Genomic DNA, 57,671 nt, shown 5'->3' with positions numbered 1-57,671 from the left:
CATACTCACATACCATGTTATTAATTATATTAGTAGTTTTTTTCAAATCATTATAGGCACCTGTGGTTATATTTTTTTCTCCCAAAATTATTTCTTCAGCAGCTCTTCCTCCTAGTAGTACCATTATTTTTCGTCTTAAATAATCAACATCATGGTAACAGTTATCCTCTCCAATGGTTAGGGTATATCCACCAGCACCTTTTGAGGTTGGTATAATAGTTACCTTTGACAAGGTCTCCTCTGGAACTTTTAGTAGAGAGAGTAAAGCATGTCCTATTTCATGATAGGCAGTAATTTTTATATCTTTATCCTTTAAAGCTGTTCTGTCTACTTTGTCATAGCCAGCAATAACTAAAGAATAGGCTCTATTAAAATGTTCATTTGTTATAAAAGGTGAATTATCCTTACAGGCTAAAATAGCAGCTTCGTTGGTTAAACTTTCTAACTTAGCGCCTGAAAAGTAGGCGGTACTTTGAGCCAGTGCCTTTACATCTATATCTTCAACAGGTTTATTTCTTAAGTGTAGATTTAAAATCCTCTCTCTTGCACTTACATCTGGAAGGGATACTTCTATATGCCTATCAAATCTACCAGGTCTTAAAAGTGCTGGATCTAGAATGTCTAATCTGTTTGTGGCTGCAATAACAACTATACCATAGCTCTCATTAAAACCACTCATTTCAGTAAGAAGCGCATTTAAGGTTTGATCCTTTTCATCAGAGTTTCCATTTTTAGTGTTAGAACGGGCTTTACCAATAGCATCTATTTCATCAATAAAAATAACTGCTTTGCCATGAACTTTAGCTTTTTTAAATAAGTTTCGTATTCTACTAGCACCGACACCAACATACATTTGAACGAAATCAGAACCACTTACAGCATAGAAGGGAACCTGAGCTTCACCAGCTATAGCTTTTGCAAGGAGAGTTTTACCTGTACCAGGCTCTCCATATAGTATAATTCCTTTTGGCATTCTGGCACCATAGGAATTGTATTTTTCTGGATTTTTTAGAAAATCAACTATATCATTTAAACTTTCCTTAGCCTCTTCGTTACCAGCAACTGAATCAAAACTATATTTATTTTTCATAGCTTCTTTTGAATTAATATTATCAATAGTTGACATTTTACCATTTCCACCAATATTTCTCCTAATAGCCATATACAGAATTATTACAGTTGAAATAGTAATCATAGCAATAGGTATTCTCTGTGTTTTAGAAAAAGTTGGGGAACTAGTAACTTGGACATTTTTCTTTAAAAGATCTTCTTTAAAATTTAAACTATTAGGATTATCTGTAGTATATTTATTTCCATCTTTAAGTGTAATTAGTATTTTAGATGATTGAGATGTCTCTACATTCTGTACAATAGTGTTATTTATATCCTGCAAAAAGCTATTATAATTTTTGTAGGGAATTTTCGAGTTAGAGTAATTAATAAATATCAAACTAAATATAGATACAACTATAATTAGTAGCGGAATAATTATGAAGTTATCTTTAAGTTTTTTTATCAAAGTTAATACCTCCTGAACTATATTAGGCATCCAAAATAAAATAATTAGCAATACCGTTAGAATATAGTTACTTTGGTGCTAATTATTTTTTAAGGATATCAAAATCAATGATAATACAGAAATACTTTACTATGATTATACATGTTTTAAAAATAAAATCTATTTTTTTTCATAGAAAATGGAAATGTAAGTTATGGTATAATTGACAGTGAAATTATATATAGGCATCTTAAAAAATTATTAATCAATAGGCTATACTATTTTATTTAGGATGGCTAGGAGTTATTGGAGGGCATAAAATGAATAAGAAAAAGGTAATAATTGATTGCGACCCAGGAATTGATGATGCATTGGCTTTGGCATTAGCATTGAGTTCTAAGGAATTAGATATATTAGCTATAACTACAGTAGCTGGAAATATTTCTTTAGATTTAACCACAAATAATGCTCTTAAAGTACTTAAAATATTTAATAAATTAGAAATACCAGTATACACTGGAGCTGATAAGCCATTAGTTAAGGAACTTAATACAGCCACTGAGTTTCATGGCAAAGATGGATTAGGGGATACAAACCTTGAAAAGGTCATGGAAGTTACCCCTAAAACCAATGCTGCCGAATATATTGTAAAAACCTTAAAAGAAAATAAGGATGTATCAGTAGTTGCTCTTGGGCCACTTACCAATATTGCTAAGGCTATTCAACTAGATAGAGAGTCATTTAATAATGTGACAGAGCTAATATGTATGGGAGGAAATTTACATTGTACTGGAAATGTAACTCCTCATGCAGAGTTTAATTTTTATGTGGATCCAGAGTCAGTAGAAATAGTGCTAAATAATATAAACAAGCCAATGCATATGATAGGGTTAGATGTGACGAATAAAATATTATTAACTCCTGAACAAATCGAAAAAATAGGAGAGTATAATAATCCTGTGTCAGAGTTTTTTCTTAAAATACTACATAAATACAGAAAGAGTTATCTAGAGCAAGAAGAAATTGACGGATGTATATTAAATGATCCTTTGGCAATTGCTTACTTTATGGATAAAAGTATCTGTAGTGGAGGAGAGTATTGCTTAAACATAGAAAACAACGGTAATCAAAGAGGAAAGCTCAATATTGTAGAAGGAAAAAGTAATATGGTAGTTTTAAAAGAAGTTGAATATAATAAATTTATGAATTTGTTTATTAATACTATATTTAATAATTAGGAATGTAAAATTTAAAACTATAAAAAATTCCACCTATAAAGGTGGGATTTTTTATTTAATATTGTCTATTATTTTAACATATTGGTAAAGTGTCTAGGTGGAATTAATCCTTTTTTTATACCTTCAATAACGCATAGATAAGTACATGTAGTATCATATCGAGCATCGTGATAATCATAGCAATCCTCAAAGAGTTCACTACATTTTTCCTCAATAAATTCTTTAGATAAATTTAAATAATTTACTAGTTCTCCCAAAGAAGGGTTTTTAGCCATTCCTCTGCTATTAATGAAGTTACATATATCTTTATAATAGTTCATAGTACAGAATATATGCTTTGGATTATATTCTCCGTAATAATACTCTAATTCATTTTTTAAAAACTTTATGTCAAAAGAAACGTTATGACCTATTACTATATCAGCAGTTAAAAAATCATTTAAAAAAGCCTCATAAGTATCTTCAAAGTATAACCCATTACTTAAAGTATATAACTTTTCAAGGGAAAAACCATGTATTTTTTCAGCACCTTCACTCATTTCTTCTACAGTGAAAAAATAGTTTCTACTTGTAGTCTTTTGAGGAGAACAACTACAATCTACTAATATGTAAGACAATTGACATATATTTCCTGGTCGTATAGCTGTGGTTTCTGTATCAAAAAATAATAATTTCATATAAGCACCTCCTAGATTGTAATTTCCATATATAAATAATAGCATAATAATCATTCTTATAGAATGATTATTTATATATGCACAGAAAAAACAATAAGTTAAAAAAAGAATACAGACATTACTCAATTTATATGGTATAATATACGGAAATATACATGGAAATATGGAGGGATTGTAATGAGTAGGGATTTAATTTTCGTCATACCCAAAGAAAAGCATAATAAAGAGGATTTATCAAATATATTACAGGAAAGAAAAGAGATTAAATTTGTGTCTTTAGTGGGTATAGATTTTTTAGGCAATGATACAGATGAAAAAATACCTATCAATAATTTTATTGAAGATATAGATGTGTATCTTTATGGAATAGCGGTGCAGACAGACGGTTCCTCTGTTATACTACCAGGTATAGCTACTTTAAATAATGCAAAGGTAGATATGAAGGCAGATTTAGATTGTAATTGGTATATAGATTATAATTATGATAATGTAGATATTCTTACAGGAAATCCAGTGGGAACTATTAGAATACCATGTCACTTATATCATGAAGATAAGGCCGTGGATTCAAGATTTATTCTTAAAAATTCTATAAAGTATTTTACTGATTCTATGATGACTTTATTTAAGGAGAATAGCGAATATCTAGAAAATTTCAATGTTAAATATGAGGATATTGAAGATATTTCTATTACATCAGCTACAGAACTAGAGTTTTGGGTAAACACTCCAAACGAATTAGCAGAAATAGAAGAATTATCTACATCAGAAGTTCTTAAGGAACAATATTGGAAAAGAACAAAGGGGCCAGTTAGAACAGCTCTCGAAAAATCTCTCGAAAGATTAGAAGCTTATGGACTAGAGCCAGAAATGGGGCATAAGGAAGTAGGGGGAGTTAAAGCAAAATTAACTGAAAGCGGTACATTAACTCATATCATGGAGCAGTTAGAAGTGGATTGGAAATTTTCAACTGCACTACAAACCTGTGATAATGAACTATTAGTAAGAGGATTAATAAAGGAAGTATTTAGAGAAAATGGATTAGAAGTTACTTTTCAAGCTAAACCAACAGATGAAGTTGCAGGAAATGGGGAACACTTACATGTGGGTGTAAATTTAAAATTAAAGAATGGTAAAAGACTTAACTTCTTTCATAACTACACAGAAAAAGATTTCTTAAGCGAAGTTGGATATGGAGCAGTAATGGGAATGCTAAAAAATTATGAGGTTATTAATCCATTTATATCTAGTAGTAATGATGCTTTAAAAAGATTAAAACCGGGATTTGAAGCTCCAGTTTGTATAGTTACATCTCTAGGTCACAGCAAGGAAAAGCCATCTAGAAATAGAACAATCCTTATTGGATTAATAAGGGATATGAAGAATCCAATGGCCACTAGATTTGAATTACGTTCACCAAATCCAAATACTAATATTTACTTAGCATTGACTTCTGTTATTTTAGCTATGAGTGACGGAATTAATTATGTAATAAATCATAAAAAGCATAGAGATGAACTGTTAGCAGAACTTTCTAAGGAACCAGGTATAGAATGTGATTATTTAGAAAAGCATAGATGTTATAGAAGTGAAGAAGATGTATTTGAGTATTATACAGAAGAACAAAGAGAAGAGTATTTTGGAAGGGCGCCTAAAACAGTTTATGAAAATTTATTAGGTTTTAAAGATAAAGAGAAGCTTAAAACTTTAACTGACACTGGGGTTATGGATGAAAAAATCATAAATAGCTACAAAGAAGCTATTTTAACTAGATGGATTACAGAAATAGAGCATAGAGTTATTCCTAATTATACTAATGAAATTAGAGCTATAAAAAAATTATCTTGTGATGATTTTATGGAGTACGATTTAGAAAAATGGAATGAAATCAATACATTAAGAGAGTATATCATGAAGGATAACTATGTGAGAAAGAGTTTATTTACTCAAATAAGAGAAGCTATAATTGAAAAAGATTATGAGAAATTATCGGAGTTATATGTATCTCTTGATGATGAAATGAAAAATCTAAAAGGATTATATGCAGATTATAGAAGAAATCTTATGGACATATAATTTATTACATATAGATTCTTTCAAGTTATATTAGTGAGAATTTTTTAATGCTATATAAAACTATAAAAACGAGGAAATCTTAAGATTTTCTCGTTTTTATTACATTAATATTAATTTTAGTAAGAAAGTCATGAGAGATATACATTAAAATAAATTTATGCAATTGGAGATTTTTATAATTGAGGAGTTATACAAAGATAATTACAGGGATAATTTCCATAAATTTACCTATATTATCCACATCATAATTAGTAAGTTTTGATTTAAGATTTAATCTGTCATAAATACTAGAATGCAAGGTATTTTTTTTAGTTAAACAAGAACAATTGGCTATATTATCAAAACAATTAACTTTACCAATTACAGTGAAGTTTTTGCCTGTGTAAAATTCCATATTTAAAAGATTGAATTCATTAATAATAGGAATAATAGCAACATTATTAGTCTGAAACAAAGGTTCAGTTATATATTTCATAACTTTTTCATTTTCAAGTATCTCTCTTTCTTTGGTTAAAAAATCAATCATCATATTCTTATCTATGTCTTTATCAAGATTTAATGTAGAATATGAACCACCTAAGGTTTCGAATAGAACTTCTGATCTTAATAAATTGATAGCTTCGTTAATATTTTTTAAAGCTATATTTTCTTTAAATATACAATTTATTTCAACCAAATCTCCTATTTGAATATTATTAAGGTCATTAGAAGTGGTTAGATTTTTAATTAATTTATTATTATAAAGAAGGTCTCTTAATTTTAAGTATACTGAAATTATTGAGGTTTCAATTTCTTTTATATTACGTTTAGTAAAACCCTTAGATATTTGTAAAGTGGCACTTCCTTGAGTTATTTTTCCACAGGTTAACTCAGAAAGGGGAAGGTTAGTAGTTAATACAAAATCCTCTCTAGATGTAGTTGTTTCAATATCTACAAATCTTTCTATAACTATTCTAAATAAATATAACATTAATTTTTCATCAATATAATAAGGTACAAATAGGTTATTCATATAAGGTACTCCTTTAAAAATTTCATTATTGAAATCTATATATAAAATACTTAATAAAAATTAAATTTATGTCAAATATAATTATATATATCAAAAGTTTACTGAAATATACTAAATAAAATATATGATAAAGTATAGAAAATTATGACTTACATATATCATGTACGCTTAACAGCTTAATGCGCATACATTTTATACCATAGACTATTTTAAATATAAATAATATACTATAATTGTGTGAATTTTATATCATTTAAGGGGGGAATAATATGAATATTCTAATCGCATTATTACTAGGTATGATAGTAGGATATTTTATTAAACTAAGTGACAAAGGAAAAAATATCAATGGGAAACTTCAACAATTGGGAGTGATTTTTTTGTTATTTTCTATGGGAGCATCTATTGGTGCTGACGAGAAAGTAATTAAAGAACTTCCAATAATTGGATTTAAAGCTTTTCTATTTGCAGTATTTACTATTGGTGTGAGTATAATTTTAGTTTATATACTTACAGAAAAGTTTATGGTTAAGAAAAAAGAATGTCACAAGGAAGAGAAAGAAAATAGTACATATATACAAAGTGGGGAGGAGATTTAATATGACATATATAATTTTAATTTCAATATTATTAGGTATTGGATGTGGATATTTTGTATTTCCTCCAGAGATAGTTAGTAAATTAGATATGGTAGCACCATGGTCTTTAGTTGCTCTTATATTTTTAGTTGGTATTGATGTAGGTGGTAATAAGAAAATATTTAAACAATTAAAAGAACTAGGGCTTAAGATACTATTAATCCCAGCTGGAGGGATAATGGGAAGTCTGCTTGGAGGGCTAGTTGTTGGAGTTTTTTTCAATATGGCAATGAATGAGAGTTTAGCTATAGCTTCAGGTTTTGGATGGTACAGCCTTTCTGGTGTAATGTTAAAGGAAATGGGTGGAGATACTTTAGGAGCAATTGCATTTTTAACTAATGTATTTAGAGAAATAATCACAGTAATATTAATACCTATTTTAGCTCAGAAGTTAAATAGTTATACTGCAATTGCACCAGCAGGAGCAACATCTATGGATACTACACTTCCATTAATTTCAAAAGTTACTAATCCAGAAGTTACAGTTATGGCATTTATTAATGGGGTATTATTAAGTTCACTAGTACCAGTGTTTGTTACATTTTTCTATAATATTTAGAGCAATTTAGAATTATGTCTGAACTTCTAGAGATTGTAATATAAGATTATTTTAAAGCTATGTATTCATTTTTAATTTTGGATTTATAGATTTCTTTATTTACAATGGTAGGAGAAATTTTGTTATATCAAATATAAAAATACCCTATGGAGTAGACTTTTTTTATTATCTACTCTATAGGGTATATTTTATAAACTTTAAGTGTTTTTATATTTTAAAGTAATGATGTTATTTTTTAGATTTATTAATATAGTGAGTATGAAGTAGGTGATGAGCCTTCTCACCATTAGGTTCTCCAAGGAATTCTTTATAGAGTGTTAAAATTTCTTGATTTTCATGAGCTTTTCTCTTCTCTTTATGCTTGTCTTCATCATATAATATTTGCATTCTTTCTTCAACTAAATGGTATTGATCAGAAGAATAAGGTTGACCACCACCATTTATACATCCACCAGGGCAAGCCATTACTTCGATGAAATGATATTTTTTACCGGTTTCCTCTATGTTATCTAAAAGATTTTTAACGTTTCCAAGTCCACTAACTATAGCAACATTAACCATATTACCATTTATATCGAAGGAGGCCTCTTTAACTCCTTGAAGTCCTCTTACGTCAATAAAGTCTAATTTCTTTAAAGAAGTTTTAGTAATCCATTCATAAGCAGTACGTAGTGCTGCTTCCATAACTCCGCCACTGGCCCCAAATAGAACCCCAGCTCCAGTAGATTCTCCCATGATTCTGTCAAAGTCTTCATCAGGAAGGTTAGCAAAGTCTATACTAGCACCTCTAATAAGTTTTGCTAATTCTCTAGTAGTAATTACTATATCTATATCCTTAATTCCGTCATTAGAGAATTCATCTCTTCCACTTTCATATTTTTTAGCTACACATGGCATAACTGATACTACTACTAGTTTTTTAGGATCTACTCCTAATTTTTCTGCCAAATATGTTTTAGCTATAGCACCCCACATTTGCTGAGGAGATTTACAAGTAGAAAGATAGTTCAAGTAATTTCCATAATGTTTTTCTATAAAGGAAATCCAACCAGGGCAACAGCTAGTCATCAGTGGAAGATTTTCTCCACTAGTGAATCTAGTGATAAATTCTTGGGCTTCTTCCATAATAGTTAAATCTGCAGCGAAATCTGTATCATACACTTTATTGAATCCTAATTCCCTTAGTGATTTAACCATTTTTCCAGTAGCAGATTCTCCACCGATTCCAAATTCTTCTCCTAGAGCTGCTCTTACAGCAGGAGCTGTTTGAACAATTACCACTTTATTGGAATCATTTAGTGCCCTTATAACCTTTGAAGTGTTATCTTTTTCTAAAAGCGCACCAGTTGGGCAAACGGAAATACATTGACCACAGAAGGTGCAATTAGTTTTAACTAAATCATCACCAAAAGCAGTGGATATGGTAGTATCAAAACCTCTATTAATAGAAGAAATTGCACCTACCTTTTGAACTTCATTACAGGCAGCTTCACATCTTCTGCAAAGAACACATTTGGCGGTATCTCTAACTATAGAAGGATTATTTTCTTCTTTAATAGGAAGAGATTTTTTACCAGTATACTCAACATCTCTTATTCCATAGTCACCAGCAAGTTTTTGAAGTTCACAGTTCATATTTTTACCACAAGTTAAGCATTCATTTGGATGATTAGAAAGTAAAAGTTCTATGATTGTATTTCTAGCAGAGATAACCCTAGGAGTATTTGTCTTAATAACCATATTGGGAGCAACTTGTGTGCAGCATGCAGGAGAAAGATTTTTTCTTCCTTCAACCTCTACAATACAAACTCTACATGAACCGGGCTTATTTACGGTTTTGTTATCATGTAGTTCTAAGTGACAAAGGGTAGGGATGTTTATATTAAGTTGTTTTGCTGCTTCTAATATAGTCGTACCTTGTTCAACTTGAATTTCTTTATTATTTATTTTAACTGCAATTGTACTCAAAATTTTCACCTCTCTATATTAATACTATTAAACCACATCAATAGCATCTACAGGACAGCAAGATTTACATGCACCACATTTTATACATTTCTCATTGTCAATTACATGCTTATCTTTAACTCTGCCTTTGATACAATTTACTGGGCATTGTCTTGCACACTTAGTACAACCAATACATCTATCGGTAATTACAAATTTCATAAGATCTGTACATACTCCAGCAGGACAAATTTTGTCGACAACGTGAGATTTGTACTCATCATAGAAGTATTTCATAGTACTTAATACAGGGTTTGGAGATGTTTGTCCAAGACCACATAAAGAAGTATCTTTAATTACAGTACTTAAATGTTCTAATTTTTCTAAATCATCTAAGGTTCCAGAGCCTTTAGAAATCTTTTCAAGAATTTCTAATAATCTAGTATTTCCTATTCTACATGGAGTACATTTTCCACAAGATTCTTCTTTAGTAAATTCAAGATAGAATTTTGCTATGTCTACCATACAATTATCTTCATCCATTACTATCATTCCGCCTGAGCCCATCATAGATCCGATAGCAGTAAGAGATTCAAAATCGATATGAGTATCTAGGTACTCTTTAGGTATACAACCACCAGAAGGTCCACCAGTTTGAACGGCTTTAAATTCTCTATCAAACTTAATTCCTCCACCTATTTCATATATGATTTCTCTTAAGCTAGTACCCATAGGAACTTCAACAAGGCCTACATTGTTTATTTTTCCAGCCAGTGCAAAAACTTTAGTACCCTTAGATGTAGCTGTACCTATAGAATTATACCATTCCCAACCTCTATTTATAATTGCTGGAATATTAGCAAGAGTTTCTACGTTATTAACACAGGTTGGTTTATTCCAAAGTCCTGATTCAGCAGGGAATGGTGGTTTATTTGTAGGTTCACCACGTTCACCCTCAATTGAGTGAATAAGTGCAGTTTCTTCACCACAAACAAAGGCTCCAGCGCCATATTTAATTTCTATGTTGAAACTAAAATCTGTACCTAATATGTTTTCGCCAAGTAACCCACATTCCTGAGCTTGTTCAATAGCAATTCTTAATCTATTAATAGCAAGAGGGTATTCAGCTCTAATATAGACACACCCAATACTTGCACCGATACAGTATCCAGCAATAGCCATGGCTTCTATAACACTATGAGGATCCCCTTCTAGGATAGAACGATCCATAAATGCACCAGGATCTCCTTCGTCTGCATTGCAAATTATATATTTTTGATCCGCATCATAGGATTTAGCAAAGCCCCATTTCTTGCCTGTAGGGAATCCACCGCCACCTCTACCACGTAGGCCAGATTTTGAAATAATATCTATTACCTCATCACGGCTATGTTCTTTTAAACATGTTCCTAATGCAAGATAACCTTCTTCCGCAATATATTCTTTTATATCTTCTGGGTTTATTAATCCACAATTTCTAAGTGCAATTCTTACTTGTTTTTTATAAAAAGACATTTCATCTTGAGTTTTTACTTTTTCTTTAAGAGTAGGCTCTTCATATAGAAGTCTTTCAAGTACTTTATTATTAACTAAATGCTCGTTTACAATTTCTTCAGCATCATCAGGGGTTACATGTACATAAAATACATCATCAGGTGCTATTTTAACAATAGGACCTTTTTCACAAAATCCGAAGCATCCTGTAATGGAAACATAAACTTCATTTTCAAGGCCTACATTTTTTATATGCTGCTCTAAGTTTGCTTTAATTAAATCACTTTGAGCTGATTTACATCCAGTACCACCACAAATTAAAATTTCTCTTTTATGATCCTCAGGTTTATAGGTATAGCTTTCAATACTAGTAGCTTTTCTAATGTCAGTTGTTGATTTATACTTAAGATTAAGTTGTTTTAACTGTTCAAAGGAATTAATTCTATCCAAAATTTTCCCTCCCATTACTATTGAGCATATTCAGCTAAGATTTTTTTTACTTGTTCAGGAGTACAATGGCCATAAACTTTATCATTTATAGTAACAACAGGTGCCAGACCACAAGCTCCAACACATCTTAAAGAGCCTAAGGTGAATTTCATATCTTCAGTAGTTTCACCTGATCTAACTTTAAGTTTTTTTTCAAACTCCTTAAGAACATCTCCAGCTCCTCTAACAAAGCAAGCAGTACCCATACAAACGTTTACAACATATTTCCCTCTAGGTTCTGTGTTAAAGAAGGAATAGAAAGTAACCACGCCATAAACCTTTGATAGTGGTATATCCAATTTAGTAGCAATAAAATCCTGTACTTCTTTTGGCAAATAACCAAAAATATGTTGTGCTCTGTGTAGAACAGAAATTAGAGCACCTTCTTTTTTGGGCAAAGAGTCGATGAAGCTCTCTAGCTCATTAAACATTTCATTTTTTTCTGCATTAAGACACACTTAAAAATTACCCCCTTGACTAAAATATAAAATATTCTATATTTTCTGAATATAAGATTATTCATTAAAAAGTATAATACTTTTTTTGAAACCTGTATAGATTTTTTACAAATTTTCTTATGAAGTTACAGAGGAATTTTTCGGCATGTTTTTTATTTAACAAAACACATTTTTAAAAATGAAGAATATAATATAGTGAATAACAATTAAGGGGGATAGGCTATGAATTTTAGTAGATTTAAAAACTATGGATTATGGGTATCTATCCTATCTTTTATACCATTATTTCTAAAGGGATTTAATATAGATATACTCCCAGAAAATTATGGTGAAATGGTTACTTCTCTTTTAGGAATATTAGTATTAGCTGGTATAGTAAATAATCCAAGTACAGATTCAAAATGGTATTTAGATGATAGAAAGATAGATTAATTTATAATTGAATAAATATTAAAAATAGAAATACTTGGGGTAAACTCAAGTATTTCTATTTTCTCTATTATTTAAATTAAGAGAGTGGTAAAATATACCTATAAATTCTAGAATAATGGAGGAGATAAATAGTGTATGATTTAGGTATAATCAATGGTCGTATATATATGGAGGGTAATTTTAGCCACGGAAATTTATATATTAAAGATGGAATTATAGAGAAAATAACTAATGAATTTCTTAGTTGTAATGAAGTCTATGATGCAAAGAATAATTATGTATTACCAGGATTCATAGATCCTCATGTGCACTTTAATTTAAATTGTGGTAAATATACCTCTGTAGATGATTTTTACTCTGGTACAAAAGCTGCTGTTTTTGGCGGAGTAACAACTATTATAGATTTTTTGGATCCTGTGGATACTATTGAAGGGTTAAATAATGCTTATATGAGAAGGCTCCACGAAGCAAAAGACTCCTTAATAGATTACGGCTTTCATAGCACTATAGCTAATTTAAGGGACGATAAAATAGAATTTATAAAGGAATTAAAAAATAGAGGAATAAGTTCTATTAAATTTTTCACCACATATAGTTCATCAAATAGAAGAACAAATCTAGCTGTTATAGATGAATTACTTAAAGTTTCTAAGGAACAAGGAATAGTACTGGTAGCTCACAGTGAAAACGATGAATTAATAAAAGAAGGTCCTTATAAAATTGAAGAACATTCTAATAATAGACCTGTTATTAGTGAAATAGTTCAAACACTTACCTTGGCAGAAATGGCTAAATATAGAGATGGACTAATGTATATTGTACATTTAAGCTGCGGTTCCACACTTGAAAAACTTTTAACTCAATATGAGGATATACTAAATAAAAATTTATTTATAGAGAGCTGTCCTCAATATTTTTACTTGGGAGCAGATAATTATAATAAGCCACAAGGATATTTATACACTTTGTCACCTCCATTAAGAACTGAAAGTGAACAAGTGCTATTAGAAACTCACATAGATAGAATAGATACTATAGGAACAGATCATTGTACTTTTTATTCAAAAGATAAAATTAATAAGTTATTGAATGAGATTCCAATGGGAATAGGTGGTATAGAATATTCATTTAGGCTTATGTATTCACTATTTGGAGATAAAATCATTGATAAGTTTACAATTAATCCAGCTAAAATTTATGGATTATATCCTAAAAAAGGCACATTAATACCTGGCGCACAAGGGGATATAGTTATTTTTAATCCTTCATCAGGGAATTATATTAAAGAAAATCATTCTAATTGTGATTATAATTTGTACGAGGGAGTGAAAGTAAAAGGAACCATAGAGGCAACTATTTCTAAGGGGATTTTTGTAATGAACCATGGAGAATTAATCAATGAACCTAGAGGAGAATATATAGAAAGAAGTGAATTTCAATTAAATTAAAATTATTTAAGGAAGATATAGCAAAGTTATATATATAACAATAACATAAACTTTACTTATTAATACCTAATAAATGATTAATAAAAAATAAATTTTTATTTAATTAGAAATCTGGACGATAGGATTATAATAGACGTTTTAAAAATATTCTCATAGTAATATTATGTATTATTTACAATAAATTCTTGTGATGATAAAATTAGATTAATTAGTTAGTTAATTTAATTGTAGAGTAAAATATACAGTATAAAATTTTATTTGGAGGTGCAAAATGACATACAAAGTAATAGGAAATAGTGTAAACAGATTAGATGCGGTTGCTAAAGTTACTGGAAGTGCAAAATATGCTGATGACTATTTTGAACGAGATATGTTAGTTGGCAAAGTTTTGAGAAGTCCTTATGCTCATGCTATAGTAAAAAATATTGATGTGAGCAAAGCTAAAGAGTTAAATGGGGTAGAAGCAGTAATTACTCATAAAGATTTGCCTAAAACTAAATTTGCTACCGCTGGTCATCCATGGTCGTTAGAAGCTTCACATAGAGATATAGAGGATAAATTAATTCTTACAGATAAAGCACGGTTTGTAGGAGATGCTGTAGCAGCAGTAGTAGCTATAGATGAAATAGTTGCAGAAAGAGCAATAAAGCTTATTGAGGTAGAATATGAAATTTTGCCTCATGTACTGGACCCTGAAGAAGCTATAAAACCAGGTGCACCTATAATCCACGAAGAAAGACCCGATAACATATTAAGTTCCTTTGGATCAGAAATAGGAGATATAGAAAGTGAACTTAAAAATAGTTACAAAGTTTTTGAAGGAGTTTTTGAAACAAGCATTGTACAACACTGTGCCATGGAGAATCAAACTGCCTATGCTTATGTAGATGATGAAGGAAGAATTGTAGTTGTATCTTCTACTCAAATACCTCATATAGTTAGAAGAATTGTAGGACAGGCATTTTGCATGCCTTGGGGAAAAATTAAAGTGATAAAACCTTATATAGGTGGAGGTTTTGGTAATAAACAGGATGTTGTCATTGAACCACTTACCGTAGCTATGTCATTAGCTGTTCATGGAAAGCCAGTTCGGTATGCATTAAATAGAGAAGAATGTTTCATTGATACTAGAACTCGGCATGCTATGAAGTTTAAATTAAAAACTGCTGTTTCTGAAAATGGAAAGTTACTAGGAATAAATGTGGAAAATATAGTGAATAATGGAGCCTATGCTTCCCATGGCCATTCAGTAACTATGAGTTCGGGGACTAAGTTTAGACCACTATATAATTTTAGAACCATTAAATATGATCCCAAGACTATTTACACTAATTTACCAGTGGCTGGAGCTATGAGGGGGTATGGAGTACCGCAAATATTTTTTGCACTTGAAAGTCATTTAGATGATATAGCTAGAGAGTTAAATATAGATCCAATTGAATTTAGAAAAGAAAACTTTATAAGTCTAGGCCATGTGGATCCGCTTAGTAAAAATGTTGTACGTTCCTTTGGGTTACCACAATGTATTGAAAAAGGTAAGAAATTAATAAATTGGGATGAGAAAAAGAATCTATACAGAAATCAAGGTGGAGATAAAAGGAGAGGCTTAGGAATGGCATGCTTTAGCTATTTATCTGGTACACATCCTGTAGGTTTAGAGGCAGCTGGAGCTAGAATAGTGATGAATCAAGATGGATCTGTTCAACTACAAATTGGAGCAACAGAAATAGGGCAGGGAAGTGATACTGTATTTGGTCAGATGGTGGCTGAAGTTTTAGGATTACCAATGGAGATGGTTCATGTTATATCAACCCAAGATACCGATGTCACTCCTTTTGATACAGGGTCCTATGCTTCAAGGCAGACATTTGTAACAGGAGCTGCAGTTAAAAAAGCTGCTATGGAAGTTAGAGATAAAGTACTTATACTTGCTGCTAGAAAAACCGGATTAGATAAAGAGGAAATGGATATTCGAAATGGAGAAATTGTTGAAGATAAACTAGGTTTAAGGATTTGCTCTATAGAAGATATTGCAATGGAATCTTTCTATGATAGGATAAATTCTTGCCCTATTACTAGCGATACTTCTGTTAATGTTAGAACTAATGCAGCAGCTTATGGAGTTACTTTTACTGAAGTTGAAGTAGACATGAAAACTGGACAAATTGAAATTTTAGAAATATATAATGTTCATGATTCGGGTATAATAATGAATCCTAAATTAGCTGAAGGTCAAGTTCATGGAGGAGTTAGTATGGCTCTAGGTTATGCACTTTCTGAACAGATGTTGTTTGATAAAAAAACTGGAAAACCTTTAAACAATAATTTACTAGATTATAAGCTACAGACTATTTTAGATACACCTACAATAGGAGTAGATTTTGTAGAAATACCAGATCCAGCAGGAAGCTTTGGTCAAAAATCTCTAGGAGAGAATCCAATTATTTCTCCTGCGCCAGCAATACGTAATGCAGTTTTAGATGCTACAGGAGTTGCATTTAATAGAATACCAATGAATCCACAAGCAGTTTTCGAAAGATTCAAACAATGTGGATTACTATAGGAAGAGGTGATATTGATGTTTGATATTAAAAATATATTAGAACCTGAAACTCTTGAAGAAGCATTACACATGGTTGGAAGTAATCCAAATTTAAAAATCATAGCAGGTGGAACAGATATATTAATACGGTTACATCATGGAGAAATGGAAGGTGCAGAGCTTTTAAGTCTAAGAAAAATAAGAGATTTAGATTACATTAGTGTGAAGGATAATGGAACTATAGAAATAGGAGCAATGGCTGTATTCTCTCAAATATTTAGAAATAATATAATTAATGAATATATTCCAGTATTAGGAGATGCGGCAGTTTCTATGGGAGGACCTCAAGTAAGAAATATAGCTACAATTGGTGGAAATGTGTGTAATGGGGCTGTTTCAGCAGATAGTGCTCCAGCTTTATTTGCATTAAATGCTAAATTGAAGATTCAAGATATTTTAGGAAAAAGAATAGTACCTATACAAGAGTTTTATATAGGGCCGGGGAGAGTAAAACTAGAACCAAATGAAATACTAACTAGCATAATTATTGAAAAAGAAAATTATGAAAACATGCATGGAAATTATATAAAGTATAGCAATAGAAAAGCTATGGATATAGCTATGTTAGGAGTTTGTGTAATGTGTTCTGTAGAGGACGGTAAGTTTAGAGATTTAAGAATTGCCTTAGGAGTAGCAGCACCAACTCCAATAAGATGTAAAGATGCAGAAGATTATGCTAAAGGATTAGAAGTAAATGAAGAAAATATTAAAACTATCGGAGAATATGCATTAAAATCTTCAAAGGCAAGAGATTCTTGGAGGGCATCTAAAGCTTATAGAGAGCACTTAATAGAAGAATTAACTCAACGTGCAATTAAGGAAACTATTAAAGTAGTTGGAGGTGAAAACATTGGATAATGGAACTATGAAAAAAATATCTATGATAGTAAATGATAAACCTATTAGTATAGAAATTGACATAAGAGAATCTTTGCTTGAGGTGTTAAGAAATAGATTATATTACACAGGAGTTAAACAGGGATGCTCGGTTGGTGAATGTGGCGCATGTACTGTTTTAATTGATGGTACTCCAGTAGATTCATGTATCTACATGGCGGTATGGGCAGATGGTAAAACCATTACTACTATAGAAGGTATAAAAAAACATGGTAAATTATCAACGGTCCAACAAGCATTTGTAGATGAAGGGGCTATTCAATGTGGGTTTTGTACTCCAGGATTAGTGTTAACTACCACAGCCCTTGTAAGCAGTGGAAAGAAATATAGTGATGATGAGATAAAGAAAGAAATATCAGGACATTTATGTAGATGTACAGGATATCAAAAAATCTACAATGCAGTAAAAAAGTTATTAGATGAAGAAGATTAAGAAGGAGCTACTGCTCCTTTTTCTATTAATAAGTTAAAAATATAGTATGTTTTAGAAAAGATTGAAGTGATTAAAGTGCTAGATATTAATACTTTATAGATGTAATTATAGCTAGTAGAAAATTTTAAGTTTTCCACTAGCTATATTAGTTAAAGCTTTTACAAATGCTTTCCAACTTTAGATGATAAATCTTCTTTTTGAACAAATCCAACTACTCTCTCTACTGGATTTCCATCTTTGAAAATCATTATGCTAGGAACTCCCATGATTTTATATTTACGTGCTATAGCTGCACTTTGATCTACATCCACTTTTAAAAAATTAGCTTTGCCTTCCATTTCAACACCCAACTCTTCAAAAATAGGAGATAGCATTTTACATGGTCCACACCAAGGTGCAAAAAAATCTACTACTGCAACACCCTTACTGCTCTCTACCTCATTTATAAATTCATTATCATTTATTATTCTTGCCATTAAAAAAAACCTCCTAAATTTATTTTAAACTTCATATTAGTTTTATAATTTGTTCTCTAATATTAATTATATACATAAATAATAATATAGTCTGTGATTAAGTCACAAAAATATAAGAATTGCTCAATAATTAATATATAATTTACTTTTAAAACATATGAATAAATAAAAGTATAATTTGAAACTTTAAGATGATTTATTGAAAAGATTGTAGAAAAAAATGGAATATTATATAATTCTTATGCTATAATTGGTATTAATAATGGAGGTGATTACATAAATATGAAAAAAGTTAAGTTTTTTATTTGTACTTTTTTCTTTATAAATTTATTAATATTTAAAAATATTTCAGTTGACGCAATGGAGATAAAAAATGTGTTAGTATTACATTCCTATAATGAAGGATTTTCTTGGACAGAAACTATCTCTAAAGGAATTAAATCTGCTTTTAACGATGCCGATATAAATGTTAATATAAAATTTGATTATATGGATTTAAAGGAAAAATCAGATGATACTTACTTACAAGGCTTTTTTAATCTTCAAAAGAGTAAATATGCGCATATTAAATTTGATGTAATTATAGCTTCTGATAATGGTGCTATGAATTATTTATTAAAATATGGACAAGAACTGTTTCCAAAGATACCAGTAGTTTTTTGTGGGATAAATGAGATTAACTCCGCTATTTTAGAAAATAATTCTGAATATAAAGTCATATTAGAAAATATTGCAATAGATGAAATGTTAGAAAACATAATATCAATGTTCCCTAACATCAATATTATTAATGTATTTGGAAATAATAGTATCTCTGGGAAGAGCGATTTTGATAATATAAAGAAAAGTTCACATAAATTTAGTAATTATACATTTAAATTTTATGAAAATACACCTATAGAGGATTTAAAACTAAAAATAGAAAGTTCAGATGAAAATACTGCTTTTGTATTTGTAACAGATCCATTTATAGATAGTACAGGTCATTATAGATATATTAGTGATTCAAAAGATGAAGTATTTAAAAATTCGTCTTCTCCACTGTTTTCATTTTGGGATTTTGAGTTAGATAATGGGATTCTAGGAGGAAAAATAACAAGTGGATTTTACCAGGGAGAAGAAGCTTCAAAGATAGCTTTAGAAATACTAAGTGGAGGTTCTATAAATTCTATTCCGCAAATATCTGAAAGTCCTAATAAATACATGTTTGATTATGACCAATTAAAAAAATTTAATATAAACTCAAAGGTACTTCCAGAGGGAAGCATCGTAGTTAATGAATCAGTTTCTTTTTTTGCTAAGTACAAAGGCTTAGTAATTATAACAACTATAGTTTTTTTATTTCTTGTTACTATAATTTCTTTCTTATCTATAATAATTAATCAAAAAAGAAAAAATGAGATAAAGTTAAATGATAGTTATGAGGAATTATCAGCAGTTTATGAGGAATTGACAGCTACAGAAGAAGAGCTTAGGGCTCAATATGAGGAGTTAAGGGATAACGAAGAGGTGATAAGAAATAGTGAGGAAAGATTTAGACTTGCAATAGACGGTGCAAATGATGCGATTTGGGAATGGGATATGATAACTAACCAATTTTTTATTTCTGAAAAATGGACGGAAATAAGTGGATATGATGAGCCACTTAACTTGAAAGATATATTTAAAAAATATATTCACCAAGAAGATAAGAAAGCTGTAAAGGAGAACTTAGAAACCTGCATAAATAATAACAGTATATTTAGAAGTGAATTTAGAATTATAGGTAGGGATGGTTCTATTAAATGGATATTGAATAGAGGTAAATTATTACTTAATTCTAAAGATAAAGCTATAAAAATGGCTGGTTCTATCACGGATATCACTGAAAGAAAAATAAATGAAAAGCAAATTAAGGAAATGGCTTATTTTGATGATATCACAAAGTTACCAAATAGAAATTATTTCATGAAAAAACTTACGAAAATCTTGAAAACTAACTCTATAGATGGTAAAAATACAGCATTAATATTTTTGGATTTAGATGAATTTAAAAAAATTAATGATACTAGTGGACATGATATAGGAGATTCTGTATTAAAAGAGATTGCTACAAAGTTAAAGACTACACTACCTTTAAGCTCAATTGTTGGGAGATTTGGAGGAGATGAATTCTTAGTTTTAATTCCAGAATATAGGGATATAGAAGATTTAGAAAGTATTTGTAATAGATTAGTGCAAATGTTTAAAAAATCCTTCATATTAGATGGTTCAACTAATTATGTCACTGCAAGTATGGGAATTGCCATAGCACCTGTGGATGGTGAAGAAGCAGATATTCTTTTGAAGAATGCTGATACCGCTATGTACAGAGCAAAAGAGCAGGGGAAAAATCAATATTGCTTCTTTAATTATGCTATGAGAAAAGAACTTATAAAAAGAGTATCAATAGAAAATAATCTTAGACGTGCCTTAGAAAATCATGAGTTAAAAATATATTATCAACCTCAAGTAAATTTAACTAATGGTAAAATTGAAGGTATGGAAGCCTTAATAAGATGGAGCAACAAGGAGTTAGGTTTTGTTTCTCCAAGTGAGTTTATCCCAATTGCAGAAAAAACGGGACTTATAGTACCTATAGGTACCTGGGTACTAGAAACAGTGTGTAAGCAAAATAAAATTTGGCTTAATAAAGGTTTTAAATATAATTCTATAGGAGTGAATGTATCTTGTATTCAATTTGTAAGGGATGATTTTATAGATATAGTAAAGGACATATTATTCAAGGAAGAATTAGAAAGCGATTATTTAGATATTGAAATAACAGAAAGTTTATTAATCGATTCTACAGAAGATAATATTAATAAGCTGAGAGAGCTAAAGTCTATTGGAGTAAAGGTTTCTTTAGATGACTTTGGAACGGGGTATTCTTCGCTAAACTATCTAAGAAAGCTACCTATTAATGTATTAAAGATTGATAAATCCTTTGTACAAGAAATCTGCGATAAGGCTGAGCAAAGACTTATAATTGAAGTCATAATAGATCTTTCCCATAGCCTAGGATATAAAGTTGTAGCTGAAGGGGTAGAAACAAAAGAGCAGTTAGAGTTGTTAAAAACCATGAAGTGTGACATAGGTCAAGGATATTACTTTAGTAAGCCAATTAATGTAGAGGAAATGGAGCAATTGCTTGAAAATTTATAAACGAATGATGATCAATTTTTATTGTAAATTACTTTGAGTAAAGTAGAATTAATAAAATTTGACATTTATAATAGACAAAATTTTAATTATATTGCTTTGATATATATTTTGTGTATTGATCACAGAGATATGAAATTAAATGAAACAATATTATGATGTTATTTATGGTAAAAATATAGAAAGTTGGTTGACATATGAAAATTGCTATTTTATCAGATATTCATGGAAATTTAACAGCGTTGAATTCGGTTCTTGAAGATGTTGAGAAAAATGGTATAAGTAGGATAATTATTGCAGGAGATAGTATAAGTGATGGCCCCGAACCTAATGAGGTAATTGAAAAAATTAAGAGTTTAAATCCATGGATAATTGCTGGGAATCGTGAAAAATATATTATTAACTTATTGAGATATTATATTCTCTTGTTTCTGATCCTAGGTGGAGAACCCGAGAAGGAGTTGCAATGGCATTACAACTCTATGGGGAAACTCATATGAATGATTTGATAGAAGAGATGGAGTGTATAGAAAGTATTAATAATATATTTGTCAACTAATAACCTTGATTTAATTATAATTAAATCAAGGTTATTAGTTGGGTATACATATATGTTTACAATTATATAAATGTAAATAATTTCCTAGTGGAAAAGACCTATAATATCATCTTCAGATAAGCTCATCAAACCTTCACTATTGCATACTTCATCTCCTAATAGCTTGGATATAAGCTCTCTTTTTTCTTCTTGAAGAGCTACTATTTTTTCTTCTATAGTATCCTTTGCTATTAATTTAATTACTTCTACAACTTTATCTTGACCTATTCTATGGGCTCTATCTGTTGCCTGATCCTCTACGGCAGGATTCCACCAAGGATCAAAATGTATAACTACATCTGCAGAAGTCAAATTTAATCCAGTACCTCCAGCTTTTAAGCTTATTAAAAATACTGATGCTCCTCCATGATTAAATTCTTCTACCATTTTCATTCTCTTTTCAGAAGAAATGGAGCCATCTAAATAACAGTGATTAATATCCTCGCACTGTAATCGTGTTTTAATATTATTTAGCACGGAAGTAAACTGAGAAAATACAAGTGTTTTATGATTTTCCTCAATACTTTGAGACAATAGCTCAATCAATGCTTCCATTTTACCATTTTCTCCTGTGTAGTTTTCTATTACTATAGATGGGTCTAGACATAGTTGCCTTAGTTTAGTTATGTAAGCTAATACTTCTATTTTACCCTTATTAAATTCCTCATCTCTAACTTTCTTCTCTATAAAGTCCACTACATGTTTGGCATAAACCCCATAATATCTTTGTTGCTCTAAAGGTAATTTTACTTCCAAAACTTTTTCAATCTTATCAGGAAGTTCCAGTGCTACATCCTTTTTAAATCTTCTAAGTATAAAGGGTTTTATAAGTTTATTTAATTCTGTTACAATCTCTTGACTTTCTTTAAGCTTTCTATGGTAGCGTGATCTAAATAATTTTTTATCATATAGATATCCTGGCATAATAAAATCAAAAATTGACCAAAGCTCCATTAGCGAGTTTTCAATAGGAGTACCTGTTAAAGCAAATCTATTCTTGCTATTTAAAGATTTTATAATAACTGCATTCTGAGAGTTAGGATTTTTTATATTTTGAGCTTCATCTAAAATAATATAATTAAATTGTATTTTGTTGTAATGCTCAATATCATTTCTTATTAAATTATAAGTGGTAATTAAAATATCATAGTTTTTATAAGTTTTAATTAGTTCTTCTCTCTCTTCTTTCGAAGAGTTAACTAGTGCAATTTTAAGAGAAGGAGCAAATTTTTCAATCTCCATCTTCCAATTATAAATTAGAGAGGTAGGTGCTATTATAAGACTATGAGTTCCACTATTAGATAGAAGAAAGGTGATGGTTTGGAGGGTTTTACCAAGTCCCATTTCATCTCCTAAAATTCCACCAAAGCCAAAATAATCTAAGGTTTTAAACCAATTATAGCCAATTTCTTGATAAGGTCTTAAGGTTGCTTTAAGTTCTTTAGGAACATCATATTTCATCTTAGGTATGGACTTGAATTTTGCTTTAAGCTCTTTTAGGTGATTTTTTCCCTTTATATATTTAAGTTCTTTTTCATTAATATAATTATCAAAGTATAATCCTTTACTCTTCGAAAATTCAATGATATTATTTTCTATATTTGCATCTTGGCTTAAACTATCTACTAATTTTAAAAATTTATTAAGTTCAATTTCTTCAAGATCGAGAAATTCACCTGTTTTTAATTTATAGTATTTTAAGTTATCTCTAAAGGCTCTTAATATATTTGAGGTTTCTTCCTTTGGAATATCTCCAAGCTTAAATTTTAATTCAAAGTATTCATATTTACCTGTAGATATATCTCCTATAATACCATTACTGCTTAAGCTTTTTATGCCTTTAAAGTTCTCTGAATAGAACACTTCACCAAGTTCTTGTAGTTTGTTTATTTCATATTTAAAAAATTTATATGTATAATCTTCGCCAAAGATCAAATAAAACTTATTATTTATTTCACTAAATCCAAGAGTTCGTAAAAATGATTTTATTTTATCTTCTTCTTTAGTGTTTCTGTATATAATTTTTTCACTACAATCATCAAAAATATTAAATTCATATTGATTGTATTTAACCTTTAAAGTTAAAGAAAAACTTTCATTATCTTTATCAAAATAAAAGGAAAACTTAGGGTTGGCTATAACTACCTTCTCTCTTATGTTTTTAGAAAGATTCAGATATGAAGTTAAACCATTTAATTCTGGTATTAATTCTCTCAATATCTTCTCTTCTTCACTTTTAGATAGAGAAATTGAATTTACTCCATTAAATACCTCATAATAGGGCGACACTTTAAATATAAAGTCCTGAGAGGGAATATATATATTTTGTCCACATAGTAGTACATCCATTCTTCCATTTAAGCCTTCAGGAAGAATGGAATTTAACTTAAGCTCATAGCATGAAGGAAGGAGTTTTAATTCAAAATCTAGATCCGGATTATCAATTAGAATTTCACAATCAACAGTTCTATGATAAAACCCTTCATTTAAAAAGACTCTATGATCTTTTATTCTCGTAAAAAACTCTTTAAGTAAATGGTTAGGAGGATAGATATACTTACCATCAATTAATTTATTCTGTTTTCTAATAGAAGATAAATGAGTAGACTCCAACTCTCTTAACTCCTGCATAAAATTTATTAAGTTACTATCCTTAGAATTAAATCTTTGTGTTTTTATATCAAAGGAAAAATCCTTACCATATTTTATAGGAACTCTATTATCATAATAAGTTAGAAGTTGATTGATATCTTTTACTACATAAAGTTTATTTGTGCTATAGCTCTTTAAACCTATTTTAAATTCAGCCGCAAGGATATTCTTATATCCTATTCTGTTTAAGTATACATCTATCTTGAGTTCTTCTTTACTTTTAGAATCTGATAATAAGATATCTAAAAGATTATTTCCATGGTTTTTAAATATCTGGCTAGGAGAATTAGTGCTTTCATCTAGAGCTAGTTCCTTAAGTACTGATGATTTTTTTACAGTAAATTCATAGGTTTGCAAGAAATAATAAAAGGTAGCCATAATGTGTTTACAACAATAATTACTCTTTTTAAATTCATTTTTTTCAAAATCATTACAGGTACAGGAAGTTTTAAAAACTTCTCTAGAGTTTAAAGCTATTTCAATTTCTGTTTTATATTCACTAAAAGAACTTTCAGATAAGACATTTCCAACTATATCTACTATTTCATCTTCAAACGTAGTAGTTACACTTGTTATAAGATCATTATTTAAAATTCTTTTACCTTTTATACCATTGTTACCGCTAGTATTTTTATTAAATACCTCAATGACTAATTCCTTATTCATATATGTTCCTCTATTCTCTTAAGTTGATTATTATTATAACATAAAATAAATTAAATATTTTTATTAAGAATATAAATGCTTAAACATAGTGTAATAGTGATTAGATATTATTTTATGGTATTTATAATTTTACTTAAATAAGTATTTGATGAAGTAAAATGTAAACAAATAATCTTATAATTTAATTATATATTTAATAAAATTTATTAAACATTTTTTATAAAAAGTGTTATAATTAAATCTTGTCTAGATAATCTTTAGAAAGAAGGGTACATATGAGTAAGGAAAAAGAGGCTTCACAAAAAAGAAAAACACCAATGAGTGGAGGTAAAAAAGCATTAATAATTACTCTGATAGCTTTAGTGTTAATAGTAGCTTGTGGAGGAGTATACGCTCTTAATCTACTAGGAAAAATAAATACTGTAGACTTTAAGTATTCCGATGAAGAATTGAATGTGACTCCCAAAGATATAGATAAAGAAAAAGGGGATATTAAAAATATAGCTTTATTTGGTATAGATACCTTTGAGGGAGATGTAGGACGTTCAGATGCTATAATTATAGCAACTGTAGATACAATTCATAACAAACTAAAACTGACATCTCTAATAAGAGATACATATGTAAGTATTCCAAATCATGGATACACCAAATTAAATCATGCATTTGCATATGGTAAGGAAAAATTAGCGATACAGACTATTAACCAAAATTTTGGACTTGACATACAAGATTACGTTAAGGTTAATTTTACCGGGCTAGAGAACATTATTGATGAAGTTGGAGGAATAGATATAATTGTTACAGAGGATGAAATCGACAACTTCAATGAACATATAGAAAATTTATCAAAGAATAAGGGAATTGAACCAGAGTACATAGAAACTGCAGGAGAACATCATTTAAATGGACTACAGGCAACAGCTTATTGTAGAATAAGATATGCAAATGGTGGAGATGTAAAGAGAACTGAAAGACAAAGACATGTACTAACTCTATTATTTGATAAAGTAAGTAATGCCGGAGCTATAAAGCTATCCTCTATAGTTTCAAAATTCTTGCCCTATGTAGAAACGAGCCTTAGTTCCAGTGAAATAATATCCTTGGGAACTAAAGTATTATCCTCTAATATGGGAGAATTACATCAAGAAACCTTTCCACATTTAGACTATAGTGAAGATGCTAAGATTGATGGTATTTACTATAGAACCTATGATGAAGAGGTAACTAAAAAGCAAATTCATGATTATATTTATAATGATATAAAGCCGCAACCTAAAGCTAAAAATCAAGAGTAGGATTTTAATGCTATAGAGCTTGACAGCAATAGAATAGATGTTAGTTTATTTAAAGTAAAATTAGAGAGGTGTAGTGAAAAGAAATTCACACACCTCTTTATAATTATTATTTTTAAACTTTATGACCTTCATTGAAGGCCTTTAAATTTATTTCTAAAGTCTTTTCAGGTACGTAATTTTTAATTACTTCTAGCCAAGTATTTTCATTGAAGGGTAAGTATCTAGATAGAACCCCCATAAGATATATGTTGGCTACTTTAGGATTTCCTAGCAGTTTAGCTTTCTCCTTAGCATTAACAGAAATAACTTCTAAATTTCTAAATGAAATTTTTTCATTTATATCTAAAGGAAATTCCTCCTTTTCGATTAATACTCTGTTTGGAAATATTACTTCCTCATTAATTATAACTTTGCCACTAGGAGCAACTAAATGACACCACCTTAATGCCTCTAGTTTTTCCATAGCTAATAATATGTTTGTTTCGCCTTCAGGTATCATTGAGGAATGTACACATTCTCCAAATCTAACGCTACCCCAGATCATTCCACCTCTTTGGGATAATCCTATTACATCACTGGTCTTAATATCGAAGCCTTCTTTAAAAGCAACTTCAGCTAATATTCCAGTAGCTAATACCAATCCTTGGCCACCTACGCCACTTATTAATATATTAGTAGTACTCATATCAAATCCTCCTGTTCATTCATAGCGCTTCTTTTAATTGCTCCTACTGGACATACCTGAGAACATACAGAGCATCCAACACACATATCAGGATCTATATAAGAATTCTTCTTTTCTTTACCTTCGTATTGTTTCATTGATATAGGAGGACAGTTAGTTCGTATACAATTTCTACAGCTGATACAAATATTTTCATCTACATAAAAATGAGGTTTTACTATTTTAAAGTTTAGTGCACAAGGTCTAGTAGTAACTATAACTGATAAACCATTTCGTTTCATAGCACTTATAATAATATCTTTAGTTTCCTTGTACTTAAATTGATCTACCACAGTAACATCCTCTATCCCAAAGGATTTGATTACCTCAGGTATACTTACTGAATTAGAATCCACTTCTTTAAAATATCCACTAGTAGTAGGAGTAATTTGTCCACCAGTCATAGCAGTGGTTCTATTATCCATAACTATAACAGTGATATTTTCTTTACAGTTAACTAATTGTAAAAATCCAGTCATCCCTGAATGAAAGAAGGTTCCATCACCAATGGTAGCTACAATAGGTTTTTTAATTCCAGCTTGACTATTTGCTTTAGCAACACCTAAAGCCATACCCAAAGATGCACCCATACTTATATTGGTTTTATGAACTTCAAAAGGTTCCAAGATTCCAAGAGAGTAACAGCCAATATCTCCAATTACAGTGGCATTAGCCATTTTTAAAAGATGAAATATTGGTCTATGAGGACACCCAGAACAGAGCATTGGAGTTCTAGGAACAACTTTCTCCTGTGTTATATTATTAGAAGGAAAATCTATAATTTCTGCTTTTTTTAGACCTTCTTTAATTATGTCTATAGAAATCTCGCCTGTAAAAGAAAAATATTTTTTACCTTCAACATTTATATTATGTGATTTGAGTTCTTCTTCAATAAATCCTAAGGTTTCTTCAAGAACTAATACTCTATCATATTTATCAGAAAGGTTTTTAATATATTCAATAGGAAGGGGCCAAACCATAGCCAACTTTAAGATATCTACAGGTGCAGCAATTTCTTTTAAATTCTCATAACATAAGCTACTAGTTATAACTAAAATTTTAGAGTTATTATTTTCTAATACATTTTTGGGATTATCATTATTAAATTTTTTAAGCTTTTCTATTCTCTCTTTCATAAAATGCTGAGCTGCATTAGCATATGGAGGCAGCATACAATATCTAGACTGATCAGGAGTAAAGCCTTCAACTTTCACAGTTTCTCTTTCGTCTAGTTCTACTACGGCTCTACAATGGCATAATCTACTTGTAAGACGTATAAGTACAGGAGTGTTAAATTCCTCACTTATTCTTAATCCATCTTTTACATAATCTTTAACCTCTTGGGGATTTGAAGGATCTAATATAGGTATATTAGCAAATTTACCCCAAAATCTACTATCTTGCTCATTTTGAGAAGAAGTAAGTCCAGGGTCATCACCAACTACTAATAGAAATCCGCCTTTAGTCTTAATCTGAGTAAAAGTCATAAAGGGGTCTGAGGCTATGTTAATACCAACATGTTTCATAGAAACAAGAGATCTAGCACCAGCAATACTACCGCCCATAGCAATTTCCATAGCTACTTTTTCATTTGTTGCCCATTCAGAATAGATTTCATCATAGGTTTTCATACTTTCAAGAATTGATACTGTAGGGGAACCTGGATAACTAGAAGCTATTGATCCTCCAGCTTCCCAAAAACCTCGACTGACAGCTTCATTACCAGTTAAAACTACTTTGCTCAAAACAGCACCTCCAAAATTTAATAATTTTACACTATTAAGTGTATCGTATCATAATACTCATTTATTTAATTTTTATGTCATCAAATGCTAAATTTCCAGCACTCTTGGTGAAGGTAAATCTAATCTTCCACTTATTTTGTGGCATGGTTGTTAATTTTAGAACTACATATTATTGAAAAGCAAACCATTTGCAGGAAGATTAGATTTACTTTTATTTTATGATAAGGTTTTTAGCATGACAGCAAGCTATTAAATCTTCTTTGGTTTCTATAAAAAATGGTATAAACTTATCATTACAATCAATAGTTATTGAATCTATTTCATCCTTAAGAGAGAGGTTCTTTTCAGATTTGTATTTTCGTGTATTTGCTACGATTTCTTTTAATTCTTCTCCAAATTTAAGGATAGTATTATCAATATAATCACTATTATTCCAGCAATGGCTATGGAGAGAAATAGTTTTTTCAAATTCTCTAAAGAAATTTTGATATATATATTCTGTAATATGAGGAACATAAATTGCATAAAGCTTAAGAATTTCAAGTAAGCAGTAATATAGAGCATACTGTGCTGATTTACGTTGCTCAGCTCCATGAATCTCAGGTTTATAAACACGATCTTTTACTATTTCAAGATAATAATCACAGAAATCCTTCCAAAAGAAATCATCAATTTCATGTCGAGCTGAACCAATCTCATACTTATTTAAAAAATTTCTGGCTGCATTTGTAGTTTCTTTACATTTTTCTATTATCCATCTATCTACAGCCATGAGGTTAGGAGTAGATGTATTATCAAAATCATTTAGATGACTTATAGTAAATTTTGAAGCATTCCATAGTTTAGTAATAAATCTACTGGAGATTTTAAGTTCGTCCTCCGAAAACATGGTATCTGTACCTAGTTTTGAATTAGCCGCCCAATATCTTATAACATCTGCTGAATAAACTTCAATTAATGCCTTAGGTGCTAACTTAGAATTGCTCTTTGACTTGCTGATTTTCTCACCCTTTTTAGCCATTACAAAGCCACATATCATAATATCCTTCCAAGGTATTTCTTCAGTGTGATATAAACTCTTTACAATGGTGTAAAATGCCCAGGTTCTTATAATCTCATGAGCTTGAGTTCTCATACTCATAGGGGCAAGAGGAGATGATATTTCATCAGATTCTCTCCATTTTTTATTTATCTGTGGAGTTAGTGAAGAAGTAGCCCAAGTATCTAAAACAGCTGATTCAGGTATAAATTCATTACAGCCACAAGAACATTTTTCTTTAGGTGAGGTTTCTAATGGGTTAACAGGCAACATATCTTCACTACCTGTAATAACCTTTCCACAGTCCTTACAATACCATATTGGGAAAGGAACACCAAAATAGCGTTGACGAGATATACACCAGTCCCATTTTAGATTTTCAACCCAAAGTTTATAACGAGTCTTCATATATTCAGGATACCAATTAATCCTATCCGCGGCTTCTAAAAAAAGTTTCTTATCTGTTAACACATCGATATACCATTGTCTAGATGGAATAATTTCTATTTCTTTATTACACCGTTCATGAATTCCAACATTATGAATAAGAGTCTCAACTTTTATTAAAAGATTTTTTGTCATTAATTCCTCTATGATGATTTTTCTAGCTTCATTTATTTTAATGCCTCCAATTAAAGGTACATCTTCATCTATTCGTCCATCTGGAAGTATTATTTTTCTATAGGGTAATTTATACTTTTCATACCACTCAACATCTGTAGTATCTCCAAAGGTAGCACACATAACTACCCCTGTTCCCTTATCTATACTAACCTTTTCATCTCCTAATATGGGAACTTCATAATTATATATAGGAACCACGGCATTTTTACCTATATATTTATTGTAGCGATGATCTTCAGGATTTATAAATAGACATACACATCCATATAAGAGTTCTGGTCTTGTTGTTGCAATAATTAAATTCTCTTCTCCTACCTTAAAAGGAATATAGTTGAAGGTAGTTTCTCTCTCCACAGCATCTAGTTCAGCTTGAGCTATAGATGTGTGACATTCTGTGCACCAAAGTACAGGGGATTCTTTTGAATAAGCCTTTCCTCTTTTAACTAGTTCTATAAAGGATCTTTGGGATATACGCTGACTTTGAGGACTTATTGTTTCATATTGTAATTCCCAATCAACACTAAAGCCTAAACTTTGCCATAGATTTTTAAACTGCTCTACGTATTGAGAGGTAGTCTCTAAACATCTTTTATTAAATTCACTTCTGGTCATATCCTTAGCAAGGATATTTTTTTCTTTTTCTACAAGTCTTTCTGTAGGTAGACCATTATCATCAAACCCAAAGGGATAGAATACATTCTTACCTTGCATACGTTGAAAACGAGCAATCATCTCTGCTTGCGTATAGGAAAAGATATGACCAATATGGAGACTTCCGCTAACAGTAGGTGGAGGGGTGTCGATAGAATATATTTCGGTTGAGCTTTCATTATCAAAAGCATAAACTTTACTTTCACTCCAAAGCTTTTGCATATCACTTTCTACCCTTTTAAAATCATATTTTTTCTCTAACATAATAAAACCTCCTATTCTAAAATTAATAATTTATTTACTGAAATATGATGAGCTCTATCAAACTTCAGTGTAATATTGGAAATTCAAAAATAAAAAAACCTTCATCCTAATAATTAGGACGAAGGTTATATTTCGTGGTACCACCTAAATTCAGATTATGTTTTCATATAATCTGCACTCAATAACAGTACGGGAGTAAAAATTGTTATAATGATCCGATACTGTTTTCCTTTTAACGGTGGAAATTTCCGTTGAAGCCTACTTCTTATTAAAGGTTCGGTTCACAGCTCAAAGGCTACTTCCATACATCTATCATGAAGATTTACACCATCCATCTTCTCTCTAGGCTTTAAGAGTGTATGTACTCCTCCTTATCAATGCCAATTTAATTATTAAATTAAAGTTATTATATGATGTCGTTTGAATATTGTCAATATTCATTCTATAAAATATATTGTTTCTGATTAATTCTTATTATCACGATAAATTGAATTTATAACAATTACAACATAATACGTTATTATTTTAACATATAAGATACTAACATTTACCATGTTATAATTAAATTATTTTAAACTATAAGAATTTATAAATATTATTAATCAAGAATTTTTGATAAAATTCTTGAATTATAAGCATAGTAGGATATAATATGATTGGATACTTTAGAAAAAAATATTTAGTGAAACAAATAAAAAGGAGTACGGTATGAGAAAAGTTTATAAAAATCCAAAAGAATTAGCAACTTGTTTAAAGGATTTAGTGGACCTATATTTAGATGGGCTTATGACATATGAAAAGCTAGAGGAAAAACTACTAATTCTGGTTGATGCTAATGAAACTGAAGTTTATAAGCATGGTAAAATATCTTCAAAAATATCTAACATAATAGGTAGTTCAAGAGAAGACATTATCAGTAAAATAGTAGAAGACAGGAAGTAATCTGTGGAAATAGTTTATGTAGGAACATAATCCTTCTATAATTTATATGTATATTTTTAATATAATTAAAATTCTAACTGCTCTACCTATTTAGGTAGAGCTTATTTTTTTTACCTAGCTATTTAATAAAAAAGAAATTTTAAATTTAAGAAATTTCATTTATAATATATACCTATAAATATAAAAGAAAAATTTATAACCCTTGAAATTTCAACTTTTCTTTAATATTCAAAGGAACTTTTTATTTTAAAAAGTAATTTATAATATAACGGAAAAAACTGTAGAACTTTGCAGTGTTAAGTAAAAAATTACATATTAGATTATTAAAATCAAAAACCGTATTAATAATGGTGAAGTGAAATGCAATAAAAATCACAATATTTTTTATTATTGTAATGTTCAGAATACTTTTATAAACTATATATGCGATAAAAATTTAACAATATTTGTAGGGGGGAAAAAAATGAATACACCATTTAACTATAGTAAAGTAGATGAGATATTAAAAAATAATGAGTACAAATCTAGTAATATTATTGCCATATTGCAGGATATTCAAGAAGTATATAGGTACTTACCTAAGGAGATATTTCCATATCTATCAGAAAAACTTGTGATAAGCAAAGCAAAAATATATAGTGTAGCTACCTTCTATGAAAATTTTTCTTTAGAACCTAAAGGAAAATATATAATAAAAATTTGTGATGGAACAGCTTGTCATGTAAGAAAATCTATTCCAATATTAGATAAGCTAAGAAAGGAATTAAAACTTTCAGAAGTTAAAGTAACAACGGATGATTTACTATTTACAGTAGAAACTGTTTCATGCCTTGGAGCTTGTGGTTTAGCACCAGTTATAACTGTGAATGAGAAAGTATATCCTGCTATGAATCCAGATAAAGCTGTAGAGCTTTTAAATACTCTTAAGGAGGATAAATAACATGCTACTTAATAGAGCTGATTTAATTAATATTAGAAATATATATAAAAATAGTCTTGAAAAACAAAATATAAAAATTCTTATCTGTGCTGGTACGGGCTGTGTTGCAGGTGGATCTTTAGACATTTATCATATGTTTGTAAAATTAATGGAAGAAAAGGGAATAAATTGTGACATTAGCCTTGAAAAAGAACCTCATGATGAATCAGTAGGAATTAAAAAAAGTGGATGTCATGGTTTTTGTGAAATGGGACCTCTTGTAAGAATTGAACCATGGGGATATTTATACATAAAAGTAAAACCTGAGGACTGTGAAGAGATTTTAGATAAAACTATACTTAATGGACAGTGCGTCGAAAGGCTTTCATATAGAAAAAATGGAGAAATATACAAATCTCAAGAAGAGATACCTTTTTATAAAAGGCAAACTAGACTTGCCCTTGAACATTGTGGTCACATCGATGCAACCTCAATAGAAGAGTACATTGCTATTGGTGGATATTATGCTCTTGAAAAGGCTCTATTTGTTATGAGTGCTGATGATGTTATTAAGGAAATAGAAGAATCAAGCCTAAGAGGCCGTGGTGGTGGTGGATTTTCTACTGGTCGTAAGTGGTCTCAAGTAAAACGTCAAAATGCAGATATGAAATATGTTGTGTGTAATGGTGATGAGGGTGATCCAGGAGCATTTATGGATAGAAGTATAATGGAGGGAGATCCTCACAGAGTACTTGAAGGAATGATGATTGCTGCTATAGCTTGTGGAGCGCAGGAGGGATACATTTATGTTCGTGCTGAGTATCCACTCGCAGTTAGTAGATTAGAAAATGCTATTAAGCAAGCAAAAGAATATGGACTTCTAGGAAATAATATTCTAGGTACAGATTTTAGTTTTAACATTAAGATAAATAAAGGAGCAGGTGCTTTTGTATGTGGAGAAGGTAGTGCTCTTACTGCATCCATTGAAGGAAAAAGAGGAATGCCAAGAGTAAAACCACCGAGGACTGTTGAACAAGGTCTTTTTGCTAAACCAACAGTACTTAATAATGTTGAAACTTTTGCTAATGTACCTTCAATTATTTCTAGGGGAGTACAGTGGTATAGAGGCATCGGAACTGAAAAGAGTCCTGGAACAAAAGCCTTTGCAATAACCGGAAATATTGAAAATACAGGACTTATTGAGGTGCCTATGGGTACAACTTTAAGGGAAGTAATATTTGATATAGGTGGAGGCATGAGAGGAGGTACAGATTTTAAAGCTGTACAGATAGGTGGACCATCTGGAGGATGTCTTACAGCGGCTCAGCTTGATTTACCACTAGATTTTGACTCTCTAAAAAAAGCAGGTGCTATGATAGGTTCTGGTGGACTTGTAGTTATGGATGAGAATACATGTATGGTTGAAGTTGCAAGATTTTTCATGAATTTCACTCAAAATGAATCCTGTGGTAAATGTGTACCTTGTCGTGAAGGTACTAAGAGGATGTTAGAGATTCTAGAGGGTATTGTAGCTGGACAAGGTACTATTGATGATATAGATATGCTTCTTGAACTTGCAGATACTATATCATCCACAGCATTATGTGGACTTGGAAAGACTGCAGCCTTCCCAGTGGTGAGTACTATTAAGAATTTTAGAAGTGAATTTGAAGAGCATATACTTGATAAAAAATGTAAGTCGAAAACCTGTCAAAAACTTAAGAGGATATATATTGAAGAGGAACTTTGCAAGGGCTGTTCAAAATGCTCAAGAATTTGTCCTGTAGGAGCGATCTCTGGTAAGGTCAAAGAACCATTTAAAATTGATGAAGATAAATGTATTAAGTGCGGTGCTTGTATTGAAGCTTGTACTTTCAAAGCTATAAAGGAGGATTAGTAGAATGAATGGACAGTTTATGGTTATAGACAATATTCCAGTAGAAATAAATGGAGAAAAAAACATTCTCGAGTTGATTAGAAAAGTTGGTATAGAATTACCCACCTTTTGTTACTATTCAGAGCTTTCCGTTTATGGTGCTTGCCGTATGTGTATGGTAGAAAATAAATGGGGAGAGATTGAAGCGGCTTGCTCTACTCCTCCTAAAGCCGGCATGGAAGTATATACAAATACACCAAGGCTAAGAAGATATAGAAAAATGATTCTTGAATTATTACTTTCAAATCACTGTAGAGATTGTACTACCTGTGAAAAAAATGGTTACTGTAAACTACAAGAGCTAGCACAAAGATTTGGAATAAAAGATATAAGATTTAACAACACTGCTGAAAGTGGAGAATTAGATAAATCCTCTGTATGCATAGTTAGAGATAAAAGTAAGTGTATTTTATGCGGTGATTGTGTAAGAATGTGTGATGAAGTACAGAACATTGGAGCTATAGACTTTTCTAAGAGAGGTTCTGAAATGTGTGTAAGTACAGCCTTTGATGAACCTATAGCGGAATCAAATTGCGTGGGATGTGGACAATGTGCAGCTGTATGTCCTACTGGAGCCATTGTGGTTAAGGATGATACTTCTAAACTTTGGAAAGAACTTAGTGATAAAAATACAAAAGTAGTAGTTCAAATAGCTCCTGCTGTAAGAGTAGGTATAAGTAAGGAGTTAGGACAAAAAGATGGGGAAAATGTGATGGGAAAAATAGTAGCATCACTTAGAAAAATGGGATTTGATGAAGTCTTTGATACAACTACAGGAGCAGATTTAACAGTTTTGGAGGAAACAGGAGAATTCCTTTCTAGACTTAATAAAAATGAGAAACTGCCACTATTTACATCTTGCTGTCCTGCATGGGTAAGCTATGCTGAAAATACTTATCCAGAGTTAGTTGATAATATATCAACTTGTAGATCTCCTATGCAAATGTTTGCTTCTGTATTAAAGGAACATTATAGTCATTCTAATAAAAAAATTGTAGTAGTTGGAATTATGCCTTGTACTGCGAAAAAAGCTGAGGCACAGAGGGATGAATTTAAAGAAGATGGGATACCTTATGTGGACTATGTAATCACAACTCAAGAGCTTATCCAAATGATAAGGGAATCAGGAATCATATTCTCAGAGGTAGAACCTGAGGGAGTTGATATGCCTTTTGGAGTTAACAGCGGTGCAGGAGTTATCTTTGGAGTAACAGGAGGAGTAACAGAAGCTGTTATACGTAGGGTGCTAGATGATAAATCTACATCTACACTTCGTGCTCTTGCTTTTAATGGAGTAAGAGGAATGGAAGGAATTAAAGAAACTAACATTAATGTGGATGGGCGTGAAATAAAAATAGCTGTAGCAAGCGGACTAAAGAATGCAGATAATCTTGTACAAAGAATAAAATCAGGAGAAGCTCATTATGACTTTATTGAAGTTATGGCGTGTCCAGGCGGATGTATTTCTGGTGCAGGACAACCATTTACTAAGCTTGAAGGAAAATTAAAACGTGGTGCTGGGTTATACGAAGCAGATAGAATGAGTAATATAAAACGTTCAGAAGAAAATCCAGTAATTATGTCATTATATTCAGGTCTTCTAAAAGGTAAAGTTCATAAGCTTTTACATGTAGACTATAAAAGGAAGGAGTAATTTTTGTGATAAATTTAAGCGTTTGCATAGGAAGTGCATGTCATGTTAGAGGTTCATACAATGTAATCAATATCTTTCAACAAATTATTGAAGAATATAAGCTTTCAGATAAAGTTGAACTAAAAGCAGTTTTTTGTTTAGGGCATTGTACGGATGCAGTGTCTGTGAAGATAGATGATGGTGAAGTATACAGTGTTTCAGGAACAACTGCAAGGCAGTTTTTTGAATCACAAGTATTACCTAAAATAGCAGTATAAAATTGAGCTTAGCAATAGTTGAGATTTTCTAAGAAGTTGAAAATATTCCCCATAGATGTTATAATGAGTTGACATATTATGCGAATATTCTGAAACGAAATCAATTATTAGAAAATGTGAGGATTTGCTATGAGTATTATTCAGTTTAAAAAAGCGAACTGTAAAAATTGCTATAAGTGTATAAGACAATGCGATTTAAAGGCAATAAAGTTTTCTGATGATCAAGCATATATCCTTGAGGATCAGTGTATACTATGTGGTAAATGCACATTAATATGTCCTCAAAATGCAAAACAAATTAAGAGTGATATTCCTTTAGTTAAGAGTTTTCTAAAAAGTGGAGCAAGGCTATTTGTGAGCCTTGCCCCTTCCTACGTGGGGGCTTTTCCAGGAGTAACATTTACACAGATGTCTACAGTGTTAAAAAAACTAGGATTTTCTAGGGTTGAAGAAACGGCTATAGGAGCCACGCAGGTTTCTAAGAAATATGGAGAGCTTCTTAAAGAGAAGAAAATGAAAAATATTATTACAACAGGTTGCCCTTCAACTGTCATGCTTGTGGAGAGATATTATCCTGAGCTTGTAAAATATTTAGCACCAGTGGTATCTCCAGCCATAGCTCATGGAAAAATGCTTAAAGAAATCTATGGAAAACGAAATAAGGTAATTTTTATAGGACCATGTATTTCTAAAAAATATGAAGCAAGCACTAGTAATAATCTTAATGCAGTATTGACCTTTGATGAGTTGAAAAGATGGATGGATGAGGATGGAATAATCATAGGGGAAGAAGATTTAGAAGCTGCTGAAATACATGCAACTTCAAGTAGATTATATCCTCTACCTGGGGAAATTATTAAGGCCGTACCTACTAAATTAAGAAGTAATTATAAAAGTATATCTGTTGATGGTATAGACAGATGTATACAAATCCTTAACTCATTAAGAGATCATAATATAGAAGGATATTTTATAGAGATGAATACTTGTGCAGGTTCATGTATAGAGGGTCCAGGTATGCACAATTTAAAAGTACCATTTTTAGTTTTTAAGGACCTACTATTTGAAAATAGCAATAAAAAAACTGTTACGCCAATTCCTATGACTGAAAACTTAGCGTTAGATTTATCAATAGATTACAATTACAAAAAAACTAGGCATAATGCACCTAGTGAAGAAACCATAAGAAATATTTTAGTAAGTATAGGAAAATTTAGTGAAGAACATATGTTAAACTGCGGAACTTGCGGGTACTCTACTTGTAGAGAAAAAGCCATAGCTGTATACCAGGGTAAAGCTGATTTAAAAATGTGTTTACCATATATGCGTGAAAAGGCAGAGTCCATGTCTAATATTATTTTGGAAAACACACCCAATGCAATTTTTATGGCTGATAAGAATTTCAATATATTAGAGTACAATAAAGCAGCTGCAAATCTGTTTAAACTAATAGATAAAAATGTGGTTGGGCTTCCAATTGAGCTATTATTAAATTCAGAAGAATTTAATAATATAAAAATATCAGGTGAAGAACCCTATGATTTCTCATGTAAAAGTATAGATGAACAGGTTATTGTTAATTTGAATATAATAGCAGCACCTAAGGGCGATTATATAATAATTGCAAAAGATGTAACAAAGGAAGAAGAAAAAAATCAGGAAATTGAAAGAGTTAGGAAAGAGACTATAGAAACAGCACAAAGGGTTATAGCTAAACAAATAAGAGCTGCACAGGAAATTGCAAGTCTTTTGGGAGAAACCACAGGTGAAACCAAAGCTGTTTTAACTAAGCTAATAAAAATATAGTACAGGGTGAGTATTTATGAGTTTATTTTTTGAAACAAGTTATGGTAGCTTAAATAAAAAGGGTGAAGAGCTTTGTGGAGATATGGTGGAAATTATAAAAAATGGACATGATACTATAATGGTTCTTGCAGATGGTCTTGGAAGTGGAGTAAAAGCCAATATCCTTGCATCTTTTACCAGTAAAATGGTAGCAACCATGTTAGCGGAATCCACAGATATACGTGATGTTATAGAGACTGTGGCATCCACACTACCAGTGTGCAATGAAAGAGGTATTGCATATTGTAGTTTTAGTTTTATACATATAAATAAGTTAGGAGATGCTCATATTGTTGAGTTTGACAATCCAAATATTGTTATACTTAGAAATGGAAAATTCTATGAGTTTCCTAGAAAAGAACTTATTATTGCAGACAAGAAGATCAAGGAGGCACATATAAAGTTAAAGTCAGATGATATTTGTATTATGTTTAGTGATGGAGTAATTAATGCAGGAGTCGAAAAAATGTTAAGTTTAGGATGGCAACAAAAAAATGTGGTTAAATACTTGGAAAATGCATATAAAAAGAATAGTACTGCTTATTCAATGCAGAATTTATTGTTAGCGGCATGTAATAATCTTTATGGAGAGGAACCAGGAGATGATACCACAGTTGCAGTCTGTAGAATTAGAAAATCTGATAAGGCCTATGTTATGGTTGGGCCACCTATTAATCATGAAGATGATAAAAGAATTGTTGATGAACTGATGAATTTTAAGGGAACAAAAATTGTTTGTGGAGGAACAACTTCTCAAATAGTTAGTCGTATTTCTGGTAGTGAGCTTAAGGTATCATTGAATTATATCTCTCCAGATGTGCCCCCAGTGGCAGAGATGAAAGGTGTTGACCTTGTTACTGAAGGAGTGGTTACACTGAAAAAAACTCTTGAAATTATGAAGAAATATGAAAGAAGTGCAGTTGATAGACGTACTTATGAAAATCATCAAGGTGATGCTGCATCTTTATTAGCTCAATTTCTAATAAATAAATGTACAGGTGCAAAATTTATAGTAGGTAGAGCACTAAATCCTGCTCATCAAAATCCTAATTTTTCTATGGATTTGAGTATTAAACTTCAATTAGTTAATGAAATATCTGAATCTATGAAAAGACTGGGAAAAGAAGTTCAGGTTGAATATCATTAAAATGTAGTTATTTTAAGGAGTAGATTGGATGCCATATAAGACCATATCCATAAAGCTATTAGAACCAACTAAAACAAAAAGTAGAATTCTTGAAGATGCATTAGAAAGATATACTGAAGCATTTCATATAATTCTTAAAGAATTGGGTGAAATAAAATCTATAGATTCAAAGATCACAAAGAACTATATTCTAAAGCTTTTAAATAAAGATATAATGGATAAGGTGGATTTCTTAAATGTAGAACCTTTTAAGGATGCCTTGAGGATGGATGTAGCTATGACACTATCTACTTATTACAATAGAAAATCTATTTCTGCAAAAATAAGTTATCCTGTAATAAGAACCACTGATGATGACATTGAGAGTATACTAAATGGAGCAGATAACTTAAGTATGGTAAAGATTAATTCTATGTTTAATAAGTATGAGAAACATAGACCATTATTATTTAGTCGATTTGCTCACAATAGAGATTACACTTTACTTAAAGATATTGAAAGTAATAGATATTATGTAAAACTTTATCTGTTTAATCGTAATAATGCTGTAGAAAAAGTAGAAGAATACTATAGAATATTAAAATATCTTACATTTCCAGAGGAGTTCTTACAGAAAAATACCAAAAAAATAAGATATGAGCTTTTTCCATTATACATAGGTAAGTGGCAGGAACATCATTTAAACGAAATAGAAGCTGGAATAGCTATGCCTAAAAGTGCACAACTTATAAAAAGAGGAAGTGATTTTTATCTTAACTTGAGAATTTGGTATGAATCCCCTAAAAAAATAAGCTGTAATAAATTTTTAGGAGTAGTAAGAGGAATAAGTAAAGAGATGTTTTATGTAATATGCAATGACAGTGGTGAATTAGTTAAAAGTGGACCAATATCAGCTGTAAATGTGAATGGTAAGAATAAACTTCATGAATTGTCAAATACAGTTGTAAGGTTAGCTAAAGAAAATAGATGTGTTATAATTTTAGAGAATTTAGTAAATAAAAATGATAGGCTTAAACAAAGGGATTTTAATGTACCTATAAGTATTGGTGAATATAATCTATTTGCTGATTTTGTGTTATATAAATCTGAGTTTGAGGGTATTGGTAAACCAGTTAAAGTGAGTCCGAATTTGATTTTTTTTCGCTGTCCAATATGTGATACTGTGAAATTTATAAATCGTTTTGAGAAAGATAAATTCTTATGTATAGGTTGTGGTAATTCTCAAAAACTAGAATTGGTAGGAGCTAAAAATCTAGCAACAACATTAATTAGATATAAAGATAATAAAATACGAGTTTATTATAGAAGAGTTGAAGGACATATTACCTTTATATTAAAGCTCCTAAATATAGAATATAAATGTAGCGATGATGAATTTGCCACTGAGAAATTTTACATATTTTTAAAGAATTTCATTAATAACTCTACAAATACTTTTAATAAAAAAGAAATTAGTATTATTAAAAAACTTCAAGCTGAAGAGGATATAAAAGATTGTATAAGTTATACTGAAATCTCATGAATTGGAAAGGTGTAGCTACCGCACCCTGTACTACAAAATAGGAATAAACCTTTTTGTGGGCAAACATCTGCAGTGCAGAGTCTGTTATATACAGATTTAGGTAGCTATTAAATATAAGGCTGAAATGATTAGTTTCAGCCTTTTCTTATGGATTTAAAGTCTTGATGAATTAAAGGGTTTAATTACGGAAAAAATGTTGACAATATTTTGAATCTTGTGATATCATAAGATGAAGATATAAAATACATTTATATGGTACAAGAGGATAAATTATGTTTATAATGAATGTACCAGCTAAGATATCAGGACTCCGCTTCGAATAAAGACCATAAGTTTATAGGTGAAGCTTTATCCGGAGCTAGTGTCTTTTATATCACCGCTGGAAGATATAAAACAAAATAAATGTAAATAACATACTTATTTGAAAAGTTGAATTTTTGGTATGTTTATTAGTTGTATAAGATAATAATTAATGATTTTATATATGGGTATAAAATTTATTATTAGATTAGTTTTTTTGTTGTGTAAAAATTTCAGCGATAATATAAGGTTTTAAAATTATTTATTCCATTTTCCATAGGCATCTATAATAATTTATAGTAGGCTATTATGGTATAGCTATTATATAAGAATACTTATATTGTTAATTTAACATGTATTAAAATATGTCTAGTAATTTTTCTTATATAATATACTAAAATCATGGATATAAATATACTTAGCTTAAGAACTATTGCCACGGATAATAGCATCATTATCCGTGGCTTTTATTTTGAGGTAAGACTATATTGTGTATGTATGCAATAAATAATTATTTACTACTATTTATTTATTACAGACCTATTAATTCCTCACAAATTATAGACCATGGGTATAATACTTGTGGTCTTTTAGCGTATCAAAATTTAAATCATAATTAAGGAGGAATTAATAATGAGTTTATTATCATTAGAAAATATTTCAAAGGAGTATAGAAACCAAAAAGTATTAGATAATGTTAGTCTAAGAGTAGAAAAAGGTGAGAGAGTTGCTTTAGTTGGGCCAAATGGTGCTGGAAAAAGTACTTTAATTAAAATTGCATTAGGTATGGAAGAAGCTGATAAGGGAAATATAATTCTAGCAAAGGCAGCTAAAATAGCTTATTTATCTCAAGATATGATGGAATTAAGGGAACTAAATGGGGAAACTGCATTGCATTTGGAACAAATTATAAGATTGGAGGAGAAGCTTAAGATATTAGAAAAACAAATGGAGGATATATCCATTCAAATGGATTATGAAAAATATGATCAGGTTCTCAAGAAGTACTCAAATACCTTAAATGAATATGAAGCGATGGACGGATACGTTATAGAAAGTGTAATTACTAAAATTCTTTTAGGGCTAGGTCTTAAAAAAGAAGTGCTTTCAATTCCTATAAATAATTTAAGTGGTGGAGAAAAGATGAGAGTACTCTTTGCTAGAATGTTGATTAATGAACCGGATCTTATTATTTTAGATGAACCTACAAATCATCTAGATATAAAAGCCATTGAATGGTTAGAGAAATTTCTAAAGAAATTTAGTGGTGGTGTGCTCATGGTATCCCATGATAGGTACTTTCTAGATGAAGCTTCTACTAGAATTGCTGAACTTAATAATGGAACGCTATGTGAAAGAAGCTGTAGCTACTCTAAATTTGTTGAAGAAAAGAACAACATGAGAAATCATTATATATGGGATCAAAAAGGCTTAGAATTAGAAATTAAAAAAGAAAGAAAGGTCATAGAAGAACTTAAGTCTCATAGGAAAATCACTGCCTTTAAGAGTCGAGAAAAGCGGCTTAACTCACTTATAGAGCAAAAGAAAAAAACTCAAGAAAAATTTAAAAGTAGTAATCATTTAAATATGGATAATAAACCAAGAATCAGGTTTAATAATATAGATCATGTCAGTAAGGATATAGCTTGGGGAAAGAATTTAAATAAGTCTTTTGGAAATATAACTATTATTAAAGATGGTAATTTTCACATAGGTGGTGGTGAAAGAGTTGGAATCATAGGAGATAACGGTTGTGGTAAAACTACTCTTTTAAATATATTATTAGGAAATGATAAGGATTATGAGGGTGTGGCAACCCTAGGGAATTGGGTAAGATATTCATATTTAGGCCAGGATGTAGAATTTAAAAATGAAGAATTGACTATTCTAGAGGAAATTATGAGTATTAAAGAATTCACAGAAAAGGATGGAAGGCTTCATCTAAGTAAGTTTCAGTTTTATGGAGATGAAGTTAATAAACAGCTAAAAGTATTAAGTGGAGGAGAGAGAGTAAGGGTCTATTTAGCCGAAATACTTCTTTGTGAACCTCACTGCTTAATTATGGATGAACCCACAAATCACTTAGATCTAGCTGCTAGAGAGTCCATAGAATTAGCTCTTAGAGAGTATAAAGGAACGGTTATAGCAGTTTCTCATGATAGGTATTTTCTAAAAAATTCTATAGAAAAAATTATGGAAATATGTAATGGTAAAGTTAGTACTTTCTATGGTAACTATGACTTTTATAAGAGTGAAAAGAATAAAAATAGTGAAACTGTGGAGGAAGAAAAAAATGAGAAAGCAGTATCAAAAATAAATAAAAATTATTCTATAAATAAAAACAACACTATGGTTACAGCTAGAGTTAAAGAAGAGAATTACAGAGAAATAGAAGAAAAAATAATTGAGTTAGAATACGAAATGCAAAAATTAGAAGATAATTTCAATGAAAAAACTAATTATGAATGTTATGAAAAATATGGAGATTTAAAAAGAAAAGTAGATAATCTCTATGAGAAACTGGTCTAATTTTTGTTATGGACAAAGATTTACTTTAAAGATGATTTACAGCAGTCCTCTCACGCTGATAATTTTAACTAATAAATATGCACTAAGTATGTGTTTCTAAAATAAAAACGTATAAAATTATAACTGTGATAAAAAGCTGATTCTCTGAAGAGTCAGCTTTTGTTTTGCGAAACATTACCAAAAGATTCTATTTTTATTTAACATATTTATACGAAACCTTAAGAGGATAAATGAAAAATATTTATATATATTTTAATATAAAAAATATATAATTATAATTTAATAATAAATTATAATTATGTATATTTTTTACAAAGGTAAATTATAAATTAATATTATAAATAGTAATTTTATTACAATGAAATTATTATTTAAATGTGAATTATACATAAATTAAAATAAAAGCAAATTATAATACATGTATTGACATATAATACTAATTAATGTAAAATCTGATTAATTAGTCAGTAAAAAAATAAAAGATTTTTTAAATATATTAAGGGGTGGCTATTTATGGAAGAAATAAAAAACTTAATTGAAAAGCTAGATAAGTTAAATTTTGAAAACATGCACAATAACGACTTCTTACTAACTTGGGAAAAGACAGATGATGAACTTCAGGCTGTATTTACTGTTGCTGACATACTCCGTAACATGAGAGAAAACAACATATCTACAAAAATATTTGATAGCGGATTAGGTATTTCCGTATTCCGTGATAATTCTACTAGGACAAGATTCAGTTTTGCCAGTGCTTGTAACTTACTAGGGTTAGAAGTGCAAGACCTTGATGAAGGAAAATCTCAAATTGCTCATGGTGAAACTGTTCGTGAAACAGCAAATATGATATCTTTCATGGCAGATGTAATTGGAATAAGAGATGATATGTTCATTGGAAAAGGTAATGCTTATATGAGAGAAGTTTCATCAGCAGTACAAGAAGGACATGTGGATGGAGTATTAGAACAACGTCCTACATTAGTTAACCTACAATGCGATATAGATCATCCAACGCAAAGCATGGCAGATTTACTACACCTTATACACCATTTTGGAGGAGCAGAAAATCTTAAAGGTAAAAAAGTTGCAATGACTTGGGCATACTCACCATCTTATGGAAAACCACTTTCAGTGCCCCAAGGTATTATTGGATTAATGACAAGAATGGGTATGGAAGTTGCTCTTGCTCATCCAGAAGGATACGACTTATTACCTGAGGTAGAAGAGATTGCAAAGGGGAACGTTGAGAAAAATGGTGGTAGTTTTACTAAAACCAACTCAATGAAGGAAGCATTTGAGAATGCAGACATAGTATATCCAAAGAGCTGGGCTCCATATGCAGCTATGGAAAAACGTACAGAACTATATGGAGAAGGCAAGTTTGATGAAATAAAGGCTTTAGAAAAAGAATTACTAGCAGAGAATGGGAAACATAAGGATTGGGAATGTACTGAGGAAATGATGAAGTTAACTAGGGATGGAAGTGCTCTTTATATGCACTGTTTACCAGCTGATATCACTGGTGTAAGTTGTGAACAAGGTGAGGTTGAGGCTAGTGTGTTTAACCGCTATCGTAAGCCATTATATCAAGAAGCAGGATTTAAACCATATATAATTGCAGCTATGATGTTCTTAAGTAAGATTAAAGATCCAGTAACTACATTTGAAAAACTTTTAGAAACTAATAAACCAAGATTTTCTGGAAAATAGTATTTAATATATATAACTAGGAGTGTCCCTCCATAAGGGTCACTCCACATTGCTATAATATAGCAGATTTGTTGGAACATTATATATGTTCAAGGGGGAATGTAAATGAGTGATAAAATGCGACCAATTGATTTCCAAAAGTTAGTGACTTGGATTTTTGAAGAACTAACTGAGAAGGAAACCATTTTAGGAATTAAAGAAAATAAATTTTATTACAATAAAAGCAAGAGCAATATTGCCTTTTTAGGAGAAAAACTTGGTTCGCCAATAGGTCCTGCAGCAGGTCCTCATTCACAATTAACACAGAATATTATTGCATCATATCTAACTGGAAGTCGATTTATTGAATTAAAAACAGTTCAAATTTTAGATGGAGAAGATTTACCTGTTTCCAAGCCGTGTATTCGTGCTGAAGATGAATGTTATAATGTAGAATGGTCTACTGAATTAACTGTTAGAGATGCCTATGATGAATATGTTAAGGCTTGGTTTTTACTTCATGTTTTAATGAAAGAACTTTCTTTTAGCGAGGAAAGAGATTTCATATTTAATATGAGTGTAGGTTATGACTTAGAAGGGATTAGATCTCCAAAAATAAACACCTATATTGAGGAAATGAGAAATGCCTCTAGTACAAAAATTTGGAATGAATGTAGAGAAGTTCTTAAGAATAATTTAGATAAATTTAGAAATTTTACTAAAGAGGATTTAGATAAAGTATCACCTACTATATGCACATCAATTACCCTATCAACGTTACATGGATGTCCACCTGAAGAGATTGAGAGAATTGCTAATTATCTATTAACGGAGAAAAATTTGCATACATTTATAAAGATGAACCCTACTTTATTAGGAGAAAAATTTGTAAGAGAAACTTTTGATACTATGGGTTATGATTATATAACTTTAAATGGCCATCATTTTATTCATGATTTACAGTATGATGACGGGGTATCAATGTTAGTCAGGCTAAAAGAATTAGCGAAGACTCTACAACTTAAACTTGGAGTAAAACTTACTAATACCTTGCCTGTTAAGATATTAAATAAGGAATTACCAGGAGAAGAAATGTATATGTCAGGTCGTTCCCTTTATCCGTTAACTATGACTTTAGCTAGTAGATTAGCTAAAGAGTTTAATGGAGACATCTATATATCTTATTCTGGAGGAGCTGATTTCTTTAACATTGATAAAATATTTGAAACAGGAATTTGTCCTATTACCTTTGCTACTACAATTTTAAAACCTGGGGGATATGAAAGAATTACTCAAATAGCTGAAAAGTTAGAACCACTGCTTAATAATAGAAGTGAGATTATAAATACAGAATTATTAGGAAAAGTTGCAAAAGCTTCCATAATAGATGAGCATCATTTAAAAGAAGCTAAAACTGTGGAAAGCAGAAAATTAAGCTCAAAGCTACCTATATATAAGTGCAGCATTGCGCCTTGCAGTATAGGTTGTCCAATAAATCAGCAAGTACCACAGTATATAGCTCTAGTAGGAGAAGAAAAATATGATGAAGCTTTTTCAGTCATTGTTAAGGATAATGCATCCCCAGCCATAACAGGAACAATTTGTAACCATAATTGCCAATATAAATGTACAAGGCTTGATTATGAAAAGTCAGTACAAATAAGAAATATGAAAAAAATTGCAGTAATAAATGCTCAAGACAATTATATAAAGCATATTGAGCCAATGGAACTTAAAAGCAATAAAAAAGTATGTATTGTAGGTGCTGGTGCATCAGGGTTATCTGTGGCTCTATTCTTAAGAAGAAATGGTGTAGATGTAACTGTAATGGATAAGAGAGACAGAGCTTATGGCATCATTGAATATGTAATTCCAGAGTTCAGAATATCTTCTGAGATCATAAAAAAAGACTTTGAGCTTGTAAAAAGTTATGGAGTAAAATTCGAATTTGGTGTAGAGAAAAATTTCAATATAGAAGAATTAAAAGAAAAATATGAATATATTGTGCTAGCTATAGGTGCATGGAAACCTGGAGAAATATCCTTAAAAGAGGGCTCAGATAAATCACTTAATGCTATTACTTTCCTAGAAAATTTTAAATCTAATGAAGGAAAAGTTTATTTAGGCAAACATGTATGTGTTATAGGCGGTGGAGATGTTGCCATGGATGCTGCCCGTGCTGCAAAGAGGACTGAAGGAGTAGAAAGTGTTTCTATAGTTTATAGAAGAACAAGAAAGTTCATGCCAGCAGACCGTGAAGAGATAGCTTTAACTCTTTCAGAAGGAATTTCAATAAAAGAATTACTTTCACCAGTATCACTAAATAATGGTAAACTCCTTTGTGAAAAAATGACCTTAGGAGAAAGAGATGCTTCTGGTAGAAAAAGTCCAATAACTACAGGAACTTTTATAGAGTTCGATGCAGATACTGTCATTGTAGCAGTAGGAGAAAAGGTAGATACTGAACTATTCACTAATAGTGGTATAGAAGTGGATTCAAAAGGTCTACCTAAGGTTAATTTACAATGTGAAACTAATATAAAGAATGTATATGTTGCAGGAGATGCCAAGAATGGACCTAGCACTATTGTACAAGCAATTTCTCATGGAAAATCAATTTCTAAAGATATACTTAATAAAGAAAATTTAGAGTGTGATTTTCATAGCATAAATATTTCAATAAACGAAAATTCATTATACCAACGTAAAGGTATTTTGATGGAACCTATTTGTTGTGAGGGTGAAAGTAAGAGATGCTTAGGCTGTGATAGCATTTGTGAATTATGTGTGGATGTGTGCCCAAATAGAGCTAATGTAGTTATAAAAGTTAAAGATGGACTTATATCCAACCATGAAATTGTTCATTTAGATGGTATGTGTAATGAGTGTGGTAATTGCGGCATATTCTGTCCTCATACTGGAAATCCATATAAGGATAAGGTAACTGTTTTTTGGAATGAAGAAGACTTTAACAATAGTACTAACATAGGATTTTTGGTAGAGGATTTCTCCACAGGTCTATGTAAAGTAAGAAATGAACAGGAAGAGATTATTCAATGTAAGCCTTCTGAAGAAAATACTATATCAAAGGAAATGAGAAATATAATAGAAACTTGTATTGAAGATTATAGATTTATGCTATAGTACATTAAGTTTTAGGAGGTGTAACTATGTTACTTGTTGGAAATGGTAAGGTTATAACAAGAGATGATTCAAGGCCGATTATAGAGAATGGTTGCGTAGCAATATATGGCAATAAAATCGTTGAAATTGGCACAACTAGTGAATTAAAGGATAAATATACTAATAGTAAATATATAGATGCCAAAGGTAAACTAATAATGCCAGGATTTATCAACACTCATATGCATTATTATAGTACCTTTGCTAGAGGAATTCCAAATGATAGTCCACCAGCAACAAAATTCTCTGATATACTTACAGGATTATGGTGGAGATTAGACAAAGTTTTAACTTTAGAAGATGTGTATTATAGTGCTATAGTTCCAATGATAGAGCAAATAAAAAATGGTGTGACTACATCCTTTGATCATCATGCTAGCCCCTATGCTATACAAGGAAGCCTTTTTAAAATAGCAGAGGCCGCAGAAGAAATAGGTATTAGAAGTAATCTATGTTATGAGACATCAGATAGAGATGGTGAAAAAATAGTTGATGAAGGTATAAAAGAAAATGTAGAATTCATTAAATATTGTAATAATAAAAATGATGATATGATTAGAGCAATGTTTGGATTACATGCTTCTATGACCATAAGCGATAAAACCCTTGAAAAATGTCTAGATGCTATAGAAACTCTTGATACAGGCTTTCATGTTCATAGTGCAGAAGGAATTGAAGACTTACAGGACGCTAAAGCGAAGTATGGAAAAGGTGTTGTAGAGAGATGGTACAGTTCAGGAGTATTATCAGAGAAGACCATAGCTGTTCATTGCATACACATTTCAGAAGAAGAGATGGGCATGATTAAAGAGAAAGATGCCATAGTAGTTCATAATCCAGAATCTAATATGGGAAATGCTGTAGGAGCTTCACCAGTACTATCTATGTTTAAAAAAGGAATTTTACTTGGACTAGGTACCGATGGATATACAGCAGATATGATGGAATCTTATAAAGTAGCTAATATTATTCATAAACATGTTGCACAGGATTCTACTGTTGCATGGGGAGAAATACCTGAGATGTTATTTAAAAATAATAGACTTATTACTGAAAGATTTATCAATAATCAAGTAGGAATTTTAAAAGAAGGCGCTTTAGCTGACATTATAGTAGTTGATTACAATCCTCCAACACCAATTATAGGAAACAATATAAATGGTCATTTAGTATTTGGAGTTAATGGAAGACATGTAGAAACAACTATAGTTAATGGTAAAGTAATTATGGAAAATAGAATTTTAACTGGGATTGATGAAGAGAAAATTATGGCAAAAAGTAGAGAGTTAGCCCGAAATCTTTGGGGAAAATTTTAATTTTCTAATTATATTGTTACAACTAATTGACTGAGATTACATTTTATTGAACTATTCTATTAAGTAAAAAAATGTAAAAACATGTTGTGATAATTCTATGCTTAATTATTAACATAGAATTATATGGCATATATATAGTTTCAAAATTATGAATATTTAAATAAGTTAGTCGTATTCGCTATTAATAGCATGGAGGTATATATGAGGCTTACAGAAATTATTGATTTAAATAAAGGTCAAATTGTATCTATAGTTGGTGCAGGTGGTAAAACTACTCTCATGTTTACTATGGCTAAAGAGTTAAGAAAGGGAAATAAGGTTTTGATTACTACAACCACAAAGATATATGTACCACCAATAAATGATTTTCAATTTATGTTCTTTGAAGGTGATAACATAAATTTATTTAATAGTTCTGTAGATAAAGGAATTTATGTATATGGAAACTCTATTAATAGCGAAGATAAAATAATCGGTACTTGTGATAATGAACTTCAGAAATTATTACCACATTATGATTACATTTTTATAGAAGCAGATGGTTCTAAAAGAAAACCCCTTAAGGGATGGAACTATAATGAGCCTGTTATAAGCAAATATACAGAGGTTACTATAGGAGTTATTACCGTAGAAGTTGTTGGAATGATGATAAATGAAAGCAATATACATAGAATAGAAAAGTTTATGGCTTTGACAGGTACAAAAGAGGATCAGAGAATAACTGAAAAGAATATTATATCTTTAATTTTCAATCCAAAAGGATTATTTAAAAATTCCTTAGGGAAAAGGATACTATTTATCAATAAATTAGACGTGGAAAAAGATTTTAATTTGACGTCTAACTTACTAAAATGCATTGCATTGAAAAACCGTGAATATAAATTAATAGATAGCATAATATTTGGAAGCTTAAAAGATAAAACTTATGAATATTATGAGTTGCCTCAAGGAGGTCTATAAAGTGATTAATGCGATAATAATGGCTTCTGGTTTTAGTAGTAGAATGGGTGAAAATAAGCTACTTCTTAAATATAAGGGATGTGCATTGGTAGAATATGTATTAGACAATATAAGTAAAAGTGATTTTTCACATAGATTAATAGTTACAAATAGGATTGAAATTATTGAACTCAGTAAAAAAAGAAACATAAATGCCGTTATGAATTTAAATGCTGATTTGGGACAAAGTGAATCTATAAAATTAGGAATATTAAATTCACCAGAGGCATTAGGCTATGCTTTTTTTACAGGTGACCAACCACTTATCAATGAAGAAATAATCACTGAGTTAATTAATGAATTTGAACAGTATCCTAATAATATAATTGTACCTATCTATAAGGGCAGGAGAGGAAATCCAGTAATTTTTCCTAAGAAATATACTGAGGAACTATTAAAATTACAGGGGGATATTGGTGGTAAAACTGTTATCAATAAGTTTATTCATCAGGTTAGATTTATAGAAATACATGAGGAGCTTCCGCTTTGGGATATTGATACTATGGAAGACTATAATAAACTTCTAAAATTGAGTTATCTATAAATAGGGAGATGATATATTCATGGTTAAGGATAGGGTAATTGTAAAAGGTGGTGGGGATATTGCCTCTGGAACTATACAAAAGCTTCATAAAAGTGGGTTTAATGTGTTAGTTCTTGAAATAGAAAAACCTACTGCTATAAGAAGAAAAATATGTTTTAGTGAAGCAGTGTATGATGGTGAAGCTATAATAGAAGATTCAAAATCTGTACTTGTACAGACCTTAGAAGAGATATATGATGCTTGGGAAAATGGAATTATTCCTATAGCTATAGATAGTGAAGGAACTCTTATTGATAAAATTAAACCCTTAGTGGTAGTGGATGCGATTTTAGCTAAAAGAAATACGGGTACTAATATAAATATGGCTCCTATAACTATTGGATTAGGTCCAGGCTTCAATGCTGGAAAAGATGTGCATATAGCAGTAGAGACTATGCGTGGACATAATTTAGGAAGGTTAATATTTCATGGATATGCACTTAAGAATACTGGTGTCCCAGGAAAAATAGGAGGATATGATAAGGAAAGAGTTATATATAGTCCATGTGAAGGCATTATTAGTACTTTTAAAAATATAGGAGATATAGTAACAACTAAAGATATACTTGCTATAGTTAATGGGCAAAAAATCTATGCATCAATAGATGGAGTTTTAAGAGGAATTATACGATCTGAAAGTTATGTAAATGAAAGCTTAAAAATAGCCGATATTGATCCAAGATATGATGAATTGGATAATTGTAATACTATCTCGGATAAAGCTAGATGTATTGCAGGTGGAGTTTTAGAGGGGATTTTATACATGAAATCTTCAAAGATATAATTTTTTACTTTATCCTAACTGATTAATTAGTAAATCTCAATAAATTGATTGCTATATTTTAGATATTATTCAAATGTAATCATATATAGGGGGGATTTAATATTATTGATAAGGCCTAAAGTAAGAATAATATTCTAAATTATAAAAATATATAAGTTTGATTTGGAGGTATTTAAAATGTCAATGAATATAAATAAAGAAGAAATATTAAAATTAGCAGAACAATATAAGGATGATATGTCAAAGTTCTTAAGAGACATGATAGCTATTCCAAGTGAAAGTTGTGATGAAGAGAAAGTTGTATTAAGAATTAAAGAAGAGATGGAAAAAGTAGGCTTTGATAAAGTTGAAATAGACCCAATGGGAAACATTTTAGGATATATGGGACACGGAAAACATTTAATAGCTATGGATGCTCATATAGATACCGTTGGAATTGGTGATATAAATAATTGGAACTATGATCCATATAAGGGATTTGAAGATGATGAAGTAATATTTGGGAGAGGCGGTTCAGATCAAGAAGGTGGAATGGCTTCCATGGTTTATGCTGGAAAAATAATTAAAGATTTAGGATTAGAAGGGGATTATACATTACTAGTTACGGGTACAGTTCAAGAAGAAGATTGCGATGGATTATGCTGGCAATATATAGTTCAAGAAGACAAGATTAAACCAGAATTTGTAGTAATTACTGAGCCAACTTCTCTAAACATATATAGAGGACATAGGGGCAGAATGGAAATTAAGGTTACTACTAATGGAATTAGTTGTCATGGTTCAGCACCAGAAAGAGGAGACAATGCAATATTTAAAATGGCTCCAATATTAAATGAATTAAAAGAATTAAATGAAAGATTAATAGATGACCCATTCCTAGGAAAAGGAACATTAACAGTTTCTGAAATATTTTTCTCTTCCCCATCAAGATGTGCAGTTGCAGATAGATGTACAGTGTCTATAGATAGAAGACTTACAAATGGAGAAACTTGGGAGTATGCATTGGATCAAATTAGAGGATTACCATCAGTTAAGGCTGCAAATGGTAAGGTTGAAATGTACACCTATGAACGACCAGCTTATACTGGACTTGTTTATCCAACAGAATGTTATTTCCCAACTTGGGTATTAGAAGAAGAACACCCAGCTTGTCAAACTCTAGTAAAATCTTATAGAGATTTATTTAAATGTGAGCCACTTGTTGACAAATGGACATTCTCTACAAATGCTGTATCCATCATGGGCAGGTATGGAATTCCATGTGTTGGCTTTGGTCCAGGTCATGAGGACCAAGCACATGCCCCAAATGAAAGAACTTGGAAGGATGAGCTTGTAAGATGTGCAGCTATGTATGCACTAATTCCTATTACTTATGTTACAGAGTATGTAAAATAGTGGTTTTTAATTTAATGGGTGAGGTGAAATCATGAAAAAGATTAAGCACCTAGTATGCTCTAAATGCAGAGCTAAGCTAAGTGAAGAGGTTATGTATCATTGCCCATATTGTGGTACAGAAGGAACCTTAGATGTAATTTATGACTTAGATTTAGTGAAAAAAGAATTAACTAGAGAATATCTTAAAGAAAATAGTAAAAAAAATATATGGAGGTATCTACCTATATTGCCACTAGAGGGATTAAATGGAGTAGCTCCATTACACATTGGGTGGACACCATTATATAAAGCAAAAAGATTAGAGGAACTTTTTAATATTAAGAATGTATATGTAAAAGATGAGGGAAGAAACCCAACAGCATCTTTTAAGGATAGAGCTTCAGCTGTTGGAGTAGCCAAAGCTATAGAGCTTAAAAGAGATATTATATGTGCAGCTTCCACTGGAAATGCAGCTTCTTCACTATCAGGCTTTGCAGCATGTATGGGGATAAAAAACTATATATTTGTTCCTAAGAGTATACCAGAAGGTAAATTAGCACAACTTTTGGTCTTTGGAAGTAAAGTTATTTTAGTAGATGGTGATTATGATACAGCCTTCGATTTTTGCTTAAAGGCAGTAGAACATTTTGGATGGTATAACAGAAGTTGTGCTATAAATCCATATCTAGTAGAAGGGAAAAAAACTGCAGCTTTTGAAATCTGTGAACAATTAGATTTTAATGTGCCAGATAAGGTGATTATGTCTGTGGGAGATGGATGTTCTATATCAGGGGTTTGGAAAGGTTTTAAAGAATTCTATGATTTAGGGATTATTGATAAACTTCCTACAATGGTTTCTGTACAAGCAGAGGGGTCAAATCCAGTTAATAGAACCTATAGAAAAAATAGTAGGGAATTTGACTATATACCACCTGATACCATAGCAGATAGTATTTCAGTAGGTATTCCAAGAAATGGATACAAAGTGTTAAATGCGTTAACAGAAAGTAATGGTATTACGGTTGATGTCAGTGATGCAGAAATTTTAGAGGCTATGACAACTCTTGCAAGGTATACTGGAGTATTTGGAGAACCTGCTGGAGTAACAAGTTTTGCAGGACTTAAAAAACTAGTGGAACAAGGAGCTATAGGAAGAGATGAAAGTGTAGCTATAGTTGTCTCTGGTAGTGGATTAAAGGATGTAAAATCTGCACAAAAGGCAGTAATAAGACCAGGTATAATAAAGCCAGATTTAGATGCGTTAATAAATTATGTAGGTGAAATAAATTAATCAAGGCTTTAAATGAAAGATGTCAGTTTCACTTGAAAGAAAATTGTTTTGGGTTAAATTTTATAAATAATATATAGTAAAAGGAGGGTTTCTAGTGAGAAACTTGATAGATTTAAATATAAATGAAGAACAACTTAATAAAACGGTAAAGAGCGCTAAAGAAAGAAATATAGTTATCCCAACCTTAGCTCAGATGAAGGACCCTAACAAAATACCTGAGCACGTTAAAGAAAAATTAAAAAATATTGGATTATGGGATATTGATCCTATCAATTTATTTAGGATTTCTTGGAAAAATGAAGCTGTAAAAGATGGCGGATTATACAATGAATTACCTAACTACATTGAGATTCCTTCTGAAATATCAGGTGTAAAAGCAAGAATTTTTGCTATGGCAGGAAAATATTTCCCAATCGGTGCTCATAAGGTTGGAGCAAGTTTTGCTTGTTTAGTTCCTAGACTAGTAACTGGTCAATTTGATCCTAAATATCATGAGGCAGTTTGGCCTTCAACTGGTAATTATTGCCGTGGTGGTGCATATAACTCTGCCCTATTAGGATGTAAATCTATAGCTATTTTACCTGAGAATATGAGTAAAGAGCGTTTTGATTGGTTAAAACAAGTAGCAGGTGAAGTCATAGCTACTCCAGGTTGTGAGAGTAATGTTAAAGAGATTTATGATAAAACTTGGGAATTAAGAAGAACTAGGGATAATGTTGTAATATTTAACCAATTTGGTGAACTTGGAAATCATCTATGGCATTATGAGGTTACTGGTAATGCTATGAATGATATTATCAAAGCTGAAATTGGAGAGCATGGAAAAGTTGCTGGTGTGTGCTTAACTTCAGGTTCTGCTGGAACTTTAGGAAGTGGAGACTTTATAAAAGACCAATATCCAAATGCTAAGCTTGCAGTTGGGGAAGCATTGCAATGTCCAACATTACTTAATAATGGTTTTGGTGATCATAGAATTGAAGGTATTGGTGATAAGCACGTGCCTTGGATTCACAATGTTAAAAATACAGATATGATTATAGCTATTGATGATAATGATAGTGTGGGTATGTTCCGTCTATTTAATGAACCAGCCGGACAAGAATATTTAAGACAACAAGGTATTTCAGAAGATTTAATTTCAAAATTATCATGGGTTGGAATTTCAGGTGCAGCAAACATAATTTCTTGCATTAAATTTGCAAAATATTATGAATTAACAGAAAATGATATAGTGCTAACTGTTCTTACTGACTCTGCTGAAATGTATCAGTCAAGGTTAGAAGAAATGGAAGCTGAAAGAGGAAAAAAATATGAAGTAATTGATGCTGCTATTGATCATAATAGAAGTGTTCTAGGAGTTAGAACAGATAGTATGGAAGAACTCACATATCAAAGTAAAAATAGAATTCATAATCTTAAATACTATACCTGGATTGAACAACAGATGTATGATTTAGATGAATTAAATGCACAATGGTATGATTATGATAACTACTGGGGTAAATTGCATAAAATGGGACCAGAACTAGACAATCTCATTGAAGAATTCAATAAGAAGGTTGAAACACTAAAAGACGAAGAATAGC

41 protein-coding genes and 1 other annotated feature (1 of these 42 only partly in view) are annotated in these 57,671 nt (G+C 30.7%); of the genes, 30 read left to right on the top strand and 11 right to left on the bottom strand.

The genetic code is table 11. The annotated features are described in order from the left end of the window. Positions 1–1,516: the 5' portion of an ATP-dependent metallopeptidase FtsH/Yme1/Tma family protein gene (locus tag ACI48Q_RS11200; protein WP_474919522.1), read on the bottom strand. It extends 233 nt beyond the left edge of the window; the window shows 1,516 of its 1,749 coding nt (coding positions 1–1,516); the start codon lies at positions 1,514–1,516; the stop codon falls past the left edge of the window. 302 nt (positions 1,517–1,818) lie between these two features. Here ACI48Q_RS11200 and ACI48Q_RS11195 point away from each other — a divergent pair, with 302 nt between their 5' ends. Next, on the top strand, positions 1,819–2,736 hold the full coding sequence (locus ACI48Q_RS11195) for a nucleoside hydrolase (RefSeq protein ID WP_474919164.1): 918 nt from the start codon (positions 1,819–1,821) through the stop codon (positions 2,734–2,736). Positions 2,737–2,804: 68 nt separating this feature from the next. On the opposite strand, the gene ACI48Q_RS11190 is transcribed toward ACI48Q_RS11195, so the two are convergent. Next, positions 2,805–3,413: a 3'-5' exonuclease gene (locus tag ACI48Q_RS11190; protein ID WP_474919163.1), complete on the bottom strand. Its 609-nt coding sequence runs from the start codon at positions 3,411–3,413 to the stop codon at positions 2,805–2,807. A 177-nt stretch (positions 3,414–3,590) separates the two neighbouring features. On the opposite strand from ACI48Q_RS11190, the gene ACI48Q_RS11185 reads away from it, so the two are divergent. Continuing rightward, positions 3,591–5,489: a type I glutamate--ammonia ligase gene (locus tag ACI48Q_RS11185; protein ID WP_474919162.1), complete on the top strand. Its 1,899-nt coding sequence runs from the start codon at positions 3,591–3,593 to the stop codon at positions 5,487–5,489. Positions 5,490–5,676: 187 nt separating this feature from the next. Here the strand turns inward: ACI48Q_RS11185 and ACI48Q_RS11180 are convergent, their stop codons facing one another. After that, positions 5,677–6,501, bottom strand: a complete 825-nt coding sequence (locus tag ACI48Q_RS11180) for a hypothetical protein (protein ID WP_474919161.1) — start codon at positions 6,499–6,501, stop codon at positions 5,677–5,679. Positions 6,502–6,770: 269 nt separating this feature from the next. Here ACI48Q_RS11180 and ACI48Q_RS11175 point away from each other — a divergent pair, with 269 nt between their 5' ends. Together ACI48Q_RS11175 and ACI48Q_RS11170 are read left to right on the top strand one after the other, a co-directional pair. Continuing rightward, positions 6,771–7,100 (top strand): LysO family transporter, encoded by a 330-nt coding sequence (locus ACI48Q_RS11175; protein ID WP_474919160.1) that lies wholly within the window; start codon positions 6,771–6,773, stop codon positions 7,098–7,100. A gap of 1 nt (position 7,101) precedes the next feature. Continuing rightward, a complete protein-coding gene (locus ACI48Q_RS11170) occupies positions 7,102–7,698 on the top strand; it encodes a LysO family transporter (protein ID WP_474919159.1) in 597 nt (198 codons plus the stop codon). Between the two features lie 228 nt (positions 7,699–7,926). Here the strand turns inward: ACI48Q_RS11170 and ACI48Q_RS11165 are convergent, their stop codons facing one another. The 3 genes from ACI48Q_RS11165 to ACI48Q_RS11155 are packed head-to-tail and all read right to left on the bottom strand — an operon-like array spanning position 7,927 to position 12,059. Continuing rightward, complete coding sequence (locus ACI48Q_RS11165) at positions 7,927–9,666, bottom strand: NADH-dependent [FeFe] hydrogenase, group A6 (RefSeq protein ID WP_474919158.1); 1,740 nt, start codon at positions 9,664–9,666, stop codon at positions 7,927–7,929. Positions 9,667–9,693: 27 nt separating this feature from the next. Next, positions 9,694–11,589 (bottom strand): NADH-ubiquinone oxidoreductase-F iron-sulfur binding region domain-containing protein, encoded by a 1,896-nt coding sequence (locus ACI48Q_RS11160; RefSeq protein ID WP_474919157.1) that lies wholly within the window; start codon positions 11,587–11,589, stop codon positions 9,694–9,696. 17 nt (positions 11,590–11,606) lie between these two features. Next, positions 11,607–12,059, bottom strand: coding sequence for an NADH-quinone oxidoreductase subunit NuoE family protein (locus ACI48Q_RS11155; RefSeq protein WP_474919521.1), 453 nt, complete (start codon positions 12,057–12,059; stop codon positions 11,607–11,609). Between the two features lie 249 nt (positions 12,060–12,308). Here ACI48Q_RS11155 and ACI48Q_RS11150 point away from each other — a divergent pair, with 249 nt between their 5' ends. The 5 genes from ACI48Q_RS11150 (at position 12,309) to xdhC (ending at position 17,898) form a co-directional block, all read left to right on the top strand. Continuing rightward, positions 12,309–12,518, top strand: a complete 210-nt coding sequence (locus tag ACI48Q_RS11150; protein WP_474919156.1) for a phage holin family protein — start codon at positions 12,309–12,311, stop codon at positions 12,516–12,518. 131 nt (positions 12,519–12,649) lie between these two features. Next, positions 12,650–13,966 (top strand): dihydroorotase, encoded by a 1,317-nt coding sequence (locus ACI48Q_RS11145; RefSeq protein ID WP_474919155.1) that lies wholly within the window; start codon positions 12,650–12,652, stop codon positions 13,964–13,966. Positions 13,967–14,237: 271 nt separating this feature from the next. Continuing rightward, positions 14,238–16,529, top strand: coding sequence for a xanthine dehydrogenase molybdenum-binding subunit XdhA (gene xdhA, locus ACI48Q_RS11140; protein ID WP_474919154.1), 2,292 nt, complete (start codon positions 14,238–14,240; stop codon positions 16,527–16,529). A gap of 15 nt (positions 16,530–16,544) precedes the next feature. Beyond that, positions 16,545–17,426 carry a xanthine dehydrogenase FAD-binding subunit XdhB gene (gene xdhB, locus ACI48Q_RS11135; protein ID WP_474919153.1) on the top strand — a complete coding sequence of 294 codons (882 nt, stop codon included), beginning with the start codon at positions 16,545–16,547 and terminating at the stop codon, positions 17,424–17,426. 7 nt (positions 17,427–17,433) lie between these two features. After that, positions 17,434–17,898: a xanthine dehydrogenase subunit XdhC gene (xdhC, locus tag ACI48Q_RS11130; protein ID WP_474919520.1), complete on the top strand. Its 465-nt coding sequence runs from the start codon at positions 17,434–17,436 to the stop codon at positions 17,896–17,898. Positions 17,899–18,056: 158 nt separating this feature from the next. Here the strand turns inward: xdhC and trxA are convergent, their stop codons facing one another. Continuing rightward, positions 18,057–18,374, bottom strand: coding sequence for a thioredoxin (gene trxA, locus ACI48Q_RS11125; RefSeq protein ID WP_474919152.1), 318 nt, complete (start codon positions 18,372–18,374; stop codon positions 18,057–18,059). 282 nt (positions 18,375–18,656) lie between these two features. Here trxA and ACI48Q_RS11120 point away from each other — a divergent pair, with 282 nt between their 5' ends. Continuing rightward, entirely contained in the window at positions 18,657–21,557 is a 2,901-nt protein-coding gene (locus ACI48Q_RS11120; RefSeq protein ID WP_474919151.1) for an ABC transporter substrate binding protein, read from the top strand. Between the two features lie 194 nt (positions 21,558–21,751). Then, positions 21,752–22,054 (top strand): metallophosphoesterase family protein, encoded by a 303-nt coding sequence (locus tag ACI48Q_RS11115; protein WP_474919150.1) that lies wholly within the window; start codon positions 21,752–21,754, stop codon positions 22,052–22,054. A 143-nt stretch (positions 22,055–22,197) separates the two neighbouring features. Here the strand turns inward: ACI48Q_RS11115 and ACI48Q_RS11110 are convergent, their stop codons facing one another. After that, entirely contained in the window at positions 22,198–25,470 is a 3,273-nt protein-coding gene (locus ACI48Q_RS11110) for a DEAD/DEAH box helicase (RefSeq protein WP_474919149.1), read from the bottom strand. Positions 25,471–25,745: 275 nt separating this feature from the next. Here ACI48Q_RS11110 and ACI48Q_RS11105 point away from each other — a divergent pair, with 275 nt between their 5' ends. Next, on the top strand, positions 25,746–26,768 hold the full coding sequence (locus ACI48Q_RS11105) for an LCP family protein (protein ID WP_474919148.1): 1,023 nt from the start codon (positions 25,746–25,748) through the stop codon (positions 26,766–26,768). 112 nt (positions 26,769–26,880) lie between these two features. On the opposite strand, the gene ACI48Q_RS11100 is transcribed toward ACI48Q_RS11105, so the two are convergent. The 3 genes from ACI48Q_RS11100 to ACI48Q_RS11090 form a co-directional block, all read right to left on the bottom strand. Further along, positions 26,881–27,453, bottom strand: a complete 573-nt coding sequence (locus tag ACI48Q_RS11100) for an indolepyruvate oxidoreductase subunit beta (protein ID WP_474919147.1) — start codon at positions 27,451–27,453, stop codon at positions 26,881–26,883. Next, positions 27,450–29,237 carry a thiamine pyrophosphate-dependent enzyme gene (locus ACI48Q_RS11095; protein WP_474919146.1) on the bottom strand — a complete coding sequence of 596 codons (1,788 nt, stop codon included), beginning with the start codon at positions 29,235–29,237 and terminating at the stop codon, positions 27,450–27,452. The genes ACI48Q_RS11100 and ACI48Q_RS11095 overlap by 4 nt, the downstream gene beginning before the upstream one ends. A gap of 211 nt (positions 29,238–29,448) precedes the next feature. Then, entirely contained in the window at positions 29,449–31,815 is a 2,367-nt protein-coding gene (locus tag ACI48Q_RS11090) for a valine--tRNA ligase (RefSeq protein ID WP_474919145.1), read from the bottom strand. Positions 31,816–31,926: 111 nt separating this feature from the next. Continuing rightward, positions 31,927–32,202, bottom strand: a binding site (T-box leader). 321 nt (positions 32,203–32,523) lie between these two features. Between ACI48Q_RS11090 and ACI48Q_RS11085 the strand changes: the two genes are divergently transcribed. The 18 genes from ACI48Q_RS11085 (at position 32,524) to ACI48Q_RS11000 (ending at position 57,670) form a co-directional block, all read left to right on the top strand. Beyond that, on the top strand, positions 32,524–32,757 hold the full coding sequence (locus tag ACI48Q_RS11085; RefSeq protein ID WP_474919144.1) for a TIGR04540 family protein: 234 nt from the start codon (positions 32,524–32,526) through the stop codon (positions 32,755–32,757). Between the two features lie 463 nt (positions 32,758–33,220). Beyond that, on the top strand, positions 33,221–33,697 hold the full coding sequence (locus ACI48Q_RS11080) for an NADH-quinone oxidoreductase subunit NuoE family protein (protein ID WP_474919143.1): 477 nt from the start codon (positions 33,221–33,223) through the stop codon (positions 33,695–33,697). A gap of 1 nt (position 33,698) precedes the next feature. Continuing rightward, positions 33,699–35,573, top strand: a complete 1,875-nt coding sequence (gene nuoF, locus ACI48Q_RS11075; protein WP_474919142.1) for an NADH-quinone oxidoreductase subunit NuoF — start codon at positions 33,699–33,701, stop codon at positions 35,571–35,573. Between the two features lie 4 nt (positions 35,574–35,577). Continuing rightward, the gene (locus ACI48Q_RS11070) at positions 35,578–37,266 is read left to right on the top strand and encodes a [FeFe] hydrogenase, group A (RefSeq protein WP_474919141.1); all 1,689 of its coding nucleotides are present in this window, start codon (positions 35,578–35,580) and stop codon (positions 37,264–37,266) included. 5 nt (positions 37,267–37,271) lie between these two features. Then, on the top strand, positions 37,272–37,523 hold the full coding sequence (locus ACI48Q_RS11065; protein WP_474919140.1) for a (2Fe-2S) ferredoxin domain-containing protein: 252 nt from the start codon (positions 37,272–37,274) through the stop codon (positions 37,521–37,523). 129 nt (positions 37,524–37,652) lie between these two features. Beyond that, positions 37,653–39,329 carry a [Fe-Fe] hydrogenase large subunit C-terminal domain-containing protein gene (locus ACI48Q_RS11060; protein WP_474919139.1) on the top strand — a complete coding sequence of 559 codons (1,677 nt, stop codon included), beginning with the start codon at positions 37,653–37,655 and terminating at the stop codon, positions 39,327–39,329. A gap of 16 nt (positions 39,330–39,345) precedes the next feature. Then, positions 39,346–40,515: a SpoIIE family protein phosphatase gene (locus tag ACI48Q_RS11055; protein ID WP_474919138.1), complete on the top strand. Its 1,170-nt coding sequence runs from the start codon at positions 39,346–39,348 to the stop codon at positions 40,513–40,515. A 28-nt stretch (positions 40,516–40,543) separates the two neighbouring features. Next, positions 40,544–42,037 (top strand): hypothetical protein, encoded by a 1,494-nt coding sequence (locus tag ACI48Q_RS11050; RefSeq protein WP_474919137.1) that lies wholly within the window; start codon positions 40,544–40,546, stop codon positions 42,035–42,037. A 933-nt stretch (positions 42,038–42,970) separates the two neighbouring features. Continuing rightward, positions 42,971–44,866, top strand: coding sequence for an ABC-F family ATP-binding cassette domain-containing protein (locus ACI48Q_RS11045; protein ID WP_474919136.1), 1,896 nt, complete (start codon positions 42,971–42,973; stop codon positions 44,864–44,866). A gap of 513 nt (positions 44,867–45,379) precedes the next feature. Further along, complete coding sequence (gene ygeW, locus ACI48Q_RS11040) at positions 45,380–46,576, top strand: knotted carbamoyltransferase YgeW (protein WP_474919135.1); 1,197 nt, start codon at positions 45,380–45,382, stop codon at positions 46,574–46,576. Positions 46,577–46,681: 105 nt separating this feature from the next. After that, positions 46,682–49,699 carry a putative selenate reductase subunit YgfK gene (gene ygfK, locus ACI48Q_RS11035; protein ID WP_474919134.1) on the top strand — a complete coding sequence of 1,006 codons (3,018 nt, stop codon included), beginning with the start codon at positions 46,682–46,684 and terminating at the stop codon, positions 49,697–49,699. A gap of 26 nt (positions 49,700–49,725) precedes the next feature. Continuing rightward, on the top strand, positions 49,726–51,054 hold the full coding sequence (gene ssnA, locus ACI48Q_RS11030; RefSeq protein WP_474919133.1) for a putative aminohydrolase SsnA: 1,329 nt from the start codon (positions 49,726–49,728) through the stop codon (positions 51,052–51,054). A 201-nt stretch (positions 51,055–51,255) separates the two neighbouring features. Continuing rightward, positions 51,256–52,014 (top strand): selenium cofactor biosynthesis protein YqeC, encoded by a 759-nt coding sequence (gene yqeC, locus ACI48Q_RS11025; protein WP_474919132.1) that lies wholly within the window; start codon positions 51,256–51,258, stop codon positions 52,012–52,014. Position 52,015: 1 nt separating this feature from the next. Continuing rightward, positions 52,016–52,597, top strand: coding sequence for a molybdenum cofactor cytidylyltransferase (gene mocA, locus ACI48Q_RS11020; protein ID WP_474919130.1), 582 nt, complete (start codon positions 52,016–52,018; stop codon positions 52,595–52,597). A gap of 19 nt (positions 52,598–52,616) precedes the next feature. Beyond that, complete coding sequence (gene yqeB, locus ACI48Q_RS11015; protein WP_474919129.1) at positions 52,617–53,420, top strand: selenium-dependent molybdenum cofactor biosynthesis protein YqeB; 804 nt, start codon at positions 52,617–52,619, stop codon at positions 53,418–53,420. A 177-nt stretch (positions 53,421–53,597) separates the two neighbouring features. Continuing rightward, positions 53,598–54,815: a YgeY family selenium metabolism-linked hydrolase gene (locus ACI48Q_RS11010; RefSeq protein ID WP_474919128.1), complete on the top strand. Its 1,218-nt coding sequence runs from the start codon at positions 53,598–53,600 to the stop codon at positions 54,813–54,815. A 31-nt stretch (positions 54,816–54,846) separates the two neighbouring features. Continuing rightward, positions 54,847–56,085 carry a threonine synthase gene (locus tag ACI48Q_RS11005; protein WP_474919127.1) on the top strand — a complete coding sequence of 413 codons (1,239 nt, stop codon included), beginning with the start codon at positions 54,847–54,849 and terminating at the stop codon, positions 56,083–56,085. 94 nt (positions 56,086–56,179) lie between these two features. Beyond that, entirely contained in the window at positions 56,180–57,670 is a 1,491-nt protein-coding gene (locus ACI48Q_RS11000; RefSeq protein WP_474919126.1) for a pyridoxal-phosphate dependent enzyme, read from the top strand. Position 57,671 lies beyond the last annotated feature (1 nt).

It is taken from the genome of Clostridium sp. LXY-7, assembly GCF_056172015.1.
This window is presented reverse-complemented; position numbering and strand designations above follow the sequence as displayed.

Coding starts and splice junctions, on each gene's coding strand:
- ygeW (WP_474919135.1), top strand. CDS start 45,380: ATGGAAGAAATAAAAAACTTAATTGAAAAGCTAGATAAGTTAAATTTT.
- ACI48Q_RS11045 (WP_474919136.1), top strand. CDS start 42,971: ATGAGTTTATTATCATTAGAAAATATTTCAAAGGAGTATAGAAACCAA.
- ACI48Q_RS11150 (WP_474919156.1), top strand. CDS start 12,309: ATGAATTTTAGTAGATTTAAAAACTATGGATTATGGGTATCTATCCTA.
- ACI48Q_RS11190 (WP_474919163.1), bottom strand. CDS start 3,413: ATGAAATTATTATTTTTTGATACAGAAACCACAGCTATACGACCAGGA.
- ACI48Q_RS11090 (WP_474919145.1), bottom strand. CDS start 31,815: ATGTTAGAGAAAAAATATGATTTTAAAAGGGTAGAAAGTGATATGCAA.
- ACI48Q_RS11180 (WP_474919161.1), bottom strand. CDS start 6,501: ATGAATAACCTATTTGTACCTTATTATATTGATGAAAAATTAATGTTA.
- ACI48Q_RS11060 (WP_474919139.1), top strand. CDS start 37,653: ATGAGTATTATTCAGTTTAAAAAAGCGAACTGTAAAAATTGCTATAAG.
- ACI48Q_RS11155 (WP_474919521.1), bottom strand. CDS start 12,059: ATGTTTAATGAGCTAGAGAGCTTCATCGACTCTTTGCCCAAAAAAGAA.
- yqeB (WP_474919129.1), top strand. CDS start 52,617: ATGGTTAAGGATAGGGTAATTGTAAAAGGTGGTGGGGATATTGCCTCT.
- ACI48Q_RS11080 (WP_474919143.1), top strand. CDS start 33,221: ATGAATACACCATTTAACTATAGTAAAGTAGATGAGATATTAAAAAAT.
- ACI48Q_RS11110 (WP_474919149.1), bottom strand. CDS start 25,470: ATGAATAAGGAATTAGTCATTGAGGTATTTAATAAAAATACTAGCGGT.
- ACI48Q_RS11195 (WP_474919164.1), top strand. CDS start 1,819: ATGAATAAGAAAAAGGTAATAATTGATTGCGACCCAGGAATTGATGAT.
- yqeC (WP_474919132.1), top strand. CDS start 51,256: ATGAGGCTTACAGAAATTATTGATTTAAATAAAGGTCAAATTGTATCT.
- ACI48Q_RS11105 (WP_474919148.1), top strand. CDS start 25,746: ATGAGTAAGGAAAAAGAGGCTTCACAAAAAAGAAAAACACCAATGAGT.
- ACI48Q_RS11185 (WP_474919162.1), top strand. CDS start 3,591: ATGAGTAGGGATTTAATTTTCGTCATACCCAAAGAAAAGCATAATAAA.
- ygfK (WP_474919134.1), top strand. CDS start 46,682: ATGAGTGATAAAATGCGACCAATTGATTTCCAAAAGTTAGTGACTTGG.
- ACI48Q_RS11115 (WP_474919150.1), top strand. CDS start 21,752: ATGAAAATTGCTATTTTATCAGATATTCATGGAAATTTAACAGCGTTG.
- nuoF (WP_474919142.1), top strand. CDS start 33,699: ATGCTACTTAATAGAGCTGATTTAATTAATATTAGAAATATATATAAA.
- ACI48Q_RS11010 (WP_474919128.1), top strand. CDS start 53,598: ATGTCAATGAATATAAATAAAGAAGAAATATTAAAATTAGCAGAACAA.
- trxA (WP_474919152.1), bottom strand. CDS start 18,374: ATGGCAAGAATAATAAATGATAATGAATTTATAAATGAGGTAGAGAGC.
- ACI48Q_RS11120 (WP_474919151.1), top strand. CDS start 18,657: ATGAAAAAAGTTAAGTTTTTTATTTGTACTTTTTTCTTTATAAATTTA.
- xdhA (WP_474919154.1), top strand. CDS start 14,238: ATGACATACAAAGTAATAGGAAATAGTGTAAACAGATTAGATGCGGTT.
- ACI48Q_RS11070 (WP_474919141.1), top strand. CDS start 35,578: ATGAATGGACAGTTTATGGTTATAGACAATATTCCAGTAGAAATAAAT.
- xdhC (WP_474919520.1), top strand. CDS start 17,434: ATGAAAAAAATATCTATGATAGTAAATGATAAACCTATTAGTATAGAA.
- ssnA (WP_474919133.1), top strand. CDS start 49,726: ATGTTACTTGTTGGAAATGGTAAGGTTATAACAAGAGATGATTCAAGG.
- ACI48Q_RS11050 (WP_474919137.1), top strand. CDS start 40,544: ATGCCATATAAGACCATATCCATAAAGCTATTAGAACCAACTAAAACA.
- xdhB (WP_474919153.1), top strand. CDS start 16,545: ATGTTTGATATTAAAAATATATTAGAACCTGAAACTCTTGAAGAAGCA.
- ACI48Q_RS11175 (WP_474919160.1), top strand. CDS start 6,771: ATGAATATTCTAATCGCATTATTACTAGGTATGATAGTAGGATATTTT.
- ACI48Q_RS11085 (WP_474919144.1), top strand. CDS start 32,524: ATGAGAAAAGTTTATAAAAATCCAAAAGAATTAGCAACTTGTTTAAAG.
- ACI48Q_RS11100 (WP_474919147.1), bottom strand. CDS start 27,453: ATGAGTACTACTAATATATTAATAAGTGGCGTAGGTGGCCAAGGATTG.
- ACI48Q_RS11005 (WP_474919127.1), top strand. CDS start 54,847: ATGAAAAAGATTAAGCACCTAGTATGCTCTAAATGCAGAGCTAAGCTA.
- ACI48Q_RS11055 (WP_474919138.1), top strand. CDS start 39,346: ATGAGTTTATTTTTTGAAACAAGTTATGGTAGCTTAAATAAAAAGGGT.
- ACI48Q_RS11170 (WP_474919159.1), top strand. CDS start 7,102: ATGACATATATAATTTTAATTTCAATATTATTAGGTATTGGATGTGGA.